This window comes from Brevibacterium luteolum (assembly GCF_013004595.1).
Lineage (GTDB): Bacteria > Actinomycetota > Actinomycetes > Actinomycetales > Brevibacteriaceae > Brevibacterium > Brevibacterium luteolum.
Genome location: NZ_JABEMC010000003.1, coordinates 171,582 through 226,745, shown reverse-complemented (window position 1 = coordinate 226,745; position 55,164 = coordinate 171,582). Strand labels below are relative to the sequence as shown.

The 55,164-nt window shown below is 67.0% G+C and carries 55 protein-coding genes and 3 tRNA genes (1 of these 58 cut by a window edge); 26 read left to right on the top strand and 32 right to left on the bottom strand.

Annotated elements, in window-relative coordinates:
• Positions 1-778, top strand: the 3' portion of a protein-coding gene (locus HLA91_RS14180; protein ID WP_170274036.1) for a nucleotide disphospho-sugar-binding domain-containing protein. 311 nt of this gene lie to the left of the window's left edge; the window shows 778 of its 1,089 coding nt (coding positions 312-1,089); its start codon lies beyond the left edge, outside the window; its stop codon occupies positions 776-778.
• A gap of 28 nt (positions 779-806) precedes the next feature.
• On the opposite strand, the gene HLA91_RS06570 is transcribed toward HLA91_RS14180, so the two are convergent.
• Positions 807-1,100 (bottom strand): putative quinol monooxygenase, encoded by a 294-nt coding sequence (locus HLA91_RS06570; RefSeq protein WP_170274035.1) that lies wholly within the window; start codon positions 1,098-1,100, stop codon positions 807-809.
• A 52-nt stretch (positions 1,101-1,152) separates the two neighbouring features.
• A complete protein-coding gene (locus tag HLA91_RS06565; RefSeq protein ID WP_170274034.1) occupies positions 1,153-1,542 on the bottom strand; it encodes a DUF4870 domain-containing protein in 390 nt (129 codons plus the stop codon).
• A gap of 113 nt (positions 1,543-1,655) precedes the next feature.
• Between HLA91_RS06565 and HLA91_RS06560 the strand changes: the two genes are divergently transcribed.
• The 9 genes from HLA91_RS06560 (at position 1,656) to HLA91_RS06520 (ending at position 10,276) form a co-directional block, all read left to right on the top strand.
• Positions 1,656-2,318, top strand: a complete 663-nt coding sequence (locus HLA91_RS06560; RefSeq protein ID WP_170274033.1) for a hypothetical protein — start codon at positions 1,656-1,658, stop codon at positions 2,316-2,318.
• Positions 2,315-2,611, top strand: a complete 297-nt coding sequence (locus HLA91_RS06555) for a transcriptional regulator (protein WP_170274032.1) — start codon at positions 2,315-2,317, stop codon at positions 2,609-2,611. The genes HLA91_RS06560 and HLA91_RS06555 overlap by 4 nt, the downstream gene beginning before the upstream one ends.
• Positions 2,611-3,555 carry an ABC transporter ATP-binding protein gene (locus HLA91_RS06550; RefSeq protein ID WP_170274031.1) on the top strand — a complete coding sequence of 315 codons (945 nt, stop codon included), beginning with the start codon at positions 2,611-2,613 and terminating at the stop codon, positions 3,553-3,555. The genes HLA91_RS06555 and HLA91_RS06550 overlap by 1 nt, the downstream gene beginning before the upstream one ends.
• A gap of 24 nt (positions 3,556-3,579) precedes the next feature.
• Positions 3,580-4,371 carry an ABC transporter permease gene (locus HLA91_RS06545; RefSeq protein WP_170274030.1) on the top strand — a complete coding sequence of 264 codons (792 nt, stop codon included), beginning with the start codon at positions 3,580-3,582 and terminating at the stop codon, positions 4,369-4,371.
• A gap of 224 nt (positions 4,372-4,595) precedes the next feature.
• Positions 4,596-5,993 carry an MFS transporter gene (locus HLA91_RS06540; protein WP_170274170.1) on the top strand — a complete coding sequence of 466 codons (1,398 nt, stop codon included), beginning with the start codon at positions 4,596-4,598 and terminating at the stop codon, positions 5,991-5,993.
• A gap of 161 nt (positions 5,994-6,154) precedes the next feature.
• Positions 6,155-7,369, top strand: coding sequence for an aminopeptidase P family protein (locus HLA91_RS06535; RefSeq protein WP_170274169.1), 1,215 nt, complete (start codon positions 6,155-6,157; stop codon positions 7,367-7,369).
• Between the two features lie 49 nt (positions 7,370-7,418).
• Positions 7,419-8,150 carry an IclR family transcriptional regulator gene (locus tag HLA91_RS06530; protein ID WP_170274029.1) on the top strand — a complete coding sequence of 244 codons (732 nt, stop codon included), beginning with the start codon at positions 7,419-7,421 and terminating at the stop codon, positions 8,148-8,150.
• Between the two features lie 55 nt (positions 8,151-8,205).
• Positions 8,206-9,840: an FAD-binding dehydrogenase gene (locus HLA91_RS06525; protein ID WP_170274028.1), complete on the top strand. Its 1,635-nt coding sequence runs from the start codon at positions 8,206-8,208 to the stop codon at positions 9,838-9,840.
• Positions 9,841-9,844: 4 nt separating this feature from the next.
• A complete protein-coding gene (locus HLA91_RS06520) occupies positions 9,845-10,276 on the top strand; it encodes an NUDIX hydrolase (RefSeq protein ID WP_239557045.1) in 432 nt (143 codons plus the stop codon).
• Between the two features lie 6 nt (positions 10,277-10,282).
• On the opposite strand, the gene HLA91_RS06515 is transcribed toward HLA91_RS06520, so the two are convergent.
• The 9 genes from HLA91_RS06515 to HLA91_RS06475 all read right to left on the bottom strand — a co-directional run bounded on the left by HLA91_RS06515 (position 10,283) and on the right by HLA91_RS06475 (position 15,006).
• On the bottom strand, positions 10,283-10,792 hold the full coding sequence (locus HLA91_RS06515) for a DUF6841 family protein (RefSeq protein WP_170274026.1): 510 nt from the start codon (positions 10,790-10,792) through the stop codon (positions 10,283-10,285).
• Between the two features lie 58 nt (positions 10,793-10,850).
• The gene (locus HLA91_RS06510; protein ID WP_170274025.1) at positions 10,851-11,450 is read right to left on the bottom strand and encodes a DNA-3-methyladenine glycosylase I; all 600 of its coding nucleotides are present in this window, start codon (positions 11,448-11,450) and stop codon (positions 10,851-10,853) included.
• Positions 11,447-12,040: a methylated-DNA--[protein]-cysteine S-methyltransferase gene (locus tag HLA91_RS06505; RefSeq protein WP_170274024.1), complete on the bottom strand. Its 594-nt coding sequence runs from the start codon at positions 12,038-12,040 to the stop codon at positions 11,447-11,449. The genes HLA91_RS06510 and HLA91_RS06505 overlap by 4 nt, the downstream gene beginning before the upstream one ends.
• Positions 12,037-12,570 (bottom strand): RNA polymerase sigma factor, encoded by a 534-nt coding sequence (locus HLA91_RS06500; RefSeq protein ID WP_170274023.1) that lies wholly within the window; start codon positions 12,568-12,570, stop codon positions 12,037-12,039. Before HLA91_RS06500 ends, HLA91_RS06505 begins: the two co-directional genes overlap by 4 nt.
• 105 nt (positions 12,571-12,675) lie before the next feature.
• Positions 12,676-13,512 (bottom strand): M48 family metalloprotease, encoded by an 837-nt coding sequence (locus HLA91_RS06495; protein ID WP_170274022.1) that lies wholly within the window; start codon positions 13,510-13,512, stop codon positions 12,676-12,678.
• 3 nt (positions 13,513-13,515) lie between these two features.
• Complete coding sequence (locus HLA91_RS06490; RefSeq protein ID WP_170274021.1) at positions 13,516-13,950, bottom strand: BlaI/MecI/CopY family transcriptional regulator; 435 nt, start codon at positions 13,948-13,950, stop codon at positions 13,516-13,518.
• A gap of 26 nt (positions 13,951-13,976) precedes the next feature.
• The gene (locus HLA91_RS06485; RefSeq protein WP_170274020.1) at positions 13,977-14,132 is read right to left on the bottom strand and encodes a hypothetical protein; all 156 of its coding nucleotides are present in this window, start codon (positions 14,130-14,132) and stop codon (positions 13,977-13,979) included.
• A 201-nt stretch (positions 14,133-14,333) separates the two neighbouring features.
• On the bottom strand, positions 14,334-14,474 hold the full coding sequence (locus HLA91_RS06480) for a hypothetical protein (protein ID WP_170274019.1): 141 nt from the start codon (positions 14,472-14,474) through the stop codon (positions 14,334-14,336).
• Between the two features lie 73 nt (positions 14,475-14,547).
• Positions 14,548-15,006, bottom strand: a complete 459-nt coding sequence (locus HLA91_RS06475; protein ID WP_170274018.1) for a TetR family transcriptional regulator — start codon at positions 15,004-15,006, stop codon at positions 14,548-14,550.
• Positions 15,007-15,081: 75 nt separating this feature from the next.
• Here HLA91_RS06475 and HLA91_RS06470 point away from each other — a divergent pair.
• Positions 15,082-15,158, top strand: a tRNA-Pro gene (locus HLA91_RS06470).
• Positions 15,159-15,182: 24 nt separating this feature from the next.
• Here the strand turns inward: HLA91_RS06470 and HLA91_RS06465 are convergent.
• Entirely contained in the window at positions 15,183-15,578 is a 396-nt protein-coding gene (locus HLA91_RS06465) for an HIT family protein (RefSeq protein ID WP_102159894.1), read from the bottom strand.
• Positions 15,579-15,716: 138 nt separating this feature from the next.
• Positions 15,717-16,163 carry a DUF3052 domain-containing protein gene (locus HLA91_RS06460; protein ID WP_102159892.1) on the bottom strand — a complete coding sequence of 149 codons (447 nt, stop codon included), beginning with the start codon at positions 16,161-16,163 and terminating at the stop codon, positions 15,717-15,719.
• Between the two features lie 282 nt (positions 16,164-16,445).
• Here HLA91_RS06460 and aceE point away from each other — a divergent pair, with 282 nt between their 5' ends.
• The 6 genes from aceE to HLA91_RS06430 all read left to right on the top strand — a co-directional run bounded on the left by aceE (position 16,446) and on the right by HLA91_RS06430 (position 24,311).
• Positions 16,446-19,205: a pyruvate dehydrogenase (acetyl-transferring), homodimeric type gene (gene aceE / locus HLA91_RS06455; RefSeq protein ID WP_204514188.1), complete on the top strand. Its 2,760-nt coding sequence runs from the start codon at positions 16,446-16,448 to the stop codon at positions 19,203-19,205.
• 102 nt (positions 19,206-19,307) lie between these two features.
• Positions 19,308-20,519 (top strand): PucR family transcriptional regulator, encoded by a 1,212-nt coding sequence (locus HLA91_RS06450; protein ID WP_165883036.1) that lies wholly within the window; start codon positions 19,308-19,310, stop codon positions 20,517-20,519.
• 58 nt (positions 20,520-20,577) lie between these two features.
• Positions 20,578-21,516: an acyltransferase domain-containing protein gene (locus HLA91_RS06445; protein ID WP_170274168.1), complete on the top strand. Its 939-nt coding sequence runs from the start codon at positions 20,578-20,580 to the stop codon at positions 21,514-21,516.
• 41 nt (positions 21,517-21,557) lie between these two features.
• Positions 21,558-22,568, top strand: a complete 1,011-nt coding sequence (locus HLA91_RS06440; protein WP_102159884.1) for a beta-ketoacyl-ACP synthase III — start codon at positions 21,558-21,560, stop codon at positions 22,566-22,568.
• Positions 22,569-22,736: 168 nt separating this feature from the next.
• On the top strand, positions 22,737-22,988 hold the full coding sequence (locus HLA91_RS06435) for an acyl carrier protein (RefSeq protein ID WP_102159882.1): 252 nt from the start codon (positions 22,737-22,739) through the stop codon (positions 22,986-22,988).
• An 81-nt stretch (positions 22,989-23,069) separates the two neighbouring features.
• Positions 23,070-24,311 carry a beta-ketoacyl-[acyl-carrier-protein] synthase family protein gene (locus HLA91_RS06430; RefSeq protein WP_102159880.1) on the top strand — a complete coding sequence of 414 codons (1,242 nt, stop codon included), beginning with the start codon at positions 23,070-23,072 and terminating at the stop codon, positions 24,309-24,311.
• Between the two features lie 272 nt (positions 24,312-24,583).
• Here HLA91_RS06430 and HLA91_RS06425 read toward each other — a convergent pair whose 3' ends face one another.
• Positions 24,584-25,075 carry a DUF3145 domain-containing protein gene (locus HLA91_RS06425; RefSeq protein ID WP_102160700.1) on the bottom strand — a complete coding sequence of 164 codons (492 nt, stop codon included), beginning with the start codon at positions 25,073-25,075 and terminating at the stop codon, positions 24,584-24,586.
• A gap of 177 nt (positions 25,076-25,252) precedes the next feature.
• Between HLA91_RS06425 and HLA91_RS06420 the strand changes: the two genes are divergently transcribed.
• Positions 25,253-25,326 (top strand) — tRNA-Ile (locus HLA91_RS06420).
• 305 nt (positions 25,327-25,631) lie between these two features.
• Here the strand turns inward: HLA91_RS06420 and HLA91_RS06415 are convergent.
• From HLA91_RS06415 to HLA91_RS06405, 3 genes are all read right to left on the bottom strand, one after another.
• Entirely contained in the window at positions 25,632-26,897 is a 1,266-nt protein-coding gene (locus tag HLA91_RS06415; protein ID WP_259833336.1) for an EAL domain-containing protein, read from the bottom strand.
• Positions 26,898-27,067: 170 nt separating this feature from the next.
• Positions 27,068-30,325, bottom strand: a complete 3,258-nt coding sequence (locus HLA91_RS06410) for a beta-phosphoglucomutase family hydrolase (RefSeq protein ID WP_170274016.1) — start codon at positions 30,323-30,325, stop codon at positions 27,068-27,070.
• A gap of 153 nt (positions 30,326-30,478) precedes the next feature.
• On the bottom strand, positions 30,479-31,903 hold the full coding sequence (locus HLA91_RS06405) for an MFS transporter (RefSeq protein ID WP_239557046.1): 1,425 nt from the start codon (positions 31,901-31,903) through the stop codon (positions 30,479-30,481).
• A gap of 141 nt (positions 31,904-32,044) precedes the next feature.
• Between HLA91_RS06405 and gluQRS the strand changes: the two genes are divergently transcribed.
• The gene (gene gluQRS / locus HLA91_RS06400) at positions 32,045-33,082 is read left to right on the top strand and encodes a tRNA glutamyl-Q(34) synthetase GluQRS (RefSeq protein ID WP_170274014.1); all 1,038 of its coding nucleotides are present in this window, start codon (positions 32,045-32,047) and stop codon (positions 33,080-33,082) included.
• On the opposite strand, the gene HLA91_RS06395 is transcribed toward gluQRS, so the two are convergent.
• Together HLA91_RS06395 and HLA91_RS06390 are read right to left on the bottom strand one after the other, a co-directional pair.
• The gene (locus HLA91_RS06395; protein ID WP_170274013.1) at positions 33,064-34,272 is read right to left on the bottom strand and encodes a glycosyltransferase; all 1,209 of its coding nucleotides are present in this window, start codon (positions 34,270-34,272) and stop codon (positions 33,064-33,066) included. The two genes, gluQRS and HLA91_RS06395, sit on opposite strands and share 19 nt — an antisense overlap.
• Complete coding sequence (locus HLA91_RS06390; RefSeq protein ID WP_257994979.1) at positions 34,269-35,180, bottom strand: DMT family transporter; 912 nt, start codon at positions 35,178-35,180, stop codon at positions 34,269-34,271. The genes HLA91_RS06395 and HLA91_RS06390 overlap by 4 nt, the downstream gene beginning before the upstream one ends.
• A gap of 207 nt (positions 35,181-35,387) precedes the next feature.
• Between HLA91_RS06390 and HLA91_RS06385 the strand changes: the two genes are divergently transcribed.
• Positions 35,388-35,463: transfer RNA gene (locus tag HLA91_RS06385), tRNA-Asn, on the top strand.
• Positions 35,464-35,557: 94 nt separating this feature from the next.
• Here HLA91_RS06385 and HLA91_RS06380 read toward each other — a convergent pair.
• The 5 genes from HLA91_RS06380 to HLA91_RS06360 form a co-directional block, all read right to left on the bottom strand.
• Positions 35,558-35,878, bottom strand: a complete 321-nt coding sequence (locus tag HLA91_RS06380; RefSeq protein ID WP_102159870.1) for a GNAT family N-acetyltransferase — start codon at positions 35,876-35,878, stop codon at positions 35,558-35,560.
• 38 nt (positions 35,879-35,916) lie between these two features.
• The gene (locus tag HLA91_RS06375; protein ID WP_170274012.1) at positions 35,917-37,512 is read right to left on the bottom strand and encodes an amidohydrolase; all 1,596 of its coding nucleotides are present in this window, start codon (positions 37,510-37,512) and stop codon (positions 35,917-35,919) included.
• A gap of 39 nt (positions 37,513-37,551) precedes the next feature.
• Positions 37,552-38,568, bottom strand: coding sequence for a type 2 periplasmic-binding domain-containing protein (locus HLA91_RS14175; protein WP_170274011.1), 1,017 nt, complete (start codon positions 38,566-38,568; stop codon positions 37,552-37,554).
• Positions 38,555-38,881: a hypothetical protein gene (locus tag HLA91_RS06365; RefSeq protein WP_102159864.1), complete on the bottom strand. Its 327-nt coding sequence runs from the start codon at positions 38,879-38,881 to the stop codon at positions 38,555-38,557. Before HLA91_RS06365 ends, HLA91_RS14175 begins: the two co-directional genes overlap by 14 nt.
• A 67-nt stretch (positions 38,882-38,948) precedes the next feature.
• On the bottom strand, positions 38,949-40,592 hold the full coding sequence (locus HLA91_RS06360) for a hypothetical protein (RefSeq protein ID WP_170274010.1): 1,644 nt from the start codon (positions 40,590-40,592) through the stop codon (positions 38,949-38,951).
• A 221-nt stretch (positions 40,593-40,813) separates the two neighbouring features.
• Here HLA91_RS06360 and HLA91_RS06355 point away from each other — a divergent pair, with 221 nt between their 5' ends.
• Entirely contained in the window at positions 40,814-42,451 is a 1,638-nt protein-coding gene (locus HLA91_RS06355; protein WP_170274009.1) for a thiamine pyrophosphate-dependent enzyme, read from the top strand.
• Positions 42,452-42,462: 11 nt separating this feature from the next.
• Here the strand turns inward: HLA91_RS06355 and HLA91_RS06350 are convergent, their stop codons facing one another.
• From HLA91_RS06350 to HLA91_RS06335, 4 genes are all read right to left on the bottom strand, one after another.
• Entirely contained in the window at positions 42,463-43,170 is a 708-nt protein-coding gene (locus tag HLA91_RS06350) for an ABC transporter ATP-binding protein (RefSeq protein WP_170274008.1), read from the bottom strand.
• A complete protein-coding gene (locus HLA91_RS06345) occupies positions 43,167-43,952 on the bottom strand; it encodes an ABC transporter permease (protein WP_170274007.1) in 786 nt (261 codons plus the stop codon). Before HLA91_RS06345 ends, HLA91_RS06350 begins: the two co-directional genes overlap by 4 nt.
• Positions 43,949-44,737: a molybdate ABC transporter substrate-binding protein gene (gene modA, locus HLA91_RS06340; RefSeq protein WP_170274006.1), complete on the bottom strand. Its 789-nt coding sequence runs from the start codon at positions 44,735-44,737 to the stop codon at positions 43,949-43,951. The genes HLA91_RS06345 and modA overlap by 4 nt, the downstream gene beginning before the upstream one ends.
• A gap of 191 nt (positions 44,738-44,928) precedes the next feature.
• Positions 44,929-45,327: a TOBE domain-containing protein gene (locus HLA91_RS06335; RefSeq protein WP_170274005.1), complete on the bottom strand. Its 399-nt coding sequence runs from the start codon at positions 45,325-45,327 to the stop codon at positions 44,929-44,931.
• Between the two features lie 184 nt (positions 45,328-45,511).
• Here HLA91_RS06335 and HLA91_RS06330 point away from each other — a divergent pair, with 184 nt between their 5' ends.
• From HLA91_RS06330 to lysX, 3 genes are all read left to right on the top strand, one after another.
• Complete coding sequence (locus HLA91_RS06330) at positions 45,512-45,928, top strand: acyl-CoA thioesterase (RefSeq protein WP_170274004.1); 417 nt, start codon at positions 45,512-45,514, stop codon at positions 45,926-45,928.
• Positions 45,929-46,001: 73 nt separating this feature from the next.
• Positions 46,002-46,265, top strand: coding sequence for a hypothetical protein (locus HLA91_RS06325; RefSeq protein ID WP_170274003.1), 264 nt, complete (start codon positions 46,002-46,004; stop codon positions 46,263-46,265).
• Positions 46,266-46,419: 154 nt separating this feature from the next.
• Positions 46,420-49,710, top strand: coding sequence for a bifunctional lysylphosphatidylglycerol synthetase/lysine--tRNA ligase LysX (gene lysX, locus HLA91_RS06320; RefSeq protein WP_170274002.1), 3,291 nt, complete (start codon positions 46,420-46,422; stop codon positions 49,708-49,710).
• 63 nt (positions 49,711-49,773) lie between these two features.
• On the opposite strand, the gene chrA is transcribed toward lysX, so the two are convergent.
• Genes chrA through HLA91_RS06305 form a run of 3 tightly spaced genes read right to left on the bottom strand, consistent with a single transcriptional unit; the run spans position 49,774 to position 52,362 of the window.
• Positions 49,774-51,024, bottom strand: coding sequence for a chromate efflux transporter (gene chrA / locus HLA91_RS06315; protein ID WP_170274001.1), 1,251 nt, complete (start codon positions 51,022-51,024; stop codon positions 49,774-49,776).
• 50 nt (positions 51,025-51,074) lie between these two features.
• A complete protein-coding gene (locus tag HLA91_RS06310; protein ID WP_204514189.1) occupies positions 51,075-51,719 on the bottom strand; it encodes a GyrI-like domain-containing protein in 645 nt (214 codons plus the stop codon).
• 7 nt (positions 51,720-51,726) lie between these two features.
• A complete protein-coding gene (locus HLA91_RS06305) occupies positions 51,727-52,362 on the bottom strand; it encodes a hypothetical protein (RefSeq protein ID WP_170274000.1) in 636 nt (211 codons plus the stop codon).
• 154 nt (positions 52,363-52,516) lie between these two features.
• On the opposite strand from HLA91_RS06305, the gene aztD reads away from it, so the two are divergent.
• Both aztD and panC read left to right on the top strand, forming a co-directional pair.
• Positions 52,517-53,872, top strand: a complete 1,356-nt coding sequence (gene aztD / locus HLA91_RS06300; protein WP_180964662.1) for a zinc metallochaperone AztD — start codon at positions 52,517-52,519, stop codon at positions 53,870-53,872.
• 172 nt (positions 53,873-54,044) lie between these two features.
• Positions 54,045-54,947 carry a pantoate--beta-alanine ligase gene (panC, locus tag HLA91_RS06295; protein ID WP_170273999.1) on the top strand — a complete coding sequence of 301 codons (903 nt, stop codon included), beginning with the start codon at positions 54,045-54,047 and terminating at the stop codon, positions 54,945-54,947.
• An 84-nt stretch (positions 54,948-55,031) separates the two neighbouring features.
• On the opposite strand, the gene HLA91_RS13660 is transcribed toward panC, so the two are convergent.
• On the bottom strand, positions 55,032-55,163 hold the full coding sequence (locus HLA91_RS13660; RefSeq protein ID WP_212754069.1) for a putative transporter small subunit: 132 nt from the start codon (positions 55,161-55,163) through the stop codon (positions 55,032-55,034).
• Position 55,164: the final 1 nt, after the last annotated feature.

Genomic DNA, 55,164 nt, shown 5'->3' with positions numbered 1-55,164 from the left:
CGCCGCCCTCGTCTCCAGCATTCCGGTAGTCGTGCTCGCCCACACCTTCGGAAAATACTGGTCACGCCTGTACCACCCCTTCACCGCTGAGGGTCTCGACCTGTTCGGCGTGAGCCTGAGCAGGAACTGGGACCAGGCCGCGGCGCGGCTCATGCTCACCGATGCCGAACTCGACCCCGGCAGCCGCAACCCGGTGCTGCGCCACTGCACCTGGACTGGATCGACCGAACAGGCATCCCCTCCGACCCGGGGCCTACCCGGTCACCGTCCTCGCGTCCTCGTGTCACTGTCGACAACCGACTGGCCGGGCATGAAGCCGATCTACCGGCGCGTCATCGAAGCACTCTCCCACCTGCCCGTCGACGCCATCGTCACCACCGGCGGTGCATCATTCAGCAATGAACTCGACGGGGCCGACAATGTCGAGGTGCGCGGCTGGGTCGATCATGCCGCGCTGATGCCGCAGATGGATCTGCTCATCGGGCATGGCGGACATTCGACGACACTCAAGGCGCTCGCCCATGGCATCCCGGTTCTTGTGATGCCGGTCAACCCGGTCTCGGATGAAGCCGGCATCGGTGATGTGCTGCGAGAACGCGGACTGGGAATGCGCGTGCGGCCTTCGGCGCGTCCGCGCAGACTGGCGGCCGCGGTCACCTCGCTGCTGACCGACAGCACTGTGCGCGAGAACGCGGCATCTCATGGGCGGCGGCTGCGCGCGCTTCGACCCGGTGCTGCTGTGGCGGCCGACCATATCGCCCGCCTCACCACAGAGTAGTCGCAGTCCGTCGGCGCTGCAGCAGTTCTCAGCTGTCGGTCGCAGGCATGCCGTCGACGCTGTAGCGACGCTCGATTCCTGCGGTCGCCTGTCCCCTTTCGTTGGATGCCACGCGCTCCTGATGGGTTGCGAATGCAGCTGGATCGGCGAAGCGCTCGGACACCTGCCAGATGAGAGGCTCACGCGTCTGGTCAACGGAGAAGGCAAGGCATCCGAGTTCGGCGCGGGTCCGCGCGATGTGATCCGGCAGGTGTTCTTCTACGACCGCCAGTTCGTGGGCGTCAGTGCAGATCAGCTGTCCTGTCAGGCGAACCTCTGACATCAGTTCCTCCGTTCCGCGGCGTGTGTGATCAAGACTGTCACATGGCCATCGGTCACCGCAGCAGCGGAAGTGTGAGCGGGTAACGGTACTTCTGGTAGCGGGAGGCAGCCATCGCCGCGATGATCGGGATGACGATGCTGACGATGTAGATGACTGCCCAGATGATCCAGGCTGCCGGCAGCAGGATGACGGTGAAGGCGAGGATCGATGCGACCATTGACGCCAGCGCCAGGGTGACGGCGAAGTTGAAGGAGCCGGCGGCCGCGTTGCGGACGAGGTCGCTCTTGTCCTTGTAGATGAACCAGAAGATGAGCGGGCCAACGAAGGCCAGCATTCCGAGGCTCAGCACCGCGGAGATGATGAGCGAGAGGTGGCACAGAATCGCCCTGGTGCGGTCGGTGGACTGATGGCTGGTCTGGTGCGGGGCGTATGTCTCGTTCATGTCCTCCATTCTCCCCTGCTCAGCTGGGCGCCACCATGCGGTTTTCCTCCGCGTGCCCACGGCGGCCAACCAGAGGGTTGACACAAACTAGTTTGCGTTACAAACTGGTTTGTATGAACCAGATTCCGCAGCAGAACCCCGAACCGCACGATGCCGAGGGCACACCAGCTCTCGATCCGCGTCGCGCTCTGGAGATCGCCACCTCCGGGCAGCGCACAATCAGTCGTCGCGAACAGCGGGCCGGGATCATCACCTCACTGCTGTGGTCGGCCATCTGGTTCGTCGGGTACAGCGCCATGGCGGCCGCCTACGTCTTCGGGCTCATGCCCGCAGCCATCGCCGGCATCATCTTCGCCGCCGGCATGACGGCAGCCCTCATCGCCACAAGCATCATCAATGTGCGCGCCGCCTCCGGCCGCCGGGGTCCCGCCGCCCGGCAGGGCACGCTCTACGGCGTCACCTGGGCGCTCGTCGTCACCGTCATGATCATCGTGAGCATGCAGCTGGGCACCTACCTGCAGGACCCGCAGGTCATCGGCTGGCTGGCCAACTCGGTCGCCGTCTTCGGCGTCGGCATCATGATCGTCATGGGCGGCGTCATCTTCTCCGACCGGATGATGTTCGGATTCGGCATCGGGGCGATCGTGGCCCTCATCATCAGCCTGCTGGTCGGCCCGGAGCTCTTCACGCTCGTCTTCGCCGCAGCGGCCCTGGCAGGACTCGTCGTCAGCATCATCGCCCTCGCGCGCACCGGACGGGAAGCAGGCCGGTCATGACGGCACTTGATCCGGTCATCCACGCTGATTCGCGCCTGCGCATCATGGCCGCCCTGGCCGGACTGCCGGCCGGCGACGAGGTGCTGTTCACCCGCCTGCGCAAGGACCTGTCGATGACCGCCGGGAACCTCTCCACCCACCTGCGCAAGCTCGAAGAAGCCGGCTACCTCACCCAGACCAAGACCATCGAAGGCCGCACACCGGCCACCTACCTCTCCCTCACCGCCACCGGCCGTGCATCCTATGAGACTTATCTGACCAATCTGCGCACCATCCTGGAAGGAAACCCCTGATGTCACCGACCCCCACCCTCAGCCAACCGCAGCGCACAAACGCGCCCACCTCCTCGGGCACGGCCGCTGTCACCGTCGACAACGTCGCCAAGTCCTTCGGCACCACCACCGTGCTCTCGCGCATGAACCTGCGCATCACCCCCGGTGAGGCCGTTGGGATCCTCGGGCCCAACGGCGCGGGCAAGTCCACGCTGCTCTCGCTCATCACCGGTGAGCGGACGCCTGATGCCGGCAGCGTGGCGATCTTCGGGGCCAACCCGCGCACACCCGAGGCGCGGCGCACGATGGGCGTGACCCCGCAGGCGACCTCCCTGCCGGAGGTGCTCAAGGTCCGCGAGGTCCTCGACTTCGTCGCTGCGCACTACCCGAACCCGCTGTCGACGAGTGAGCTGCTCGACGATCTCGACCTCACCGCACTGGCCGGCAAGCAGTGCGGCGGGCTCTCCGGCGGGCAGAAACGCCGCGTCATGCTCGCCGTCGCGCTCGTCGGCAATCCCGACATGCTCGTCCTCGATGAGCCCTCGACCGGTCTCGACGTCGAATCCCGCCAGCAGGTGTGGCAGCGCATCCAGGCGTTCAGCGCAGCCGGTGGCACCCTGCTTGTCACCAGCCACCACTTCGATGAGATCGAGCGCCTCGCAGACCGGGTCGTCATGCTCGCTGATGGGCAGATCATCGTCGACGACCAGCTCGATCGCGTCCGCACCGCCGTGGACCTGCGCCATGTCACCGTCATGCTGCCTGACACCCCCGAAGCGGTCATCGCCGCACTGCCCGGTGTCACCGGCATCCAGCCCGGTGAGGGTGCCCGGCAAGTCATCACCTGCAGCGATTCCGATGCCTTCATCCGCGCCCTCATCGCCGAGGGCCTGACATTCACCGATCTCGAAGTGCGCGGGGCCAGCCTCGAAGAGGCCGTCGCCGCCCACACAGCACGTCAGTGACCGACAGCACCGACAGGAGCAGCCATGTCCACCACCGCCGCCCCGGCTCTATACCTCCCGCATCTCATCTACCGCACCCGCGACACCCTGCGCGTGCCCGTCGTCGTCATCTCCGCAGCCGTCTTCCCCGTCATGGTCTTCGCGATCTTCTTCCTGCCGTTTATGGACGGCACCCCTGCCGACCAGCAGGCAGCCGTCGCCTTGGCCGGTGTCGCCCAGCTCGGGCTCATGGGCGTGGTGAGCACGTTCCTGTTCAACTACGGCATCGGCATCGCCGAGGAACGCAAGGCCGAATGGTCGAACTACCTGCGCACCCTGCCGGCCGGCCCAGGCCCGTTCTTCTCCGCCCGCGTGGCGGTGGCGGTTATCGTCGTGCTCATCGCCGTCGTGCCGCTGTTCATCGTCGCGATGGCCGCCAGCCCGGTCCTCGAGCCATTCGCTGCCGGTGAGCTGGGCTGGTGGCGTCTGCCCGCGCTCATCCCGGCATGGATCCTGGCAGCGCTGCCGTTCCTCTTCGGCGGGCTGCTCATCGGCTACCTCGCCACACCGAAGGCTGCGGTGGCGATCACCCAGATCGCCTTCCTGCCCTTCGCCGCAGTCGGCGGTCTCATCCTGCCGGTGCAGGCGATGCCCGGCTGGCTCAACGCGATCTCCGAGTTCACCCCGGCCCGCCCCGGCCGCGATGCCGTCACCGCACTCATCGGCGAGGGCTCGGTCGACATGCTCAATGTCGTCGTGTGGCTCGGCTGGCTCGTCCCGCTCATCATCGCCGCCGTGTGGGCGCACCGCCGCGATGAGGGCCGCCGCTTCTCCTGACCCACTCCCCTCAATCACCCTCGCAACAGACGGTCCGGCATCCGAGACGATGCCGGACCGTTGTCGTGTCGCTCACCAGGACAATCACCGCCAGACGTGCGAGGCGTGCGCTTCCTCCCATCCAATCCTTGACCGTGACCTGCACCACACCTACAGTTAACGCAACGCTGTTGCATTGATTGCAACTCACGAGTTTTCTGCTTCCAAAGGAGGAAGCCATGGTCATGGAACCGAAAGCCCCCAGTCCTGACACCGTCCCCGACGGAACCCGACCGCACCCGGTGCGCAGCACCTCGGGAGCCTACGGCCCCACGCTCAGCGGACAGGGACGCACACACCCAGACGGTGTCGACCGGGCCACCCGCCGCCGCGTCATCGCCGCCAGCTTCATCGGCAACTTCGTCGAATGGTTCGACTACGCCGTCTACGGCTACCTCGCCACCACGATCGCCGTGGTGTTCTTCCCCGAAAGCGACCGCCAGGTGGCACTGCTCTCGACGTTCGCACTCTTCGCCATCAGCTTCCTCATCCGACCGATCGGCGGATTCTTCTGGGGTCACCTCGGCGACCGGGTCGGCCGGCGCGTGGCATTGAGCTGGTCGATCCTGCTGATGTCGCTGGCGACCTTCTGCATCGCCCTCATCCCCGGGTATGCGACCATCGGGTTCTGGGCGCCGGTCCTGCTGCTCATCATGCGCGTCGTCCAGGGCTTCTCCGCCTCCGGTGAGTATGCCGGAGCCTCGGCCTTCCTCGTCGAATACGCCCCACCCCACCGCCGCGGGATCTACGCCGCGATCGTGCCGGCCTCGACGGCGACCGGACTGCTCATGGGCTCGCTCATCGCCGCACTCCTCTACGGCGTCCTCTCCCCCGATCAACTCTCTGACTGGGGCTGGCGGATCCCGTTCCTGCTCGCCGCCCCGATGGGCCTCATCGGCCGCTACATCCGCACGAAGCTCGAAGACACCCCGGTGTTCAAGGAGATGGCCGCCGAGGACGAGGCGATCAAGGCACCTGCCGGAGACCTGTTCAAGAAGTACTGGAAGGTGCTCATCCTCGCCTCCGGAGCCGTGCTGCTCAACGCCGTGGGCTTCTATCTGCTCTTAAGCTACATGCCGACCTACCTCACCGAGGTCGTCAAGCTCAGCCCGACCCTGTCGAACCTCTCGACGACTGTGGCGCTGCTGACCTACATCGGCTTCATCCTGCTCACCGGATTGCTGTCCGACCGGCTCGGCCGCAAGAAGGTCCTCATCTCCGCCTCGGTGCTGTTCATGCTGCTGACGGTGCCGCTGTTCATGGTGCTCGACACCGGAATCTTCGTGCTCATCCTCTGCGTCCAGGTGGCACTCGGTGCTCTGCTGACCCTCAACGACGGCACCCTGCCGAGCTTCCTGGCCGAGCAGTTCCCGACCCGCGTGCGCTACTCCGGCTTCGCAGTGTGCTTCAACCTGTCGAATGCGCTCTTCGGCGGCACCGCCCCGTTCATGGCGACCTTCCTCATCGCGGCCAGCGGCTCGGATCTCGCACCGGCCTGGTACCTCGTCGCCGCAGCGCTCGTCTCCCTCATCGCAGTGGCCCTGGCGAAGGAGACCTTCCGCAAACCGCTCGAACACGACTGACCACCACAGCACCACCACTGGTCCACACCCAACCCGATCCTGCCCGAAAGGAGACTCACATGTCCTTCACCGCACCCCACACGGCCACTCCTCCTACCACGGCCGGGGCACCCAACCCAGCCGATCCGCCGCAGGCGACCCCCGCCTCGGCGGCGGAGGCCATGGCGGCCGAACGGCTGAAGATCATGCACAACGGCCAGAAGGTGCCGCTGACCTTCTCTCCTGCCGAGTTCGAACGCCGGCTCGGCGGGCTGCGCGACATCATGGCCGAACAGGACTGCGACGTCGTCGTGCTGACCTCGTATCACGGGATCAAGTACTACTCCGACTTCCTCTTCACCTCCTTCGGCCGCTCGTATGCGCTCGTCGTCACGCCAGAGGATTCGGTGTCGGTGACCGCGAACATCGACGCCGGGATGCCGTGGCGGCGCAGCCACGGAGAGAACATCGTCTACACCGACTGGCGGCGGGACAACTACTTCTTCGGCATCACCGAAGCCCTGCGCCAGCGCGGCATCCGCACCCGCCGGATCGGCGTCGAGTACGACTTCCTCACCCTCGACCAGCACGCGAAGCTGCAAGCAGCGCTGCCGGATGCCGAGCTCGTCGACATCAGTGCGGCGGCGACGCGGCAGCGGATGGTGAAGTCAGCCGAGGAGATCGAGGTCATCACGCATGGCGCACGGATCGCCGACATCGGCGGATATGCCGTGCGCGAGGCGATCCGGGAGGGCATCAGCGAATACGAGGTCGCCCTCATCGGCACCGAGGCGATGGTCCACGAGATCGCCCGCACCTTCCCCGACTCCGAGATCCGCGACACCTGGGTATGGTTCCAGTCCGGAATCAACACCGACGGGGCGCACAATTGGGCGACCACCCGCAAGCTTGAGCACGGCGACATCCTCTCGCTCAACTGCTTCCCGATGAGCTCGGGCTACTACACGGCACTCGAGCGCACACTGTTCCTCGGCGAGCCGGATGAGCGCAGCCTGCAGCTGTGGAAGACGAACGTCGAGGTGCATGAGGCCGGTCTGGAGCTCATCCGCCCCGGCGCGGTGTGCTCGGAGATCGCCGCTGAGCTCAACCTCATCTACGCCGACGCCGGGCTGCTGCCCAACCGCACCTTCGGCTACGGGCACTCCTTCGGAGTGCTCAGCCACTACTACGGCCGTGAGGCCGGCCTGGAGCTGCGCGAGGACATCGACACCGTCATCGAACCGAGCATGGTCGTCTCCATGGAGCCGATGATCACGATCCCCGAAGGCCAGCCGGGTGCCGGCGGATACCGCGAGCACGACATCCTCGTCGTCGAAGAGAACGGTGCCCGCAACATCACCGGGTTCCCGTTCGGACCTGAGCACAACATTCTGTGACCAGCAGTGACCTGCCGCGCCCGCTAGGCTGTTGACAAGGAGGAAGACGATGCGAGAGTCCGATCCGGCAGCCGGGCGCGGCAGGTCCGTGACCGCGAACATCCTGGCAGTGCTGCGCTGCTTCTCCGTCGACGAGCCGCTGCTCGGTGTCACGGAGCTGGCAGCCCGCCTCGACCTGCACAAGTCCTCTGTCTCACGCATCCTCTCCGCACTTGAAGCCGAAGAGGTCGTCGAGCAGGATCCGCATTCGAAGAAGTACCGGCTCGGACTCGGCCTGCTTGCCATCGCCGGACCGATGCTCGCGACCCTTGACATCCGCCGCTTCGCACTCCCCGTGCTCACCGAGCTCAGCGTGTCGACCGGGGAGACTGCCGCACTGACGGTGTGGAGTGCTGCTGAGGCGGTCGTCGTCGAGCAGGTGGCCAGCACCCAGATCATCAAGCACACTGTGCCGCTCGGCACCCGCTACACCAACCTCGACTCCGCCTCGGTGCAGGTCTTCGCCGCCGAGGCGGAGGTCAGCGGCCAGCACACAGAACCGGGACTCGCCGAGCGTTTGGAGGAGGTGCGCACGCGCGGTTACGCCGTCAACCATGCCGCGACCTCTCCAGACGTCGTCGGCATCGCCGCTGGGGTCCGCGATCACCGCGGCGAACTCGTCGCAGCCATCATCATCGCTGCTCCCCTGTACCGGGTGCCCGATGACCGGATCGGCGAGCTCGGGGATGCCTGCGCGGCTGCGGCAGCGGACCTGTCGATGCGCCTGGGTCACCGCAGCTGATCATCTGCGTAAGCTGCCTGACGTAAGCTGATGCCAGACGAGGGAGGGAGGCGTCATGCACATCGTCGTCATCGGTTCGGGACTGGCCGGTATGGTCGCCGCCACCGAGGCCTGCGAGGCTGGGGCGACCGTCACGCTTCTCGATCAGGAGTCGGAGAACAACCTCGGCGGGCAGGCCTACTGGTCCTTCGGCGGGCTGTTCCTCATCGACTCGCCCGAACAGCGGCGGATGGGCATCCGCGACTCCCTTGACCTCGCCCACCGCGACTGGATGTCGACTGCCGGCTTCGATGAGTCCGATGTGTGGCCGCGCTGCTGGGCGGAGGCCTACCTGGAGTTCGCCGCCGGTGAGAAGCGCGCCTGGCTGGCGGCCAAGGGGCACCGGCTCTTCCCGATCGTCGGCTGGGCTGAGCGCGGTGACGGCCGGGCTGACGGGCACGGCAATTCGGTGCCGCGCTTCCACATCACCTGGGGCACCGGGCCCGGGGTCGTCGAACCGTTCCTGATCAGCGCCAAGGAGCACGTGCGCACCGGCCGACTCATCCCCCGCTTCCGGCACAAGGTCACCGAGCTCACCCGCTCACCTGCCGGGATCACCGGGGTTGCCGGGCACATGCTCGCAGATGACCCTGCCCCGCGCGGGAGGCCCACAACGTCCGAGGCGGTCGGCGACTTCTCGATCGCTGCCGATGCCGTCATCATCGCTTCCGGTGGGATCGGCGGGCGCCACGAACTCGTACGCTCCGCCTGGCCCACGCGTCTGGGCGCCGCCCCGGAGTCGATGCTCACCGGCGTGCCGGCCTACGTCGACGGGTCGATGTTCCCCGTCGCGCAGGCGGCAGGCGCACACATCCACGCCCCTGACCGCATGTGGCACTACGTCGAGGGGATCCGCAACTGGAACCCGATCTGGCCCGGCCACGGCATCCGGATCCTGCCCGGGCCCTCCTCCCTGTGGCTCGATGCCGCAGGCAACCGCCTGCCGGCCCCGAACTTGCCCGGCTTCGACACGCTCGGCACACTCGGCCACCTGCGGGCCGGCGGGCATGAGCATTCCTGGTTCATCCTCAATGAGCGGATCATCTCCAAGGAGTTCGCGCTCTCCGGTTCAGAGCAGAACCCCGATCTCACCGGCCGTTCGGTCCGCAAGCTCGCCGGCCGCCTCGGCTCCGGGCCGCCCGGACCGGTGGCCGATTTCCTGCGCCACGGCGAGGACTTCCTCACTGCTGCGACAGTTCCCGATCTCGTCGGCCAGATGAACCGGCTCGAACCGGACCACGCACTCGATGCCGCAGCAATCGGCGAGCTCATCGCCGCCCGCGACGACCAGCTAGCCAACGGTTTCGGCAAGGATGCGCAGCTGGCTGCGATCCGCGATGCCCGCGGCTACCGGGGTGATCGGCTCATGCGCACTGCTGCCCCGCACCGGCTCACCGACCCGGCCGCCGGTCCGCTCATCGCTGTCCGCCTGCGCACGCTGACCCGCAAGACCCTCGGCGGGCTGCACACGGATCTCGACGCTCGCGTTCTCGACGCCTCCGGCACTCCGATCTCGGGGTTGTTCGCGGCGGGTGAGGCTGCCGGCTTCGGCGGTGGCGGCATGCACGGTCACCGGTCGCTGGAGGGCACGTTCCTCGGCGGCTGTCTGTTCTCCGGCCGGATCGCCGGCCGCGCGGCGGCCCATGGCTGAGCCGATGGACACTCGTGGTGATGCCGCCTCCGGTCCCGAGGTGGTGCCTGCGGCAGGCGCGGTCGTCACCGATGGCCGTGGCCGGGTGCTGCTCGTGCTGCGGGGTTCGCAACCGCACCGCGGCCGCTGGTCACTGCCCGGCGGGAAGGTCGAGCCGGGTGAGACCTGGCAGCAGGCCGCCGCCCGCGAGGTAGCCGAGGAGACCGGTCTTGAGGTGGCCATCGGTAGGCAGCTGCCGAGCCTCGACATTCCAGCTGGTGAGAATCGCATCTACCGTGTCCGGGATTTCGCTGCCACGGTCACCGGCGGTCAGCTGCGTGCACGTGATGATGCCGCTGATGCACGCTGGGTGACAGCCGAGGAGCTGGCGGCACTCACGCTGACTCCGAATCTCGATCGGCTGCTGTATGACAGCGGCGTCTTCGACACCGACTGAATGACGTCAGCCCTGACTGCCCTCTGCCCCGCCTGCGTGGCGTTTGGCTTCGAGCGCCGCAGCGGCCTGCCGGCAGGTGAGCTCATTGATCCGCTCGGCCTCGTCGACGGCGACCGCAGTGTAGGCGCGCAGCCCGTCGCGATCGCGGCGCATCAGGTAGACATAGAGGCCTTCGGTCAGCAACCGCCCCTGGCTGTCGTAGAACAGCCAGCGCACATCAGCGAGGATGAGCTTGTCGGTGATCGCCCGGCAGCCGAGCAGCTCATGGGCGATATCGGCCAATCCGCGCTGCTGGTAGCGGGGATAGCCCTGCTGGAGGCCTGCAGCCATCTCCTCCCGGGAATCGAGCACGCCGGCGAATTCATCGCTGATGACCATGCCCGGTTCACCCCACAGGCCAGCGCTCGTGTCCGCGTCGAAAGTGCGCAGTGAAGCGCCATAGGCGTGCAGGAATGCGTTGACCTGGGCGCGAGTCTTCTCGTCTGCGCTCCGGCCGATGAGCTGGTCGTCCGTCATGCTTCCACGGTAGGCCGGTGCCGCCGGTTCGTCGAGGGTGCTGCCGCCAGGCAGACGCTCAATCCCAGATGCCGGAGGCCCCGCGTCGGTGGGAGCCGATGAGGTGCGTGTCGACCATGCCGATGGCCTCCATGAGCGCATAGGCGCTCGTCGGGCCGACGAACCGGAACCCGCGGGCTTTGAGCGCCTTCGCTAGGGCCGCCGATTCTGCGGACGAGGTCGGGATCTCATCGACCGTACGCGGTCGCGGGGTCTCTGCCGGCTGGAACGACCAGATGAGATCGGGCAGCCCGCCGTCGGTCCGCAGGTCGATCGTCGCCTGGGCGTTGGTGATTGTGGCGCGGATCTTGGCGGAATTCCGGATGATCCGCGCATCATCGAGCAACTGAGTCACATCGGCCTCCGAGTACCGAGCAACTGTGTCGGGATCGAAGCCAGCGAACACCTTACGGAAGGCCTCCCGTTTGCGCAGCACTGTCGCCCACGACAGGCCTGCCTGGAAGGCCTCTAAGCTGATGCGTTCGAACAGCCCGGCCTCATCTCTGACTGGCATGCCCCATTCGGTGTCGTAGTAGTGCTGCAGGAGCGGGTCGGTGGCCGCCCAGGCCGGGCGGGCCAGCCCATCGGAACCGATGACGAGCCCTGTCGTCGCGCTCATGCAGCGGCCTCCAGTTCGAGCAGCTGCTGTTTGGCTGGCAGCCCGCCGCGATAGCCGCCAAGGCTGCCGTCAGAGCGCAGTACTCGGTGGCAGGGCACGATGAGCGGGATCGGGTTCTGGGCGCATGCGGTGCCGACCGCGCGCACGGCCGTCGGCTGGCCGACCGCAGCTGCGACCTCGCTGTAGCTTTGAGTGGTGCCGTAGGGGATCTCGGAGAGCTGACGCTGAACCTCGCGGCGGAAGCCGGTCGACAGGCGCCGGTCGAGCGGGATGTCGAATTCGCGTCGCTGCCCGGCGAAGTACTCCTCGACCTGGGCGGCGATCGGCGCCAGCTGCGCATCTGCTTCCAGGACGCGTGGGCTGATCTTCTCTGCCAGTTCAGCGAGCACCGCGTCGTGGTCTTCGCCGTCGAAGGCCACGCGCACCAGCCCTGTCGGGGTGGCCGCCAGCAGCAGTGCGCCGATCGGCGAGTCGATGATGGTGTAGCCGACATCGACGAGTCCGGCGTCTCCGGCGTGGTCGTCGAGCAGCTGGCGTACGCGGCGCATGTGCTCTTCGTCGAGTGGGAAGAGGTGGCTGAGGTCTTTCATGAGGATGCTCCGTTCTCTGCCAGGTGGCCGGTGCCGACCCCCTCGCTGTCGAGGCGTCTGCGCAGGGCGGCGATGCCGTCGGCGGCGGCCCGCCGGACGGCAGCGGGTGTGCTTCCGGTGAGCTCGGCGGTCTGCACGTGGGTGAGCCCGCCGAGGTAGTGGTAACCGATGGCTTCACGCTGCCGGTCCGGAAGCCGGGCTACGTGGGTCCAGATCTCTGCTGTCTCCGAGCTGGCGGCCGGATCACAGTCTGCCGCGACCGGGTGGTCATCGCCGACCGGGTCGTCGCGGCGGCGGGAGCGGGCGCGCAGGACGTCGATGGCTTTGCGCTGGGCGATGCGCACGAGCCACGCTTCGACATTGGCGTCGGCGTCGAGGTCCGGCCAGGCGCGCAGTGCCGCCACGAACGTCTCCGCCCACGCGTCATCGGCATCGTGCGTCGTCCCGCCGCGCCCGGCGAGTACGGCCAGGCACACCCGCATGACCGTTGCCCCGTGGGCGCGGATGACCGGTTCGAATGGCTCATGCATGTGGCTCACTCCCTCCTCTCACTGCGCAGACGCAGCGGCGGGCGAAAGTGTGAGGTCGACGCCGGCGCCAGCGTGCCGAACCCCGTTCCCGAGGCGGTGGCTGGCTCAGGCGACACGGAAGTCCGCGGGCACCGTGAGCCGGTGGGTCAGCGTCCACTCCCCGAGTGTCAGGCGTTCGGCGCGCAGGTCGAGAGAAGGGTCACCGGTCTGTGCTGACACGGCGGCCAGCGCATTGGCAAGGTGAACGGCACCGGCCCGGTCGGCGGCGATGTCGTCGGCTGCCAGTTCGACGAGCAGGGTGACGGAGCGCTGCATCGCCTGCCCGTAGCGCAGCGCCGGTGGCGTCATCGCTGCTGTCAGGGCAGCCGTGCGCAGGATCGTCTCGTGTCCGCAGCGGACGTGGGCGTATTCGTGGGCGATGATCGTCTGCAGCTGGGCCTCGGTGAGCAGCTGCTGCATCCCGGTGGAGACGATGACCATCGGCCGGGACCCGACTCCTGCCTCGGCGGGCGTGCGGGCCACGGCGTAGGAGAACACCTCTGGTGACCCGACGCGGGCTAAGACGAACGCCTCGCGCTGGCTGCGGGAGATGATGTGCGGTTCGAGTGCTGCGACGGCGGCATGCACAGAGCGCACGCTGGCGTGGTGGCGGTGCTTGAGCCGGAACCACACAGCGGCTGCGGCGATCATGACGGCGCTGACGGCGACTGGGATAAGCAGGTGGGCCGGATGCAGGTAGCCGGCGACAGCAGTGACGATCGCCAGCACACCGGACAGCACCGTGGTGATGAGCCCGATGATGGCGGCGACGAGGGAGGCCATCCACAGCCGCAGCGCGGTGGCGGGGTGGCGCAGCGCCCATGAGCCCGGTGCCAGCAGGCGGGGGGTCGTGAAGATGAGGGCTGCGGTGGCGGCCGCGCTGAGGGCTAGGAGCGTGAGCATCGCTCAGCTGCGCCTGCGGTCTCGTTTCCGTGCAGCGGCGCGGGCGGCGTCCTTGCGGGCGTGCCGGGTCTGCGCCTGCTGCAGCGAGGAGCGCAGCACGTCGAGGTCGGTGTCGCTTAAGTGCCCGGCGAAGGCCATGAGGGTGGCCTGCCGGTCACCGGAGGAGGACAGCACGCTGACCATCCGGTCGCTGGCGTAGGCGTCGCGGCTCTGTGCGGCGCGGAAGCGGATCTTGCGCGGTGAGGGGTCAGAGCGCACGACCATGTCCTTGCGCTCGAGGCGCTCAAGGGTCGTCATGATCGTCGAGTAGTTCGGCTTGCGTCCGGCGAAGCGCTCGCTGACGTCGTTGGCGCTCAGCTGTTCGTCGGCATCCCAGAGGATCTCCATGACCTCAGCTTCGAGTTCGCCGCGCTCGCGCCGGCTGTTGAGTCCTGTCATCGCTCACCCTCCTGGGTCGGATGATATCAGCCCCCGTGCGAGCAGTGCTCCTGCAGACCGCGCAACTGGCCTTCGAGTCCCTTCAGGGGTTTGTTGCCCTCACCGTAGGCGCGGGTGGCCTCGGCCAGGCCCTTGAGCTGACCGCGGTACTGCTCATCGCCTGCATCGGGCTGCTCCTCCATCCACGAGGCGGCTACCTCCGGATCGGCATCGACGTTGTCGGGGAAGCCGCTCTCGAAATCCTCGAAGGCAGCACAGGTATCAGCTGAGACCTCGGGCAGCTCTGCTGTGGCGTTCTCATCGCCAGTACCGCCGGCAGTCGCATCGTCGCCAGCGTCGTCGTTCGTGTCATCGGCAGCGTCGTCGCTGGCGGTGCCGGTCGGCTAAGCGCTCGCCTCGGCAGTGGTGGCGTCGTCGGAGCCAAGTGTCGGCGGATCTTCCTCGGGGTCCTGACCATAGGCGGTGAGCAGCAGGGCGCCGAGGGCAACGGCAGCGGCAGTGCGGGTGCGAAGGCGTGTCGTCATACTGCCATCGTCGCATATGCTGCTGGACTCGGTCACCTGCATCGTCACCGTCCAGGGTGGCTGCCTGCCGGTCTCACAAAAGCTGACTGACGCCGCGTTTGAACCGGGCCCCGGCAGCCGGGTCCTGACGGTCGAAGTCCGTGCGGTGCTGTTCGATGATGAGGGCGCCGACGATGTAGTCCATCAGCGTCTCTCCCCCACGCTCCCGGATGGGCTCTGGGATGAGCTCGTCGCCTTCGAGTGCGAGGCCGAGGGCGTAGATCTCGGCTCCGTCGCGGTAGCGCAGCAGCACGGTGCGCAGCGCCCAGGCGAGATCGGCGGCCTCGGTGCCCTCCGCCTCGGCGACGGCGACGGCGAGCATCTGGCGGGCCAGCAGCACGAAGAGGTCCTGCTTGTTCTTCACGTGCCAGTACAGTGCCGAGGGCTGCACGTCGAGCTCGCGGGCGAGCCTGCGCATCGACAGGTCGCCCATGCCGAATCGCGAGAGGATCCGCAGCGATGTGTCGATGATCGCCTGTTGCGACAGCGCCATTCAGGTCTCTCTTCCAGGGCCTGGAGACGCGGTTTTTGACGTCGGCATCTCTAGGGGTATAGTTGTCTCCGCTGACGGGATATAGCGCAGCTTGGTAGCGCGCCTCGTTCGGGACGAGGAGGTCGTGGGTTCGAATCCCGCTATCCCGACCAATCCGGCCGGTGGCCTGGTGAGACTCAGAGTTCGTCTCTGATCCGCTGGGCCACCGGCTTCAGTGTTTCCGGGCCCTGCATTTCGCTGGCCCGCTTGTGCATATCGAAGTCGGCCACGGAGTTCGTCGGCCACACGTGCACATGGGTATGAGGAACCTCATAGCCCTGGATGAGCACGCCGATCCGCTCGCAGTCGAAGGCCTTCTTCTGAGCCGCGCCGATGCGCTGGGCGACGTCCATGAGATGGGCGAGCAGGTCTGCTGGCACGTCGATCCAGTGGGAGATCTCCTCACGGGGAACGACGAGGGTGTGGCCCTCGGTCTGCGGCAGCGCGTCGAGGAACGCGACACAGCGGTCGTCTTCGTAGACGATGGCGCCGGGAATCTCGCCGTTGATGATCTTGGTGAAAAGCGTCGCCACTTTCCATCACTCCTTCGGATACTGGGTGTGGGGCCGGCCATGCCCGAGGTGTTGATGATCTCAGGTGCGTGGCTGTGGATGGGGTGCACTCAGCAGTCCGGGCAGCCGGCAAGGTGCCTGACTGCCCGGAGGAGAGTCTCAGCTGAAGTTCTTCTTGGCTTCGAGCCGGAAGCCGGACCAGTCGGGTGCTGCGCTGATGGTCTTCGTCATATGCATTCCCGCGGTCGGAGCTGCGTTGGTGATGTCGCCGGGCGGGATGTGCCCGTCGCGCTTGGCTTTGGGGGTCAGGAGCCAGATGATGCCGCCATCGGCCAGGGTGGTCTGCGCGTCGACGATGCCGTCGATGAGATCGGGATCATCAGAGCGCCACCACATGACGACGACGTCGAACACATCGTCGACGTCCTCGTCTGCCATCTCCTCTCCGATCACCGCCTCGATCTCGTCTCGCAGGTCGAAGTCCACATCATCGTCATAGCCGATTTCCTGGACGTACTTTCCGGGGGCGAGGCCGAGGGTGTTCGCAGCGCTGCTGTCAGCATCCGCGTCCTGTGCAAGGGTCCTTTCGGAAGGAGTTGTGCTCATATCCCATATTGTTGCCCCCTTCCCTGCCCTGAGCAACTGTCCGGGCCGGTCTGCCGCGTTCTCTCGCCGCAGGGGCGCCGCTCGCACCCGCACACACTGGAACTTCCATGATGCGGCTGAAACTTCCACATAGTGGTTGGATATATTCCACAATGAAGCCCGATGTGCCTTAGGGTTGGTACCGAACCCCAAGGGCGGGATGCCGCTGCGCCCACGATCGCTGTGTGTCCCCCGCCCGCCGTCCGCCCGACGGTGAGTCCGTCCCTACGAGAGGACATGAAAGTGGCCAATCAGAAGCGAGGAATCATCCTCAACGGCCTGCCCAGCCAGGTCCCAGACGTCGATCCCGAGGAAACTCAGGAGTGGCTCGACTCCCTTGATTCGCTGGTCGACGAAGGCGGTCGCTCCCGGGCCCGCTACATCATGCTCAGCCTCATCCAGCGCGCCCGCGAGCAGAGTCTCGGGGTGCCCAGCCTCACGGCGACTGACTACATCAACTCGATTGGCCCCGAGGATGAGCCCTGGTTCCCCGGTGACGAGGAAGTCGAGCGCCGGTTCCGCCGTTGGATCCGCTGGAACGCGGCGGTCATGGTCCACCGGGCCCAGCGGCCGGGCATCGAGGTCGGCGGCCATATCTCGACCTACGCCTCGGCAGCCACGCTGTACGAAGTCGGCCAGAACCACTTCTTCCGCGGCAAGGACCACCCCGGCGGCGGAGACCATGTCTTCTACCAGGGCCATGCCTCGCCGGGCATGTACGCCCGCGCCTATCTCGAAGGCCGCCTGACCGAGGACCAGCTCGACGGCTTCCGCCAGCAGGCCTCGCACTGGATCGACGGTAAGCCCGCCGGCCTTCCGTCCTACCCGCACCCGCACCAGATGCCGGACTTCTGGGAGCACCCGACGGTGTCGATGGGCCTGGGCCCGATGAACGCGATCGCGCAGGCGCAGTTCAACAAGTACCTGCACAACCGCGGCATCAAGGACACCTCCGAGCAGCGCGTATGGGCGTTCCTCGGCGACGGCGAGATGGACGAGCCCGAAAGCCGCGGCATGCTGCAGTACGCCGCCTACGAGGAGCTCGACAACCTCACCTTTGTCATCAACTGCAACCTGCAGCGTCTCGACGGCCCGGTGCGCGGCAACGGCAAGATCATCCAGGAGCTCGAGTCGTTCTTCCGCGGCGCCGGCTGGAATGTCGTCAAGGTCATTTGGGGACGCGAATGGGATGCCCTGCTCGCCCGCGACCGCGACGGCGCGCTCGTCAACCTCATGAACAACACCCCCGACGGTGACTATCAGACCTACAAGGGCGAGGACGGCGGGTTCGTCCGCGACAACTTCTTCGGCCGTGATCCGCGCACGAAGGCTCTCGTCGAGGACTACACCGACGAGCAGATCTGGCAGCTCAAGCGCGGCGGCCACGACTACCGCAAGGTCTACGCCGCCTACAAGGCAGCTGTCGAACACACCGGCCAGCCGACGGTCATCCTCGTCAAGACGATCAAGGGCTACTCGCTCGGGCCGCACTTCGAGGCCCGCAACGCCACCCACCAGATGAAGAAGATGGGTCTGGAGGATCTCAAGATGATCCGCGACCACTTCTCGATTCCGATCTCGGACAAGGATCTGGAGGAGAACCCGCAGCTGCCGCCGTACTACCACCCGGGCTCCGACGCCCCGGAGATCAAGTACATGCTCGAGCGGCGCCGTCAGCTCGGCGGCTTCAGCCCCGAGCGCCGCGACAAGCACGTGCCAGTCAAGCTGCCGGAGGACAAGCTCTACGACATCGCCCGGAAGGGATCGGGAAAGCAGGAGATCGCCACGACGATGGCATTCGTGCGCATCCTCAAGGACCTCATGCGCGACAAGGAGTTCGGCAAGCGCGTCGTGCCGATCATCCCGGATGAGGCCCGCACTTTCGGCATGGACTCCTTCTTCCCGACCGCGAAGATCTACAACCCGCACGGGCAGAACTACGTCTCGGTCGACCGCGATCTCTTCCTGGCCTACAAGGAGGCCACTGACGGACAGCTGCTGCACATGGGCATCAACGAGGGCGGCTCGACTGCCGCGTTCACCGCAGCCGGCACCTCATATGCCGCACACGGCGAGCCGATGATCCCGTTCTACATCTTCTACTCGATGTTCGGCTTCCAGCGCACCGGGGACGCCTTCTGGGCAGCCTGCGACCAGATGGCCCGCGGCTTCATCCTCGGCGCCACCGCCGGTCGCACGACGCTGGTGGCCGAGGGCCTGCAGCACGGCGACGGGCACTCCCATGTGCTGTCCTCAACCTTCCCGTCGATCATCTCCTACGACCCGGCCTACGGCTACGAGATGGCTCACATCGTGCGCGACGGACTGCAGCGGATGTACGGCGAGGACGACGGGCGCGACCCGAACGTCATGTACTACATCACGATGTACAACGAGCCGATGGTCCAGCCCAAGGAGCCCGAGGACCTCGACGTCGAAGGCGTGCTCAAGGGCATCTACAAGCTCAAGGACGGACCGAAGCTCGACGGCCCGAAGGTCCAGCTGCTCGCCTCGGGTGTGGGCGTGCCGTGGATCCTGGAGGCCCAGGAGCTGCTGGAGAAGGACTGGAACGTCTCGGCCGATGTGTGGTCGGTGACTTCGTGGCAGGAGCTGCGCCGTGACGGCCTGGCCTGTGACGACGAGCGTCTGCTCGATCCCGACGCCGAGGCGCGGGTGCCGTTTGTCACGCAGCAGCTGGCTGATGCCCAGGGCCCGGTGATCGCCACCAGCGACCACACCCGGACCGTGCCGGACATGATCCGCCAGTACGTTCCCGGCCACTTCACGTCGCTGGGCGCCGACGGCTACGCGATCTCTGATACGCGCCCGGCTGCTCGCCGGCACTTCCTCATCGATGCCCCTTCGGTCGTCGTCCAGGCGCTCATCAGCCTCGGCGACCTCGGCATCGTCGATCCGAAGCTCGCTGCCGAGGCGTCGAAGAAGTACCAGCTCGACGATCCGCGGGCCGGCGCCACCGGCTCGACCGAGGGCGCCAGCGCCTGATCGCTCGCAGTTGCTGAGCACACAGAAGCGGGAGGGGAACACCCCTCCCGCTTTTGTGTCTTGTAAACAAATCTTTTGTCTCTTTTCGTGTAGTGTAGCGTCATGCCCGTTCGCTCTGAGGAAGCCGCCGCCCATGTGCGCGCCCGCGCTGAGACGAGCCGCCGCCTCAAGGCCGGTCAGGCGCTGCTGCACAAGCTGACCCTCCAGCGGCTCGAGGCCCGCCTGCCGTGGTACCGCTCGATGAGCGCCGCCGACCGCGGCTGGGTCGTGGTGCTGGCCAACTCCGGCATCGCCTCTTTCATCGACTGGTACCGCGACCCCGATGCCCAGCTGCGGGTCGTCCAGGACATCTTCCAGTCCGCACCCCGTGAGCTCGTCCGCTCCGTCTCGCTGCAGCAGACCCTGCAGCTGCTGCGCGTCGTCGTCGAGGTCGTCGAAGAGCGCGTCGGAGACCTGGCCCGGCCCAATGAGCAGGCCAAGCTGCGCGAAGCGGTGCTCGTGTACTCCCGTGAGATCGCCTTCGCCGCCGCCGACATCTACGCCCGTGCCGCTGAAGCGCGCGGCTCGTGGGACGCCCGGCTCGAGGCGATGGTCGTCGACGCGCTCGTGCGCGGCGATTCCGTCGACGAGCTCGCCAGCCGCACGGCCGCCTTCGGGTGGCGCACCGAAGGCTCGGTGTACGTGCTCGTCGGCCGCGCCCCGCAGCGAGCCGCGCACAAGAGCATCGACGAGATCCGCAAAGCCGCCCAGAAATGGGCCGAGGATGCACTCGTCGGCGTGCACGACGACCGGCTGCTCATCGTCATCGGCGGCGTCGAGGACATCGACCAGGCTGCGACAGCTCTCTCGCAGTTCTTCGGCCCCTCCGAAGTCGTCATCGGACCCGAGGTCAGCACGCTGGCCGAAGCCGCCACCTCGGCAGCGGCCGCCGGCTGGGCGCTGCGCACCGCCTCGGCCCGCCCGATCGTCGCCCGGCCGGTCCACGCCCGCGACCTGCTGCCCGAGCGTGCGATCGCCGGTGACACCTGCGCGGTGCGCGAGCTCATCACCAGCTACTACGAACCGCTCAACTCCGGCAGCGGCCAGCTGCTCGACACCGTTGCCGCCTACGTGGAGTTCGGCGGTTCGCTGGAGAACACGGCCCGCTCACTGCACGTGCACCCGAACACCGTGCGCTACCGGCTGCGCAAGATCGCCGACCTCATAGGCATCGATCCGACCGAGGCGCGCGCCGGTTTCGTCATCAGAATTGCGTTGGTGTACGGCCAACTGTCAGAAGCCGGGCAATTGTCGAACCTGAACAAATCCCCGTGACGAACCTCCACATTGACGTAAGTTGAAACACGACCTCGACTGATTGGAAGCTACTCCAGTGCTAGTTATCGCCTGCCCGGGCCAGGGAGCCCAGAAGTCCGGATTCCTCTCCTCCTGGCTCAATCGCCCGGCATTCGCCGAATCACTCGATGCGCTCTCCGCCGCCGCAGACCTCGACCTGCGCATCCATGGCACGGAGTCCGATGACGAGACGATCAAGAGCACCGACATCGCCCAGCCGCTGCTCGTCGCCTCGGCGATCGCCGCCTACCGGGAGCTCTTCGCCGACGTCGACGTCTCCCCCGACGTCGTCGCAGGCCACTCCGTCGGTGAGATCGGTGCTGCGAACATCGCCGGCGTTCTCGATGACACCGCGGCGATGAAGTTCGTCATGACGCGTGCGACCGGCATGGCAGAGGCCTCGGCCGCCACACCCACCGGCATGGCCGCCGTCGTCGGCGGGGAGCCCGACGATGTGCTTGCCGCCATCGAATCCGCTGGCCTGTCGCCTGCCAATGTCAACGGCGCAGGACAGACCGTCGCCGCTGGCGCGGTCGAGAACATCGAGAAACTGGCCGAGAACCCGCCGGAGCGAGCCCGCGTCATCCCGCTCAAAGTCGCAGGCGCCTTCCACACCTCCTACATGGGCTCGGCCCAGGCTCCGCTGGCGACACTGGCCTCGAACCTCGAAGCCCAGGACCCGCAGCTGACGATCCTCACCAACGCCACCGGTGAGCCGGTCGACTCCGGCTCCGAGTACCTCGACCTGCTCGTCAAGCAGGTGACGAATCCGGTGCGCTGGGATCTGTGCCAGAAGCAGCTGCTCGACATGCGCGTCACCGGTCTGCTCGAGCTCGTGCCCGGCGGCACCCTCACCGGGCTGGCCAAGCGAACGATGCGCGGAGTCGAGACGTTTGCACTGAAGTCAGCCGACGATCTCGATGACGCCCGCGCCTTCGTCCAGGCCCACGCCGGCCAGTCCCCTGCAGAATCCTGAAGCGGCCGCACTCGCAGCTGTAGACAGAGAAGAGGTTCCCTATGACAGCACCGACACTGCAGACCACGCCGGCCGGCCGGTACTCCACCATCACCGGCATCGGCGGCTACCGCGGTGAGATCACCGTGCGCAACGACGACATCGTCGAGCCGATCGACTCCTCCGATGAGTGGATTCGCCAGCGCACCGGCATCATCACCCGCCGCTACGCCAGCGAGGACGTCGGCGTCGCAGAGATGAGCGAGGAGGCCGCGCAGGAGGCGATCGCCAACGCCGGCCTCAAGCCCACCGACATCGGCGGCATCATCATCGCCACCGTCACCTTCCCCCACCCGACGCCGTCCGTGGCAGCGATGCTGACTGACCGGCTGGGCACTGGCCCGATTCCCGCCTGGGACATCTCGGCTGCCTGCGCCGGATACTGCTATGCCATCGCCCAGGCCGACGGGCTGGTGCGCTCCGGCGTCATGGACAACGTCCTCGTCATCGGTGCGGAGAAGCTCTCCGACTGGATCGACCCGACTGACCGGTCGATCTCCTTCATCCTCGCCGACGGTGCTGGCGCTGTCGTCGTCTCCGCCAGTGACGAGCCGGGCATCGGCCAGAGTGTGTGGGGTTCGAAGGGCGAGAACTGGGACACCATCCACATGACCAATTCGCTGCTGGATCTCAAGAACAACCCCGAAGGCGGCACGTGGCCGACACTGCGCCAGGACGGCCCCAGCGTGTTCCGGTGGGCGGTCTGGGAGATGGCCGAGGTCGCCAAAGAGGCCCTCGAAGCCGCTGGTGTCGAAGCCAGCGGCCTGGCAGCTTTCGTGCCCCACCAGGCGAATATGCGCATCATCGACGAACTGGCCAAGCAGCTGAAGCTGCCTGACTCCGTCGTCATCGGCCGCGACATCGCCGACAACGGCAACACCTCGTCGGCGTCGATTCCGCTGGCCACCGAACGGCTGCTGCGCGAGCACCCCGAGCTCTCCGGTGGGCTGTCGCTGCAGATCGGCTTCGGTGCCGGACTCGTCTACGGGGCGCAGGTCGTCAAGCTGCCATGAGCACCACAGCAGGGATGACGGCGCGCCAGGCACGACCTGCCGAGGCACCTGGCTCCTTGCATATGCGCAGCAGGCATGACGTAGGATTCTGACGGGACAACTCGTCGAATCACGTTCCACAAGCCGGCCGGTCAACCTGGCCGGGAAGCATTGAGAAAGAAGGAAGATATGGCACATAGCGAAGCTGAAGTCCTCGCAGGACTCGCTGACATCGTGAACGAAGAGACCGGCCTGGCCACCGAAGCTGTCGAGCCGAGCAAGTCCTTCACCGATGATCTCGACATCGACTCGATCTCGATGATGACGATCGTCGTCAACGCTGAGAAGAAGTTCGGCGTGAAGATCCCGGATGACGACGTCAAGGATCTCGTCACCGTGCAGGACGCTGTCGACTACATCGTCAAAGCACAGCAGGCCTAAGAATTCCGATCACGGGGCGGCCGGCCCGCGCGGTCTCACCGCCCCGTGATGGACCCCAACCGATTCGACGAGGTTGATCACATGACTTCCACAGTTGTCGTCACCGGCATCGGTGCCGTCACACCCATCGGCACGACCGCCGAAGCCACCTGGCAGGCAGCGCTCAAGGGAACCTCGGGCGCCCATACTCTCGACAACAGCTGGTCTGAGGACTATGGCATTCCTGTCAGCTTCGCCGCCACCGTCGACCGCAGCGTCGTCGACGAACGCCTCAAGCGCGTGCAGGCCAAGCGACTCGACCCCTCAAGCCAGTACGCTCTCATCGCCGCCCGCGAGGCATGGGAGGACGCACAGACCCCCGAGATCGATCCCGAACGTCTCGCCGTCTCCTGGGCCACCGGCATCGGCGGTGTCTGGACGCTGCTCAACGCCTGGGACACCCTGCGCGAAGAGGGCTCCCGCCGCGTCATGCCGCTGACGGTGCCGATGCTCATGCCCAACGCTCCGGCTGCCGCCATCGGCATGGACCTCAAGGCGCGTGCCGCCGTGCAGACCGTTGTCTCGGCGTGTGCCTCCTCGACCGAAAGCCTCGGCCAGGCACTCGACGTCATCCGCTCCGGCAAGGCCGACGTCGTCATCGCCGGTGGTTCGGAATCTGCCGTGCACCCGATCACCATGTCGGCGTTCTCGTCCATGCAGGCGCTGTCCCGCCGCAACGACTCGCCGGAGACCGCATCGCGTCCCTACGACGTCGACCGCGACGGCTTCGTCATGGGCGAAGGCGCTGGCGCGCTCGTGCTCGAAACCGAAGAGCACGCCAAGGCCCGCGGTGCCAAGATCTACGCTGAGATCGCCGGCTGGGGCGTGTCGAACGACTCGCACCACATCACCGCCAACGAGCCCGAGGGCAAGTACGCGCTGCACGCGATGCAGCATGCCGTCGACAACGCCGGCATCGACGTTGCTGACATCAAGCACATCAACGCCCACGCCACCTCGACCCCGGTCGGTGACGTGCCCGAGTCCCTGGCTGTCAACGCGCTGCTGGGTGAGAACGTCTCTGAGGCGCTCGTCTCCGCGACGAAGTCGATGACCGGGCACCTGCTCGGCGGTGCGGGCGCAGTCGAGGCGATCCTCGCTGTGCTGGCAACTCACCATCGTGTCGCCCCGCCTACGATCAACATCGAGAACCTCGATCCCGAGATCAAGCTCAACGTCGTCCGCGACACCCCGGCGGATCTGCCCAGCGGAGACTTCGCTGCGCTGACGAACTCCTTCGGATTCGGCGGTCATAACGCCGTGTGCGTCATCAAGACCGTCTGATCGGAGCACAACCGGTTTGCGGTTGGGCGTGTTTCAGGGCCTGCAGTCATCTGCGACTGCAGGCCCTGCTGCATCTGCGTGCTGGCTCGAGCCCCACGTGTGAGCTGGGAGCCCGAGCGTATGAGCCGAGAGCCGAGCGTGTGGGCCAGGGCCAGGACCGCTGGCATCGGTGAGGCAGCCTGCGGGCAGGAGGAAGACACCGAAAGGCCGGATGCACCCCGCAACAGCTGCCGCGATGCCAGCGCTGGTCAGTAAGAGCGCAGGTCTGTGGGTCAGACTGCGGTGGTCAGCCAGCGCACGGGAGCGCCGTCGCCGGCGTAGCGGAAGGCTTCGAGCTCGTTGTCCCATGCCTCGCCCAGGGCGCGCTGCATGAGCGATTCGAGCTTCTCGGGATTGCCGGCTGCACGCTCCATGACCGAGCGGATGATGTCTTCGGAGACCATGATGTTGCCGTGCACGTCGGTGACAGCGTGGTAGATGCCCAGGCGCGGAGTGTGGCTCCAGCGGCCGCCGTCAGCGCCGGGTGAGGGTTCCTCGGTCACTTCGTAGCGCACGCCCTCCCAGCCGCGCAGCGCCGAGGCGATGCGGGCACCGGAGCCTGCTGGGGCACGCCAGCAGATCTCGGCGCGGAACGTGCCGGGCGCGGCCGGTTGCGGCGACCAGTCGAAGGCCGCCTGCGCGCCGATCGCCCCGCCGGCGGCCCATTCGATGTGAGGGCACAGCGCACGAGGTGCTGAGTGGACGAAGAGTACGCCCTGAGTCATATCCATTTCTGCCTCCTGAGCCTTCGGATACGTCTTCCCCTACGATCCGAACAGGAGGATGCCACCAGCATAGACGATCGCCGTCCCTGTTCAAAAGACATCCCCGTCCTGGCGGTCTCGGTTCTCTGCTAATCTGTTGCTGGCCTCGGCCTGCTGGTGCTAAGGCAGGCGATGCTGGCCCCCATAGCTCAGCTGGTTAGAGCAGAGAACTCATAATTCTTTGGTCGTCGGTTCAAGTCCGACTGGGGGCACAGTCGGACAATCATCACCTCCGATCGCGCATATATGAGCGCATCTGGCGGCAGAACGGATTCCCAAAGCGACAACTCCGGCCGGCTCTTCTGCGGCTTGTGCAGAAGTGCTGCAGTCCATCTCTCTGAACATCGGCTTCGCATCAGCGCGGGCGGGTCATCCGGCATCATGCCGGTCGCGGACGCGAAGCCCACCGGGTCTTCACCACAGCGAAACCCCGCCGTCCGGAAACCCCAGGACACCCGGCAGCCCGAGGAGCAGCTCGGCCCCTTGCCGGCACGGCATGATCCGGTGCCGAGCGCGTTCAGCGTTCTGAGTTGACTCGGGTGAGGACCGCCCGTGCGGCGTCGATGCAGGCGTAGCGGTCGGTGGTGATGTAAACATCGAACTCGACTCGGCCCTCAGGCCCTGGGTCGTTCTTCCGAGAGGCAGTGACCATGCCCGACCAGTCCGGTCCCACGACGATGAGCCCGTATTCGTTGCGCAGCGGATCGGAGTGGTCGATGCGCCCGCTGCGCACACCGGGAACCGGTGCGACGTCGAAGCCGCCGGAGAGCATCGCGGAGAACCCACAGACCTGCTGGATAGATGCGAACCGCTCGGCGGTGTCCTCCCACACATCTTCCTGCTCGCCGTAGATGCCGATGATGACGATCGAGCTCGAACCATTGAGCGCGCGGCGCTGGAGCGATTCGAGTTCCGAGCCCACGAGCGCCTCGTCCATGATGAGCGGGTCGTGCTTGAGGCTCTTGCAGATGGAGAACGGGGTGCCCTGCACCAGCCGGTTGCGGGTGAAGTGGTCGACGAGCGGATCGTCGTAGAGCTTATCGACAGGGCTGGGCGCCTCCGTCGGCGCACCGATGAGCGGACCGGTGACATAGCGGGCGCCGATCGCACGCACCTGGCGCATATCCGCCTCAGTCGCCACACCCTCGGCGATGACGACGGCGTCGGTGCGTTCGACGTGAGCGCGCAGCAGGCGGATGAGCTCAGCGAGCTCCCCGCGGTCCTCCATATGCAGCACATCCGGATGCAGGCTCACGACCGAGGGATTGACCAGCGGCAGGAACGCAGCCGTACGCAGATCGGGGCCGATCGATTTCATGCCGATGCCCCAGCCGAGCTGGCGGGCCTGGCGTACCGAGCGCAGCACGGTGGCCGGCGCCCCGGCGATCCGGTCGGGGTCGAGCTGCAGGATGACCGAGCGTTCGGGCTCGTCCGTGCGGTCTTCGAGGGTGACAAGCGACTCGGGTTCAGCCCCGAGGAACAGCCGGGTGGAGGCGCCCAGCCCGGCAGAGGCGGCATCGCGAAGGGCGATCGAGCGCAGGGAGGAATCGAAGTCGCCGATCATGCCGCAGGTGCGCACATCAGCACGCAGGGCTGCGAACTCATCGATGCGGTCGCGGTCGTTCCCAGCGTCCCCATCCGCCCGGGCTGGAAGCACTGTGTAGCCGACGGTCTCATAACTCGACGCCTCTGCGACCGGTGCGAAGTAGCTGTTGACGAGGCCATGCCGGATCAGTCTTTCGATCTCGCCCGACGCCGATACATCGGCGGGTGTCGACAGCACGAGATGTCCTTCCGTTGGCAGCTGAGTCCTGTAGAGCGCTTTCAGTTTCTCACACGCGGCGGACACCGATCACGGCAGAAAGTCATTTATTACAAGACTGATACACGACTGCCGGAAATCGATATCTGCGCCCCTGCAGAAAGGCGCCCACCGCCTCGGGAGCGGAACGCTCAGCTCTTCGGATCCTCGCCGACGATCTCGATCGCACCGGTCATGGCGACGGCCTCGTGGTGGTGTTCTGGCAGGCTGAAGTGCAGTGTCTCTCCCCCGTCGAGGAGGCGCTCGTCGTCCCACACACGGACTTTGACCTTCGAGGTCTCGTGCGAGCGGCTGGTGAGAACGAGTTCGCGTGCCGAGCAGCGCACGTCGATGACCTGGCCCTGGAACAGCACCCGGAAGCGCACACCGGTGAGCTTCTCCGGCAGGCGGGGGCGGAATTCGATGCGGTCGTAGCGGATGAGCACGCCGACGAAGGCACGTACGACGACGTCGACGGTGCCGGCCATCGCGCCGAGGTGAATGCCCTCCTGGGTAGTGCCCCACTGGGTGTCGTGCAGGTCGATGACGAGCGATTCCTGCCACACCTCCCAGGCTTCGGGCCGGCCGATCGAGGCCAGCACGGCGGCGTTGACGACGTTGGACAGGCTGGAACCGTTGGTCGAGCGGGCGGTGTAGTAGTCGACGGTCTGCTCGACCTGGCTCATCGTGTACCGGTAGCCCATCCGGCCGAGTTCGCGGATGAGGCCGTTGGCGCCGAGCAGGTAGATGAGCATCGTGACATCGGCCTGTTTGGACAGCTTGTAGTTGTTCGTGGAGTCGCCCTCGGCCTCCATGATGAGGTCCATGCGGCCGATATTGCCGTACTTCTTGCGGTAGGCGGCCCAGTCGAGTTCGTCGAGGTCGTCGTAGCCGTCGAACTGGCTGATGATGCCATCAGCGTTGAAGGGCACCGCCAGGCGGGCGGCGAGCCGGCCCCACAGAGTGATCTCGGCCGGCTGGATGTTGAGCCGGAAGATGAGGTCCTCGGCGGCATAGGAGGGCAGCAGCCGGAAGATCTCGACCGCATGGCGACATACCCAGGCGGTCATGATGTTGGTGTAGGCGTTGTCGCGCAGCCCTGAGCCGGGCGTGCCGGGATATCCGTCGTGGAACTCATCTGGGCCCATGACATCGTTGATGTGGAAGCGGTCGGTCTCGGCATCGTAGGTCGCCAGTGAGGCGAACAGCCGGGTGATCTCGATGACGAGCTCGCCGCCCTGTTCGGCCAGCCAGCCGACGTCCTCCGTGGCGCGGTAGTGCTGCCAGGCGTTGTAGGCGATCGCCAGGCCGACATGCTTCTGCCGCCAGGAGTTGTCCGGCATCCAGCGTCCGGCCCGCCGGTTGAACAACTCGACTGGAGTCTCCTCACGGCCGTCGGAGCCGGACTGCCAGGGAAACAGCGCCCCTTCGAGTCCGGCTTCGCGGGCGAGGTGGCGGGCGGCGTTGAGCCGGCGCCAGCGGTAGAGCAGCAGCGATTTCGAGATCTCGGGCAGCCGCAGGTTCACCAGCGGCAGCACGAAGAGCTCATCCCAGAAGATGTGGCCGCGATACCCCTCGCCGTGCAGTCCGCGGGCCGGGGTGCCGGTGTCGGCGAAGACGGTGTGCGGGGACAGCGACTGCAGCAGGTGGAAGGTGTGCAGGTGCAGCAGCAGCTGGGTGTTCGAGTCGGCTTCGACCTCGACGTCGAAGCGCTCCCACAACCGCTGCAGGGCAGCGGTGTGCCCGGGCAGCAGGTTCTCGTAGCCGATTGCCGGCAGCCAGTTGAGCTCATCGACCGCGCCTTCGCGCACGGAGGTGAGCGCATCATCACGGGAGTTGACCAGGGCTGTCGTCGTGTCGATGCCGACAGTCGCGCCCTTGCGCATCTCGATGGTGGCATCGGTGAAGATGCCGGCGGGGTACTCGACCGGATGCACCTTCACTCCGGTGTCTTCGTCGGTCTGCCGGACGGTGTGCTCGCCGACGTGGATCTGGGTGCGCTGGGCGATGGCGATGCGCAGCTTGCTCTGGCTCGTCTCGACCTCGGCCAGCAGCGTGCCGTCGGAACCGAACTGCTGGAAGGTCGTCATGAGGTGCTTCTTCGACAGCGCATCGTACTCACGCACGTTGTCGTTGATGACGTTCATGTCGATACCGGTGCGCACAACGATCGGATCGGCGGTGTTGACCGGCGTGATCTGCGTGAGCATCGCTGCGACGTGCTTGCGGTCCATCGACACGAGCCGCTGCTGGCGGATGATGAGCTCTCGTTCCTGCGCGTCACTCAGCGCCAGTTCGCGGGTGAGCACGCCGTTGGCGAACGACAGCGTGCGCTGGCCGCTGACGATCTTCAGCCCGCCGGCGGAGAACCAGTCGCCGTCGGCGAACCGGATGTCGCAGACGTTCCAGTTCGGCAGATTGACCAGCGACTCGTGCTCAAGGTCCCGGCCGTTGACATGGCTCCACAGCCGGTTGAAGATCCCCGCCATGTACGAACCGGGGTAATGGGAGTGCCCAGCCGGCGCCTCGGGAGCGGCTCCGCGCAGCGACATGTACCCGTTCGCCAGCGTCGTCAGCGCCTCCCGGCGGCCCTCATGCTCAGGCTCGAAGCCGGCGAAGCTCAGCTCCCAGGGATCCTGGGGCACGATGCCCAGGTCGAGCTCATTGGCGTCGGTGACGACCACATCCGCCCCGGCTGCCTCCAGATCGGCGCGGTTGCGGTCGCGGGCGATGCCGACGACGAGGCCGAACTCACCAGTGCGGGCGGCCTGGACACCGGAGACGGCGTCTTCGAGCACCGCGCAGTCCCGCGGTGGGAAGCCGAGCAGTTCGGCGGCGGCGACGAACGTGTCGGGGGCCGGTTTGCCGGGCAGGCCGCGGTCGCGGGCGACCTGACCGTCGATGACGACGTCGAAGAGGTCGGCGATGCCGGCGGTCTCCAAAAGCTGCGGGGCGTTGCGGCTGGCGGTCACGAGACCAATCGGGGTGCCGCCCCGGCGCAGCCGCTCGATGAGCTTGACGGTGCCGGAGAACACTTCGATGCCCTCGCGTTCGAGCAGCACAGAGAAGTAGTCGTTCTTGCGCCGGGCCAGCCCGTGGATGGTGTGGGCAGAGGACGGATCGTCATCGTCGCCTTCGGGCAGGAAGATGTTGCGGGCGTTGAGGAAGGTGCGCACACCGTCCTCGCGGGGCCGGCCGTCGACGTAGCGGCGGTAGTCCTCGACCCCGTCGAAGGGGGTGGTGTCGATGTGGTGGCTCAGCGGCAGGTCGCCGCTGGTCACTTCGGGGCTGGCGAGCACGTCGTCGAACAGCCGCTTCCAGGCGATCGCATGCAGAGACGCCGTGTCGGTGACGACGCCGTCCATGTCGAAGATGACCGCTGACCATGGGGTTGTGACGATCGTGTTCATGGTCTCCTGCTCGCTGGACGGGGGATGTGCGGCGCGCAGCGACCGAAGACGCCGGCTTGCGTCTAGCCTAGCGAGTACCCGGCGACACGGCACTCACCGGCAGATGAACGTCCGGTGGCAATCTGCCTGACAGGTCGCCTTGCGCTTTGTGCTTCAGCTGCGCGCCGCGGCCGCGTGCCGACCCTGCCGCCAGTCGACGATGCCGACCACCGCCGAGGCGGTGACGACGATGGCGATGACGGCGAAGGCTGCGCTGAAGGCCGCGGTCCACCCGTAGCCGGCCTGCACGGCGAAGAACACTGAGGTCACGACTGCCAGGCCCATGGCGGTGCCCATCCGCTGCCCGGTCTGCAGCACACCACCAGCGGCCCCGGCGTAGGTGAGCGGCACGTCGACGAGCGCGAGTGTCTGGTTGGGGCTGATGACCAGGCCCTGGGCGATGCCGATGAAGGACACGGCGATGACGACGAGGGCGAAGGGCCAGCCGGCGGTGTCGTGCATGATGACCGAGCCGATGCCGGCCAGCAACCCGAAGAACGCCAGTGCCATGCCGACGAGCACGAGCGGGCGGCCGAGGCGGATGACGTACTGTCCGGCGATCGCAGACGAGATCGCCGAGCAGATCGCAGCCGGCAGGCCGATGAGCCCGGCTTGGAGGGCGGTGAAGCCGAGTCCGTTCTGGGCGTAGACGGCGATGACGACCCACACGCTGGTGGTGCCGAAGAAGTACAGGGAGATGAGCAGAGCACCATTGGCGAAGGTGCGGGTGCGGAAGAGGTCCATGTCGACCATCGGGCTGCGGCCGCGCCGCTTGTAGCGGTTCTCCCACATCACCCAGGCGATGATGAGGGCGATGCCGAGCACGCCGAGGGCGAGGTAGGCAAGTGCTGCCTTGCCGACGAGCAGCGGCACGAGCACGCCGAGGGTGCCCATGCCCAGCAGGGCGACGCCGACGAGGTCGAGGTCGGGTTTGTCACCCGGTGCGGTGGTGGTCTGTGGCGGCTCCCAGGCTGAGCGCGGGAAGAAGATGATCGCCAGGGTCACGGCGAGGATGACGAAGGGCACGTTGATGAGGAAGGACATGCGCCAGCCGAGGTCTTCGCCGAAGAACCGCACGAGCACTCCGCCGAGTGCCGGTCCGACGGCGACGGACACGCCGATCGCTGAGCCCATGAGCCCGAAGGCCTTGCCGCGGGCGGCGCCGGAGAAGTACTGCTGGATGAGCCCGACGACCTGCGGATTCAGCAGCCCGGAGCCGACGCCCATAAGCAGCCGGGCGAGGTTGAGCACGAGCGGGTTCGGGGCGAATCCGGCGAGCAGTGAGGCGATGCCGAAGACGATGAGACCGGCGATGAAGAGCCTGCCGCGGCCGAACAGGTCACCGGCGCGCCCGGCCGGGACGAGGATGACGCCGAAGGTCAGCGTGTAGCCGGTGAGCACCCACTGCAGGGCGGTATTCGAGGCGTCGAGGGAGCTGCCGATGGCCGGCAGCACGACGTTGACGATCGACACGGACAGCAGCGACATGAACAGCGGCACGAGGGCGATGAGGAGGATGCGGCGCTGATCGTCGCTCATCTTCGGAGTCTGCGCTGACCCTGCCTGTGCCTCCGCGTGCCGTTTGTCTGCCATTTCTCCATTCCTACACCCCCGGCCTCTGGCCTGGCAATACTCGCCAGTCACTGCCTCGGGCAGCCAGCGCCTCGTTACGATGGGCGCATGGACAGCTTCCCGCCATCTGCCCCGCACGCCGAGACCGCACCTGCCGCGCGGGGTGCCGGCCGGTACGCCCCGAGCCCGAGCGGCCGGCTGCACATCGGCAATCTGCGCACCGGAGTCCTCGCCTGGCTGTGCGCACACTCCACGGGCCGGGCCTTCCGCTGGCGGATCGAAGATCTCGACCGGGTGCAGGCCGGGGCTGCCGAGCAGCAACTGGCCGACTTCGCCTCACTCGGCGTCACCCCCGATGGCCCGCTCGTCATCCAGTCAGAGCGCACCGAACTGTATGCAGCCGTCATCGAAGCACTCAACACGGCCGGGCTGGTTCATGAGTGCTACTGCTCGCGCAAGGACATCCAGTCCGCGCCCTCGGCTCCGCACACTCCCCCGGGTGCCTACCCGGGCACCTGCCGGAACCTGACCGGGTCTGTCCGTGAGGCTGAGCGCACCCGGCTGGCCGGCAACGGCCGGCAGCCGGCCCTGCGCTTGGATGCGCAGGCGGCAGCCGGGCTGCTGGAGGTGCCGGTGAGCCCGTCCGGTCCCGAGGTGGTGGTCGCCGATGTGCTGCTCGGTGACGTCCGCGGGTTCATCGATGATTTCGTGCTGCGCCGCGGTGATGGTGTGCACTCCTATCATCTGGCCGTCGTCGTCGATGATCTGGCGATGGGCATCGACCAGGTGGTCAGGGCTGATGATCTGGCGTCCTCGACTCCGCGCCAGGTGTTCTTCGCCAGGCTGCTGGACCTCGTCTGCCCGCAGCTTGTCGGCACGGAGTCTGGGCATGCGGGGATCGAGTGGGTGCATGTGCCGCTCGTGCTCGGGCCCGGCGGTCAGCGGCTGGCCAAGCGCGACGGTGCGGTGACCCTCGGCGACCTGGCCAGCACGGGGTTCGACTTCTTCGCCTGGCTCGGCAGCTCGCTGGGCTTCGGTCCGTGGGCTGACCTGGAGCAGGCGCGGGATGAGTTCGACCTGGACGCCATGACCGGCGAGCCTGCGGTCTTCGATCCGGCCGACTGGGCTCAGCCAGCCGCCGACTGAGCCTCGGCGATCACCTGCCGGTAGATCGATTCGAAGGTGTCAAGCGTGTGGCGGACATCGTGGCGGGCCACGAGCCTCCGGGAGGCATCCCCCATCTGCTGCCGGTCCGCAGCGCTCATCGTCAGCAGCCGGGTGAACGCATCGGTCAGCGCCTCGATATTGCGTGGTTCGAACAGGTAGCCGTTCTCGCCATGCCGGCACAGGTGCGGCAGCGCCACCGCATCGGCGAGCACGACCGGCTTGCCGGAGGCCATCGCCTCCAGGGTCGCGATGCTCTGCAGTTCGGCGGTGCTGGGCATGCAGAAGAACGTCGCCTCCTGATAGGCCTTCACAAGCTCCTCGTCGCTGACCTTGCCGCGCAGCCGCACCCGATCGGCCACCCCGAGCTCGGCCGCCTGGGCGCGCAGCGGCTCGGCTTCGGAACCGGCGCCGATGATCTCGGCATGCAAGTTGAGGCTCGGGTCGGCCGCAGCGAGGGCTGCGATGATGTCGCCGATGTTCTTCTCCAGTGACAGCCGGCCGACGAACAGCACCGTCGGGTGCGTCTGGTCGACATCATCGGCTGCGAAGAAATGGGACAGGTCAATACCGCAGGACACCGCCTGGATCGAGCTGCGGAACCCGTTCTCCGTCAGCAGATCGGCTGACAGCTGGGTCGGCACAGTGAGGTAATCGGCCTTCTCGAACGACCGGCGCAGATCCCACCAGGCGGCCGCGCTGCCATAGCGCAGCAGCCGCTCGGAAGCATTGACGTAGGGACGGACGTTGTCGGGCATGAAGTGGTTCGTCGCCACCACCGGGATGCCGCGCTTGCGGGATTCGCTGAGCGCATAGCGGCCGATGACGAAGTGCGCCTGCGTGTGCACGACATCGGGACGGATGAGATCGAGCAGGCGGGACACCTCGGGCTTGGTCTCCCAGGGCATGCAGATCGTCCACGTCGGGTGCAGGTACCAGCGGTGGGAGCGGATGCGGTGGACGAGCACGCCGTCCTCCCACGCCGTCGACGGGGTCTCGGTGGCCGAGGGGCAGATGACGTGCACCTCGTGACCGCGGGCGGCCAGCCCGGTCGCCAGGGTCTGCGCGAAGGTCGCGGCACCGTTGACCTCGGGAGCGTAGGTCTCAGTGGGGATGCAGATGCGCAGGGTGGTGCGGTCAGCCGGGGCAGTGCTCTGCTCGGTCTCAGTCAACGATCGTCCTCATCGGGGTGGGTGCCGTACTTGTCGTTCATGCGCTGGCGCTCCTTGGCCACCACGTCTGGATGATACCGGGACAGTGCGATGACCGCCCAGCAGGCGATCGCCCCGGTGACGGCCATGAGCACGAGCTGGAGGATCGAGGCCTCCATCGCCTCACCGAGCACAATCGAGCCGAGAAGGACTGCGAAGATCGGGTCGATGACGGTCAGCCCGGCGATGACCATCTCCGGTGGCCCGGCGGCATAGGCGGCCTGGACGAACCATGAGCCGATGATCCCGGCCAAAGCGAGGCTGATGACGTTGAACCAGGTGATCCCGCCGAGCCCGGAGTCGAAGAACTGGTTGGAGATGATGTGCACATTCGTCGCGACGGTGGCGAAGAGCAGTCCGGAACCGGTGATGAGCAGCAGCTGCGGTGGGTGGTTGCGCACGAGGATGATGATGCCGAAGACGACGGTGAGCACCAGCGCGATCCAGGCGACGCGATGCGCGCTGGCCCCGTAGTGGACCTCGTAGCGGCCGATGACAGCGGCCACGGCGACGAAGGCGGCAAGGGAGAGGCCACAGGCGGCCACGGCGAGGACGATCGTGCGGGTAAGTGCCAGGCCGCGGTGGACGACGGCGAGGATGACGGCGGTGATGAGTGCGACCGCCCCGATCGGCTGGACGACCATGACCGGGGCGATGGCCAGGGCGATGATGTTGGCGGCGTTGCCGAGGATGAGGACGATGAGCCCGAGCAGCCAGGTGCGGTTTCTGAGGATGCGGGCGAACTCCTGGACCCGGAAGCGGGTGGAGTCCTCCTCGCGCTGGTTGACGCCGCTGTGCTGCAGCAGCGCGGCGTACGCCAGCGCGATCGCTGCGAACAGCGCCAGGCTGATGGCCAGTAGGGTCGTCACCCGGCCAGTGTAGCCCGCGGCCCGCAGGTGAGGTTCACACGGCGCGGGGCGGAGACTCACATGCCGGGTTCAGTCACGCACCCCGCGCCGGGAGACCCTCAAAGCCGGCCTGCCTGGACGTGAGGTACGTCACCGCCGGGGTGATTTGAGAACTGCGCGATCCCGGTGCTAGAGTTGTTTCTCGCGTGATCATCACGATGACGCTATTCCTCCGTAGCTCAGTTGGCAGAGCATTCGACTGTTAATCGAAGGGTCGCTGGTTCGAGCCCAGCCGGGGGAGCCACAGCCCCGCTCCATGTGAGCGGGGCATTTTTGTGCCCACAGGCAGCTGCTCTTGTGCCCGCAGACAGCCGCCGTTCAGTTCAGACGGCCTAAATTCACTGTTCGGCGACGAGTCCGCGGTACTGCGGGAAGCGCTCGAGGTAGCGGTCGACATAGGAGCACATCGGGATGATCTTCTGATCGCGCTCCTGAAGCTGCTGGAGCACCTTGGTCACGAGTGTGCGCGCGTAGCCCTGCCGGCCGAAGGCCTCGTCGATGATCGTGTGCTGGAGTTCGTAGACCCCGGGTTCGGGCATCGTGTAGCCGAGGAATCCGACGAAGGTCCGCTCCGGGCCGGAGAGCCAGAGTTCGAACCGGTCGCGCGAGAGGTTGTCGACGACCTCGACGGGATTGCTGACGAGAACAGGGTCTTCCATGGGGAACTCCTCCTGGGGTCGGTGGTGATGAGTCTAGCTCAGGGATGCTCGCGGCTCAGGGGTTGTTTCTCCCCTGCGACGTAGACCGCGCTGGGGGTGAGGTCGAGCCACTCCTCAGGGTTGAGGTCGAAGGGGTTGCGGTCGTAGAGCTGGAAGTCGGCGTGTGCGCCGGGAGCCAGGGTGCCAAGTGTGTCCTCTTCGAAGGAGGTGTAGGCCGCGTCCGAGGTGTAGGCGCGGATCGCCTCGGCCAGGGTGATGTTCTGTTCGGCATCGAGGACCTGCCCGGTCTTCGTCGTCCGGGTCACTGCCCCGTAGATGCCCTCCCACGGGTTGCCGTTGGTGACCGGCACGTCGGAGTTGCCCGGCGCGATGATCCCGCGGTCGATGAAGGATCGGTGCGGGTAGACCCGCGGCATCCGGTCCCGCCCGAGCACCTTGAGGTAGGAGTCGCCGAGGTGGTAGATGAATCCGACAGAGGAGCAGGCGATGATGTTCCATTCGGCGAGGAAGTCGAGGTCCTCATCGGCCGGCAGGGTGCAGTGTTCGATGCGGGTGCGCCGGGTGCGCACCGCCTCGTCGTCACCGATGTTCTTCAGCGCGCGCCGGGCTTGTGCGATGGCGGCGTCACCGATGCTGTGGATCGCCAGGCGCAGCCCGCCTGCCACCGCCTCGCGTAGGTGCCCGGTCAGCGTCTCATCATCGATGTAGAGGATCCCGGTCTCGTCGCTGTGCTCGTACGGGCAGCACAGTGCGGCGGTCTTGCCTCCCACTCCCCCGTCCAGGACGAACTTCGCACCCTGGATGCGCATCCAGTCATCACCGAGCCCGCTGGTGACTCCGGCGGCAAGGGCGGCGTCGAGGATCCCGTCGTAGCCCATCTGGGTCAGCGCCCACAGCCATGGCCGCAGGCGGATGCTCAGCTGCCGGCTGTCGGCGAGCTTGGTGTACAGGCGCAGGTCGGTGCGGCTGGTGGACATGTCATGGACGGTGGTGATGCCCCAGTCGAGGAACTGCTGCTGGGCGCGGGCGAATCCGCCGGACAGTTCGTCGGGTTCGTAGTCGGGGACGGTGATGAGGTCCATCGCCTTCTCCTGGCACAGCCCGGTGAGCCGGCCGCTGCCGTCCTTCACGAGCCGTCCGCCTGCCGGATCCGGGGTATCTTCGTCGACGCCGCAGACTTCGAGTGCCTTTGAGTTGACCAGCAGCATGTGCCGGCAGGTGCGGGTGAGCACAACCGGATGATCCGGTGCCGCGGCGTCGAGGTCCGCGCGTGTGGGCATCCGGTCGTCTTCCAGGTATGTCTCATCCCAGCCAGCTCCGCGGATCCACCCGCCGGGCTCAGCACCGTTCGCAGCGTCGCGGATGGCTTTCTGGATGTCGGCGATGCTGTCGACGACATCGGGGCGCACATCGACCTGCAGGAGGGTCCGGCCGTACATGCTCGGGTGCCCATGGCTTTCGATGAACCCCGGCATGACGCACTGGCCGTCGACATCGATGTCCTTACCAGCATGTGCGACTGCGGCATCGTCTCCGATGGCGGTGATCCGGCCGTTGCTGACGTGCAGCGTGGTCGGTGCGGTGAAGTGGTCCGCGGCAAACAGGCGCGCATTGCGCAGCGTGATCTGGCTCATGCTCCCACCCTAATGCAGGTTTGCCTGCGCCTGGCGTGGTCACGGTGTCGGCGGTGGGGTCATCTCGACGTCGCTGCCGAAGGCCGCCTCGACGGCGTAGGACCATTCGCCGTCGTCGGCCGCACCGGCGATCCCATCGGCGATCGCCTCTGCCAGGGCGGGGTCCTCGGTGCGCATCCGGATCCAATATCCTGCCGGGCGCAGCCGGTTCTCGCTCAGCGTCAGCGCCTGCGGGTCCTGCGCGGCGAGTGCCTGCAGGTCGAGGTCGGGTCCGACGACGGCATCGACGTCGCCGGCTGTCAGTGCGGCGGCGCAGTCGGTCAGCGATTCGCGTTCGACGACCGCAGCGGTGGTCTCGGCCTCGATCGCCTGCTTCCCCGGTGAGTCGGGTAGTGCGCATACCTGCTGGTCGGTCAGCTTGCTGAACTGGGCGAGATCTGATGCGGCCGGGCTCAGCAGCGCCTGACCCCCGAGGTGGTAGGGCCCGGCCAGGTCGGCTGGGATCGTGTGATCGTCGGTGGACGGGCCCTCGGTTGCGCTGCCCTCGGTGGGTTCGCTCGCGTCCTCGCCAGGCTGCGCGGTGTCCGCCGCCGAGTCGGTGGCGTCGGTTCCGGGCTCCGGTTCGAGTCCCTCGATGGGCTGTCCATCGGTATCGATGAGGAGGTCGGCTGCCGGTTGATCGCCGTCGAGCAGGGACATCGGGTCTGCCGATGCGTCGACCCACGTGATCTGGTGGGCTGCGAAGCCGAGACGCCCGGCGATGAGGCTGCCGATCTCGACATGGAACCCGGCGGGCACCGTCTTCCCTGCTGAGAGATATCCCAGTCCCGGCTGGTCGAAGGGCACGCCGATGCGCAGCATCGCCGCATCATCGGCTTCCGTCCAGATCGGGCTGTCCTTGACGGCGGCCTCGGTGTCGACGGTGTAGTCGTGGGCCGGCTCGCTGCTGCTGCCGGAGTCATCGGTGATACCGCAGCCGGTGAGGAGCAGGGCGCTTCCTGCGAGCGCGGCTGCGGTGGAGAGCCTGCGGCGTGGCCTGGTGTCAGAAGTCGGCACGCGTCATCACCGGGATCACGTGATAGGCCGGTTCCTCGTAGGGGTGGGCGGCGAGCATCGCGTCGAGTGCCGCCGCGGCGGTCTCAGCTGGGCAGATGACTTCGATGCGCTCTTCGGCGACCTCCTCGGGGGTGCCGATGTCGCCGATCGTCGGGTTGGCGCCTGCGCCTGGGGTGAAGCGGCCGGTGCCGCGGCTGGAGAAGGAGCAACCGGTGTAGTCGCCGATGGCTCCGGCCCCGCCTGCAGCCAGTGCTGCGCGCACGGCATCAGCGGAGTCGATGGGCGTGTAGACGACGATGACGCAGTTCGACATGAGCCCAGCCTAGCCGCTGCCCAGGCTGCTGCCGGTGCGGCAACACGCCCTGAGTGTGAGAGCCCGGTCAGCTGCCGGTGAGCACCTCGGTGAGCACGGCACCGGCAGATGCCGGGTCGTCGTCGGCTGGTTCGACGATGACGGCTGCGACGAGTCCGCCGCGCTGCCCGATCGCCCACGGGCCGACCGTGCCGGTCTCGCCCTCTGCTGTGCCCGCGCTGCCGGTGAGGTCGACGAGGTGGGGTTCGAGGAGTTCTTCCAGTGTCTGGCGTTCGTCCTTCGTCAGGCTCTCATCGGGTGCCGGCGATGGCAGGTCCTCTCCCCCGGCCGACTGCACGAGGCTGGCCGCTGGCTGCTGGCCGGTGAGCACCCGGGCTGCGGCGATCGCGACAGACACCGGGCTGCCGGTCGGCTGCCCGCCCGTCGACACGGCAGCCGGCATGCCCAGGTCGACCCGCTCGATGCCGAGCGCCGCGAGCACCTCGGACTCAGCGGCTCCGCGTTCCTTCGCCAGGGCTGTTGTGAGTGCGTGGGCGGGTGAGTCCGGATAGCTGCCGTTCAGCGCCCGGTCGAAACCTGAGTCCCCGCCGGCGTTGGCGACTGCGCGGACTTCTCCGCTCACGGAGTCGATGACGACGATGCCCACTGGTGCACCGGCGGATGCGGCGGCTTCATCGGCACGCTGCTGAAGATCGCGTTCGATCGAGGTCGTCACCGGCGGGGCCGGCACGGCATCGACGCTGAGGATCGTCTCGCCATCGACCTGCAGGTCGACACCGGCGCGGCCGGAGAGCTCCGCTTGGTACAGCTTCTGCAGACCCGACTGGCCGACGAGGTCGCCGTCGCGCAGCAGCGGGTCCTCCTCCAGATCCTCGGCAGTCGCAGCACCCACCCGGCCGAGCAGCAGGGGCGCCAGCCCGCGGTGCACGGGCACGGACATGTCCTGGCTGCGGAACACGGTGCCGGGGATCGGGCGCAGCTCATCGGCGATATCGCGGTAGTCATCAGCGCGGATCGTGACGACCGGGACGAAGGCGTGTTCGGCTGCCGCTTCGATGCGGCTGGTCAGCGCTTGGGCGTCGATGTCAGTGATCCCGGCGAGTGCGGCTGCGGTGTCGTCTGCTGTCTGGGCGGGATCATCGGTGCGGGCCGGTTCGACCCCGACACTGATGACCGGTTCGACGCTGGTGAGCACTTCATCGCCGGATCCGAGGATCTTCGCCCGCGGCGCTGCTTCGACCTCTGCGGTGATCTCAGCGTCGTCATGCAGCTGCGGGTGGACGACCTCAGGCCGGTACTCGGCCTTCCACGACAGCTGGTCCTTCACCACATCGACCTCGGAGGTGTAGGACCAGTCCGGGACCTGGGTGCGTGAACGCGGGTTCGTCAGCCACGCCCACGACAGGGTCGCCCGCTGCCGGGACGAATCGATCTCGGCAAGCTCGATGACCTTCACGGCCACCGGTGCGTGCAGGCCGGCAGGGCGCAGCTGGTGCTGGAGCTGATCGTGTGCCCGGCCGGCGGCGGCCGGATCCGTCCAGGGACCTGCCGCCACGGCGTCATCGGCGAAGGACTGTGCGGCGCGCTTGGCTGTGTCGAGCGGGGAGGAGCCCAGCTGCGGATTGATGCCGGCGATGATGATGAGCACCGCCGCCATGGCTGCCGCCGCAACAGCGGCGAGCACCCAGCCGGTGCGCGTGACTCGGGCCATCTCGTCTCCCCCATTGATCCGGTCGTCTCCAGACCGTGCTCTCCGGCTGCTGCCGGGATGCTGGAAGCCGCCGCTGTCAGCCTAGCGTGCCCCACACCTCGGGAGCGGTCGTCCGACACCTCGGTCACCAGCCCGTGAGACAGGCGGCGCAGGGGTGGACGGGTTGGTACAGTTTCTCCAATCCACATAGAGCCCCACGTCACACAGAGGATGTGAGCAGCATGCCAGCTCCCGCGATCTCCGCCGGTCATGTGATCGTCAAGTCACTGGCCGCCCATGGCGTCAAGCGCGTCTATGTCGTGCCCGGCGAGAGTTTCCTCGACGTGCTCGATGGGCTGCACGACTCGCCGATCGACACTGTCGTGTGCCGCCATGAGGGTGGGGCGGCCTACATGGCTGAAGCCGACGGCAAGCTCGGAGAGCTGCCGGGCATCGCGATGGTCACCCGCGGGCCGGGCGCGGCGAATGCGCACGTGGGCCTGCACACCGCCTGGCAGGATTCGACGGCGATGGTGCTCTTCGTTGGGCTCATCCCGTTCGAGCACCGCGAGAAGGAGGCCTTCCAGGAGTTCGACCCTAAGGCGTGGTTCGACACCGGCGCCAAGCGCGTCATGATCCTCGACCACCCGGAGCGCGCCTCCGAGATTGTGGCCGAGGCGATGTTCGCTGCTGTGTCCGGCCGTCCTGGCCCGGTGGTCGTCGGGCTGCCGGAGGACATCATCACCCAGCCGAATGACGGGATCATCCACCCGCAGATCCCCGTCGCGCAGGGCGGCATGACCGTCACCGACTGGAAGGCGCTGAAGTCCGCACTCATGGAGGCTGAGCGGCCGCTGTTCGTCTTCGGCGGCAACGACTGGACCGATGAGGGTGCCGACACCTTCACCCAGTGGCTGGAGTCGCACAATCTGCCGGCAGCTGCCGAGTGGCGCTGTGAGGGCACCGTCCCGTTCGGCTCGCCGAGCTATGTCGGCCCGCTGGGCTATGGGCGCCCGCAGCACACCCACGAGGTGCTCGACGGCTCCGATCTGCTCGTCTTCGTCGGCACTGTTCCCGGTGACGTCATCACTGATGGGTTCACCGCCCGGCAGAACTGGGAGCGCAAGAACTTCATCGTCACCATCGACCCGTCGCTGCGCGGACGCTCAGGACCGGTGACCCACCAGATCGTGGCCAAGCCCGATGTGTTCGTCCGTGATCTCGTGCGCATGGATCTGCCGGTGTGCGATTCGTGGCGGACGTGGACGAATGAGCTGCGCGCCAAGCAGGTCGAGTTCTCCACCCCGCCGTCAGCTGAGCCCGGTGACGGGCAGGCGAAGATGACGACGATGATGGCCAATCTCGTCAAGCGTCTCGATGAGGATGCGATGGTGACCTTCGGTGCCGGTGAGCACACGAACTGGGCGCACCGCTACTTCCCCACCAACGGCTATGCCTCGATGATCTCGGCCCGCAACGGCTCGATGGGCTACTCGGTACCATCGGCGGTGGCGGCGAGCCTGCAGTACCCGAAGCGGCAGGTCATCTCGATCGCCGGTGACGGTGAGTTCCTCATGAACGCCCAGGAACTCGCCACCGCCAAGCAGTACGGCGCCACCCCGCTCATCATCGTGATGGACAACCAGGAGTACGGCACCATCCGCACCCATCAAGAGCGGGCGTACCCGAAGCGGGTCTCGGGCACGCAGCTGGAGAACCCGGACTTCGCGCTCTTCGCGCAGGCCTTCGGCGGCTTCGGCGTCCGGGTCGAGCAGGACAAGGACATCCCCGGTGTCCTCGATGAGGCGTTCAAGGCAACTGAGAACGGCCAGTTCGCCGTCATCCACCTCATCGTCGAACAGCGCGTCAAGGCCTACTGAGCGACAGCGCGTCAGCTGAAGAAGCGGCTGGCGAATCCGGGCACCGGGTTCGCCGCCACTTCGGCTGTGGTCCCCGTCTGGACGACCGCTCCGTCGTCGAGCACGATGACCCGGTCGGCCAGCGCCTCGACATCGGCCCGATCATGACTGATGAGCAGCGCGGTGGCATCACCGAGCAGCTCGGCCAGCAGCGCGCGGATGTGCGGGACACTGTCGCGGTCGAGGGCTGACATCGGCTCATCGAGCAGCAGCAGATCCGGCTCAGCGATCGCAGCCCGGGCGATCGCCGCCCGCTGCGCCTGACCGCCGGAGAGCTGGTGCGGCCGCCTGTCCTCCATACCGGTCAGATCGACGCGCTCAAGCATCTCCACCGCCCGGGCGTGGGCGTCGCGCCGGGCCACCCCACGGCAGCGCAGCGCGAAGGCGACGTTGTCGGCAACCGTCATGGTGGGAAACAGCAGCGGGGCCTGCGCCAGCTGCACGATCCCGCGTTTGTGAGACGGCACCCGCACCTTCCGGCCTGTGGTGCGCACAATCGGGCGATCACTCAGGGTGATCTCCGCCTCGGGCGGGGTCAGCAGCCCGGAGAGCACATCGAAGGTCGTCGACTTCCCGGCCCCATTTGGCCCGATGAGGGCAGTCGTCGAGCTGGCCGGGACCGCGATGTCGATGTCGAGTCCGCGAGCCGGCAGGGTGATCTCAGCATGCAGTTCGCTCATGCGCGCGCCTGCTTCGGGGTGCGGTAGGTGGCCACGACGATAGTGAAGGCGATGATCATGAGCACAACCGACAGCGCGATCGCCTGGGCCGGGTCGGTTTCGCGGGCCAGGTAGATCTCCAGCGGCATCGTGCGGGTGCTGCCCTGCAGCGATCCGGCAAAGGTCAGGGTGGCGCCGAACTCGCCGAGTGCCCGGGCGAAGCACAGCACCGTGCCCGAGGCGAGGGCTGGGGCGAGCACCGGTATCGTCACCGTCAGCAGAGTGCGGGTGGGGCTGGCACCCAGGCCCGCGGCGATGCGCTCATAGCGCGGGTCGGTGCTGCGCAACGCGCCTTCAAGCGTCATGACCATGAAGGGCAGCGACACGAAGGTCTGGGCGAGCACGACAGCGATGCCGGTGAAGGCGATCGAGATGCCGCCTGCTTCGAGGTAGCGGCCGATGAGGCCCACGCGCCCGAAGGTGTACAGCAGTGCGATGCCGCCGACGACCGGCGGCAGCACCAAGGGCAGCAGGCCCAGCGAGCGCAGCACTCGCCGGCCGGGGAACCGGGTGCGGGCCAGCACGAAGGCCAGCGGCACTCCGCCGAGCACGCACAGCACAGTAGCCGCCAGCGAGGTCTGCAGCGACAGGCGCAGGGCAGTCAGCGCCGAATCCGAGCTGATGAGCTCCCACAGGGACGCGTAGGGCACCTGCGTCAGCAGCCCAATGATGGGCACGATGACGATGGCCGCCCCGCAGGCTGCGGGCAGCCACAGCCAGCGCGGCAGACCAGCGTGACTCACGGTGCGCCGAAGCCGGCGTCAGCCAGCGCTTCCCGGCCGGTGTCGGAGAGCACGTAGTCGACCCACTGCTGGGCGGCCTCGGCGTTCTCCGAGGACTTCAGCACACCGATCGGGTAGTCGTTGATGACATCGGAGGACTCCGGGAAGTCGACGGCGGTGACGTCATCGCCGGCACCGGTGGCGTCGGTGACGTACACGAGTCCGGCGTCAGCCTGGCCTGAGGTGACCTTGCCGAGCACATCGGTCACGGCGTTCTCCTCACTCACCGGCTTGAGCTCGACGTCGGCGAGTTCGGCGACCTCCTGGGTGGCGGCACCGCAGGGCACCTCGGGTGCGCAGATGACCAGTGAGATGTCATCGGCGCTCAGGCTGTGCAGGTCTTCAACGCCCCTGGGATTGTCCGGGGCGGTGACGATGGTGAGGGTGTTGGTGGCGAACATCTGCGGCTGGTCTTCCATCAGGTCCTCATCAGTCATCTTGTCCATGTTCTTCTCATTGGCGGAGGCGAACACATCGGCCGGCGCCCCGGCCTGCATCTGGGCGACGAGGTCGGAGGAACCGCCGAAGGAGAAGTCGACGGAGGTCCCGGTCTCCTCCTCGAAGGACTCGCCGAGGTCGGCGAAGACCTGGTTGAGCGAGGCGGCGGCGAAGACGGTGATGGAGCCGCCGTCGGACTCGGCGCCGATGCCTGACCCGGCGCTGTTGCCGGATCCGCGGGAGCAGGCGCTGAGCATGAGGGCGGCAGCCGCCGTGAGCGCACCGGTGGTGATGAGCGTCGATTTCATGAGTGTGGCTCCCTTGCTGCGTGTCCATGCTGGCAGCAGTCCGCGCCAGCTTGAGCACACCGTAGCACTGCATGTGCGTTCGATGTGCAGGATTCCACACGATGATTAAGAGTCTCTTTTCATCTCGACCCGCAGATGCGGATCTATAGAGGTCTGGGCGGGTGCGCCTGCACACACGCGCCGCACCCGAGTCAGCGCTTCGGCATCTCCAGCAGCACCTGGGTGGCCTTGACGACGGCGGTTGTGACGTCGCCGACGGTGAGCTCAAGCTCCTCGACGGCCTCGGCCGACATGAGCGAGACGACCCGGTACGGACCGCACTGAACATCGACCTGGGCCATGACGCCGTCCTTCTTCACGGCGGTGACGAGACCGACGAACCGGTTGCGGGCCGAGGACTGCACAGCGGCCGGATCCTTCGGCACGACCGCGGTCGCGCGGGCCAGCTCGGCGAGTTCAGCTCCATCGACGACGGCGCGCCCGCTGCTGTCGAGGCGCTGGGAGAGCTTTCCGGCGTGGATCCACCGGCGAAGGGTGTCATCACTGACCCCCATGAACAAAGCAGCATTGGAGATCCGCAGATCAGCCATGGCTCCGCCTTTCCATTGATCGGGGTGACTGGTTCAGGCTTCAATCATTCTGCCACGCCAGCACGTCACATGCAGACCTGACTATATAGCGGATTTCATCCGCTGCACACATGAGCCGACATGCGGACCGCTCCCGGCAAGAGGATGGCCTCGATGCTGCTCTCCACTGTGCCACGATGGGGGTATGCACGACGATCTCTCTCCAGCGGATTTTCCGCTCACCACGACGGACAAGCTGCGCTATTCCGACACCGACAGACAGGGCCACATCAACAACGCGGTCTTCGCGACGTTCTTCGAAACCGGTCGCGTCGAGATCATCTCCCAGATCGAGCAGCACGCCGAGGTCGCCGACCGCGAATTCGTGCTCGCGCGGATCACGATCGACTATCTGCAGGAAGTCCACTGGCCGGGCACCGTGACGATTGGCAGCCGGATCAGCCGGGTCGGCTCCTCCTCGCTGACGGTCGAACAGGTGATCGTCGTCGACGAGGCCGTGTGTGCGCGAGCCGAATCGGTGATGGTGCAGATCCGCACAAGCACCCGCCGCTCCGAACCGTTCGACGATGCAGCGCGGGAGTTCTTCGACACCCTGAGCTGAGCGGTCACCGACACGCCCGTTGAGGTTTCCAAGCGCGTGAGTGTCGGCATAAGCTGGATGAACGAAGGAGGCGATGACCATGACGAAGAGCGGACAGGAATCGAGCAGCTCAGGCTCGAAGGGCCTCGACAAGATCGAAGAGGCCGCCGAGAAGGTGCTTGGCGACGCGCAGGTCGGCAAGGGCGAACGCGTCGGCTATGTCGAAGACGATTCCGAGGCGCGCACTGCCGCGACTGCGGCAGCACACGGAGATGAGGCGATTCTGCAGGAAGACGGCACCCACCTCATCATCAGCAAGACCGAAGGCGATCCACCCGTCGACACCTGGCGGCACTGAATCGCAGCACTGGGCAGAGCCCGTCGGATCACCGGCGGGCTCTGCTGCTGCCCACCGGGTCTCCCAGCGGGATTCGCTACAGTGAAGCAGCGCGCTCCGACGCGCCGCCTCGCCCTGTCCCCTCCCGCTGCTGACCCGATAGCGAATCCTCCATATGCACTCTGCACCGTTTTCCCCGCGCCGCGAGCGCGCCTCCCGCATCCTTACAAGCGTCTATCTCGCTGCCGCCTTCTGCGCGCTGGCGATCTGGCTGCTCGATCGGCTGGCGCCGGGACTGGGCTTCTGGCCGGGCATCGTGTTCGGCACCTTCATCACGCCGCTGGCACCGAACCCGGCATCGATCGTCACCCTGTTCATCCTGGCGTGGATGCTCATGCGGCGGATGCGGCTGGCACTGGGCATCATCATCGCCTTCGAGCTCCTCGGCCTGCTCGCCGCCAGCGGTGTCCTCGTCGCCGCCGCCAACGACCACCTCGGCATCGAGACCACGGCGATGCTCGTCGCGATCGTCAGTCTGCACATCCTCAGCCTCATCGCCTCACTGGCGATCATCGCCCTGGGCATCTGGCTGCTGCCGATGTTCCCCGCCCGCGTCGGCTTCACCGCCGGGCTGCGCGCGAGCATCGTCTTCATCATCGGCGGCCTCGTCACCCTTGCCTACGCCGTCATCGCCTCGGCGCTGACGATCCACGATGCCGAGTTCGGCTTCGACGCGGTGACCGCTGCACTGCTGCGGGCCTTCTCGGCGGGTGATCCCGACCAGTTCGATGTCAGGCATCTGCCGTTCTGGGTGCCGGTGACGATCTCGACGCTGACGGCGGTGACGATCTTCCTCACCGTCTACGTGCTGCTGCGGCCGACCCGCACGCCGGGCTCCTGGCATGCGGCGCAGGAAATCCGGCTGCGCACCCTCCTCGAGCGCTTCCCGGGTGAGGACTCGCTGGCGTACTTCGCCACCCGCCGCGACCGGGATGCGATCTTCTCCCCCGGTGACGACGCCGCGGTGACCTTCCGCCAGCAGGGCTCCCACAGCCTCGCCGGCGGGGACCCGCTGGGCAATCCGGCGCATTGGGGGCAGGCGGTCGATCGCTGGATCGCCCACGCCCACTCCTTCGGGCAGGTCCCGGTGGCCTGTTCGGTCTCCGAAGCCGGCGCCCGCGCCTTCGCCGCACGCGGCTTCTCGATCATCCCGATGGGCGATGAGGCGATCATCCGCCCGCAGCAGTTCGATCTGCACCTCTCAGGCCTGGCTGAGGTCGCCCGCGCCGCCAAGCGCGTCGCCCGGGCCGGTGTGTCGATCCAGGTCAGGCGGCTCTCCGAGCTGCCCACCGCGGAGCTGCAGGAGTGGGGCCGGTGCGCTGAGAGGTGGCGTGGCGGGGAGGCCGACCGCGGGTTCACGATGGCGCTGAATCGCTGGGGCGATCCCGCTGACGCTGACACCGTCATCGTCACCGCCGCCGGCGCCGAGGGGCCGGTCGGGCTGCTGAGCTTCGTTCCCGTCGGCTCTGGGCTGAGTCTCGATGTCATGCGCCATGACCGCCGGCTGGCCCCCAACGGCATCACCGAGGCGATGGTCGCAGCACTCGTCGGCTGGGCTGAGGAGCACGGCATCAACGAGGTGTCGCTCAACTTCGTGATGTTTCGCCGCGTGTTCTCCGAAGCCGAACGCGTCGGACGCAGGCCGAGCGTTGACTTCCAGTCCCGGCTGCTCGGCTTCTTGGACCGCTACTTTCAGCTCGAATCGCTGTACCGCTCGAACAAGAAGTACCTGCCCGACTGGCGTCCGCGCTATCTGTGCGTACCGGTCTCCGGTGCCCTCGCCCCGGCCGCGCTGGCCTTCTCGATGGCGGAGGGCTTCCTGCCGGAGGTGTTCGGCCGGCCGGCAGCCGGTGGTGAACTCAACGACTCCGAGCTGCAGGAGCTCAGCGCAGCGCTGAGCGCGGTGCGGGCTGAGCGGATGCCGCAGCAGGCCCGCCGTGCACCGGTGACGCAGCACCGCATCGCCCACGCCGCGCAGCTGCAGGCGGCCGGCCTGCCGCCGTATCCGATCGGGCTGCGGGCACAGCGGTCGCTGGCCGAGGTCGGCGGGATCGATGCGTGGCCCGACGAGGTGCCGGTCAGCGGCCGGATCCGGCATCTGCGCCGGCACGGCGGTGTCGTCTTCGCCGACCTCATCGACCGTGACGTGACCGTGCAGGTGGTGCTCGAGCGCGACAGCCTCGACGGTGACTTCGCGGCACTCACCGATGCTCTCGACACCGGTGACATCGTCGTGGTCACCGGCCGGCGGGGGCGCTCACGCACCGGCACCCCGTCGGTGCTCGCCACCGGGCTGACGCCGGCGGCCAAGGCGCTTGTGCCGATCCCGTTCGAGGGCATCGGCAATGCGGAGTTCCGGGCCCGGCACCGATCTCTCGATCTGCTCGTCAACCCGGCAGCGCTGCGCCTGCTCGAAACGCGGTCGCAGGTGATGGCGACCACCCGCCGGGTGCTGACCGAGCGCGGCTTCGCCGAGGTCGAGACGCCGGTGCTCAACACCGTTCACGGCGGTGCGACTGCCCGGCCCTTCCACACCTACATCAACGCCTATTCGACTCCGCTGACCCTGCGCATCGCCCCAGAGCTGTACCTCAAGCGTCTCCTCGTGGCAGGTTCCGGGCCGATCTTCGAGCTGTCGCGCAACTTCCGCAATGAGGGTGCCGATGCCACCCACAACCCGGAGTTCACCGCGCTCGAGGCCTATGAGCCGTTCTCCGACTATGTCGATATGGCCCACCTGACCCAGCACCTCATCCAGACGGTCGCAGCATCCATCCACGGCAGCCCGCAGCTGCCGCTGCTCACCGGAGAGGCTGATGACAGCGGAGCTCCGCTCAAAGAGCTGACCGATGTCTCCGGTGACTGGCCACTGGTGCCGGTGTGCGAGGCACTGTCGCAGAGACTGGACACACCGATCTCTCTGGACACCGATATGGAGGTCCTCATGGAGCTCGCCCGCGCCCACGGCATCGAGCTGACTCCGACGATGGGTCCCGGAGCGATCATCGAGGAGCTCTACGGCGAACTGGTCGAAGCCGAGACCGTCACCCCGACCTTCTACTGCGATTTCCCTGCTGAGTCGTCGCCGCTGACCGGACCGCATCGTTCCAAGCCGGGTCTGGTCGAACGCTGGGACCTCGTCATCAACGGCATGGAGGTCGGAACAGCGTATTCGGAACTGGCCGATCCCATCGAACAGCGCCGCCGCCTGACTGAGCAGTCGTGGAAGGCCGCCCATGGTGATGCCGAGGCCATGGAGATCGATGAGGACTTCCTCGCCGCCCTCGAAGCTGGTATGCCGCCGGCAGGCGGTCTGGGCATCGGCATGGACCGGCTCGTCATGCTCATGACCGATACGACCGTCCGGGAGGTTCTGACCTTCCCGTTCGTCCGGCCCCGGCGCTGAGGCCCTTCAGTCGGTACCGCACCTGGCTGCCGGGTCGCCGCCGGTCTGATGAGCGCTGAGCCCCTACAGCAGGACGACCCCGGCAAGGCCCGCAGCGATGACAACTACCCAGGCCGGGGCTCTCCAGGCACTGAGGGCGACGAATGCTGCCGCGCCGAGGACGAGCGTCAGCGGTGAGGTGATCGCGGTGGTGAAGACCGGGTGATAAAGGGCTGCTGCGAGGATGCCGACGACACCTGCGTTGACCCCGGAGAGCACGCGGCGGGCCAGCCGGTGCCCGGCAAGCGCCTGCCACAGCGGCAGCGTGCCGATGACGAGCAGCGCTGCCGGCAGGAAGACCGCGCCCAGCGCGATCGCCGCGCCCACCGCTCCCGTCGCCGAGGTGGTGCTCACCGTGCCGAGGTAGGCGGCGAAGGTGAACAGCGGGCCGGGCACCGCCTGGGCGGCTCCGTAGCCTGCGAGGAAGGCATCGCCTGACACAATCCCGGCGGGCACGAGTTCGGCCTGCAGCAGCGGCAGCACGACATGCCCGCCGCCGAACACGAGCGCGCCGGAGCGGTAGAACACATCTGCCAGCTGCAGCGCATCGCTGCCGGTGAGCCGCGCGATGGCCGGCAGCCCGATGAGCAGGACGGCGAAGAGGATGAGGCTGCCGGCGGCCACCGGCATCGGCACACGCACCCGGAACGGGTGCCCCTGCCCGCCTGAGGCGTCTGCCGCCTCGGGGTCGGCCGGACGCAGCCAGATGAGCCCGGCGATGCCGGCGAGGACGATCGCAGCGACCTGCGCCCATGCGGTGGGCACGAGCAGGGCGATGGCCAGGGCGGCGACCGCGAGGCTCGCCCGCGGTGCGTCGGGAACCAGCGAGCGCGCCATGCCGAGCACCGCATGCGCGACGACGGCCACGGCTGCGACCTTCAGGCCGGTGAGCCAGCCGGCATCTCCGAGGTCGCCGAGTGCATGGATGCCGAACCCGAAGGCCGCCAGCACGAGGGCAGAGGGCAGGGTGAAGGCGATCCAGGCGGCGAGCATGCCGGCGAAGCCGGCGCGCTTGAGGCCCAGCGCCATGCCGACCTGGCTGGAGGCCGGGCCCGGCAGGAACTGGCACAGCGCGACGAGATCGGCATAAGCGCGGTCGCTGAGCCAGCGGCGGCGCTCGACGAAGGCCTCACGGAAGTACCCGAGGTGGGCGACCGGACCGCCGAAGGAGGTGAGCCCCAACCGCAGGAAGACCCAGAACACCTCGGTCACGGAACCCCGGTGTGCAGGCTCGGAGGTGGGCTGGCGGTCAGGCGATGAGGCGGAAGCTGGCATGCCCGCTATTCAACGTCAGGCAGGTGAACTCCAGGCGAACGACGCCGGCGTCAGCGCACGGGCTGACGCAGGATGGTCCGGCGCCGCTCAGGTGCGGTGCGCCGGAAGTCGGACAGGTAGATCTCGTGATGCCGGCCGCTGGGCTGCATGCCAGCGGCGGGAATCACCGTCTCGTGCAGTTCGGCCAGCACGCCGGCTTCGTCATCGAAGCTGCCGATGTGCAGGGTCTGAAAGCATGTGCCCTCCGCAAACTCGCCTGCGCGCAGACTGCCGATGAGCGGGAGCGCTCGGCCCTTCTTCTCTGCTTTCCGGCGTACCGCAGTGATCGCAGCATCGATATCGTCTGCGGTGAGCCAGTCGGGAACCATGAGCATGAGCGTCCACTGCCACTGCGTCTCGTCCCGGGCGGTGGTGAAGGCTGTCATGTCCTCAGCCCACCAGCGACCCTCCAGCGGTGGGACGACATAGTCGCGGCCATACGTGTCCCTCGAATGGAACTTCAGTGTGTAGGCCACCGGGTAGAGGACCTCGATGGCCGCAGTGAAAGCCGCTGACGTGTTCGGGTCGCCGGCACCGTCGAGCATGAGATAGGTCGTCGCCGGCACGTCGAGCCGGTCGAATCGGCCGGAGCGTGCGCGGTAGCGCTCCATCGTCTTCTTGAAGTCGACCTTGGCGCTCACAGCGGCCTCTCCCATCTGCCCGTCACTGCCGCGGTTCGGTGAGCGTGAGCCGGCCGCGGACATCGCGTCGCCAGCGGTTCTCGCGCGAGTCGGTGAACTCGATTCCGACGACCCCGTACTTGCGCGCGTCTGCCAGCGGGGTCGTGCTCTCAAACGAGTGCTCCCCCTGCAGGAACACCCATGAGCGCTGATGGTCCAGAGCGTCGAGCTCCTCGGCTGCGCTCGTGAGGATCCGCTGCCGTGCATGCTCTCGCAGGACCTTGATCCACTGTCCCGGCGGCAGTGTCGGCACCTCGGCTCGGACAGCAGCGACATCCGTGTCCGTCGGGTTGCCGAACTCGACACGGACGTCATAGACAGGGGCATCGGAGGAGTTCGCGATCATCACCCCGACCCCGGATGGCTCGCCCTCCTCATCGTCGCGATACTTCCGGTCCCTCTCCATGACCCGTTCCTTCACCTCGGGCAGCCAGCGCACTCCCACCACCCAGGCGGCGATGCACCGCGCCTGGCGCTCGCGTTCGCGGTCGAGTGCCTTGCCCTCGCGGCGCTGCTCCAGCTGCAGCATCTTCTTCGCCCGGATCCATGCCGTTGCGGCAAAGATGAGCGCACCGATGGCGGTGATCGCTGAGATCCACTCGGGATAGGAACCCCACATGCTGTATGCATCCGTTCTCGTCGATGCCGGTCCCTCTCGGCAGCCCACGGGCCGGCGGCGGTCAGATCTGCTCTCATCGTAAGCGCTGATCCCGGGCGCTGATGCGCACATGAAGCTATGACAATATCCCCCGCGCCCTGCCACCATGACCGGCATGACTCTCCACGCATCACGCATCCCATCCCTCCTCACCGCCTCGGCTGCGGCGCTGTCACTGGCAGTGCTCGCCGGCTGCGGGAACTCCACCTCGAACGATGCCGGCCAGTCCCCCGAGCCCACTGAGCGGCAGACGGCAGAGACCGCCGGCCCGGCTGAGCGCATCGCCCTGACCTATGACGGCGGCGTCATGGTCCTCGACGGTGATTCCCAGAAGGTGCTCGGCACCTTCGAGGCCGAAGGCTTCACCCGCCTCAACTCCGCCGGCGACAACCGGCATCTGTTCCTCACCGAAGGCGACTCCTTCCGGCTGCTCGACATGGGCACGTGGTCCGAACCGCACGGCGATCATTCGCACTCCTACACCACCGACCCGCTGCTGACCGACCAGCGGATCGAGGGCAGCCACCCGGGCCACCTCGTCAACCACGACGGCACCTCGGTCGCGTTCTTCGACGGCACCGGTGAGATTCACTCTTTCGATCCCGCCGAACTCTCCGCTGATGCGCCGATCAAGACGGAGAAGACCCAAGCCAAGGAAGCCCATCACGGTGTCGCTGTCGTGCGCGCCGACGGTTCCATGATCCACACCGTCGGCAATGAGGACACCCGTACCGGTGTCGTCATCCGCGATGGCGAGGGCAAGGAGATCGCTGAGAACAGCGACTGCCCGGGCGTGCACGGTGAGGCTGCCGTCAAGGACGGTGTCATCACCGTCGGCTGTGAGAACGGCCTGCTCATCATCAAGGGCGATGAGATCTCCAAGGTCGACTCCCCTGATGAGCACGGCCGGATCGGCAACCAGCGCGGACACGAGGACTCCCCTGTGGTGCTCGGTGACTACAAGACCGATCCCGAGGCCGAGGTCGAGCGTCCCACGCGGGTGACCCTGACCGACACGACGAGCGGGAAGCTGAAACTCGTCGACCTGCCGGCGGCCTACTCGTTCCGCTCCCTCGGCCGCGGTGCCGAGGGCGAGGCGCTCGTCCACGGCACCGACGGAACTCTGCGCGTCATCGATCCGGAGTCCGGGAAGATCGACAAGGAGATCCCGGTGACCGGTGAATGGGAGGAGCCGAAGGACTGGCAGCAGCCGCAGCCGACCGTCCATGTCTCCGGTGAGAACGTGTACGTCACCGAGCCTGAGGCCAAGAAGCTGCACATCGTCGACCTTGCTGATGGCACGGTCACCGGCAGCATCGACCTGCCTGAGGTTCCCGGTGAGATCGCCACCGCTTCCGGCGAGGTTCCGGCTGGTGCTGAGGAACACGATCACGACCATGGTCATGAGGACGGCCACGACCACGATCATGACCACGACCATGATCATGAGGATGACGGTCACAACCACTGAGCGCTGAGCGTTCAGCGCTGCCTGTCCGCAACCGCGGGCCCTATCCCCTGGGCCTGCGGCTGCGGACAGCTGCATTCAGCTACACGACCCGAGGCGCGCGACGCGATCCTGTTTGGAGTGCTGGCAGACGATAGGCTTGAGCCGACCTCCCCGACCGACCCTGGGACGTGACATGTCTGAGCTCATCATCACCCGCACCGTTGCCGAGCTGCGTTCGGAGATGGCCGAACTCATCCGCGACCGTGACGCTGCCTCGGTCGGACTCATCCCCACGATGGGCGCCCTGCACGGCGGGCACGCCGCTCTCATGCGGGCGGCCAGTGCCGTTCACGAGGTGGTCGTTGCCTCGCTGTTCGTCAACCCGCTGCAGTTCGAGTCGCCGCTGGATCTTGAGCGCTATCCGCGGGATCTCGACGGGGACTGCCAGACGATGCAGGACAACGGGGTTGACATCGTATTCGCGCCCACGGTTGAGGAGATGTATCCCGGTTATCCGGATGCTCCGATGATCCGGGTGACTTCCGGCCGGATGGGCACCACTTTGGAAGGTGCGTCACGGCCAAGTCACTTCGACGGGGTGGCGACCGTCGTGGCGAAGCTGTTCAACATCTTCGATCCGCCGGGTCCTGCGCGGCTGCACGCGTACTTCGGGGAGAAGGACGCCCAGCAGGTGATGATCGTCAAACGGATGGTCGCCGATATGAACTTCCCGGTCGCCATCGAGCCGGTCCCGACTCAGCGGACCGAGGCGGGTCTGGCGATGTCGAGTCGGAACCTGCTGCTCAGCTCCGAGCAGGAGGAGTCGGCACTGGCCCTGTCGAAGGCGCTGTTTGCGCTGCAGGAGCGCGCGCAGGCCGGCCGCGACTGGGATCTCGACGGGCTGCGCCAGCAGGTCCACAGCACCCCGGATGTCACGCTCGACTATCTCGAAGTCGTCGACCCGGCGACATTGGAGGCCACGACGGAACTTCCGGCGCTGGCACTCATTGCCGCCTATGTCGGCAGTGTGCGGCTGATCGACAATCTCATGCTCGAGCCCGGAACTCTGCTCGGTGTCAATCGTCCCGTGGACTGAGTCCCTCAGGCGCTTCTTCAGCACACTGAATAGCGGGCGGCAGGCAGCTCTGGCTGCCTGCCGCCCGCTAAAAGTGAGCCTTGGTCAGATGACCATGTCGTCGTGCTTACGTGCAGAACGGATGTCGGAGATGAATCCCTTGACGATGAAGAACAGCACTCCGGCGACGATGACCGGCCACATGAGCACGTACAGGGTCAGGATCGAAATGGACATC

What these genes read in the sequence shown, in the direction of transcription:
- HLA91_RS06525 (WP_170274028.1), top strand. Translation starts at nt 8,206, where the DNA reads ATGCACATCGTCGTCATCGGTTCGGGACTGGCCGGTATGGTCGCCGCC.
- HLA91_RS06375 (WP_170274012.1), bottom strand. Translation starts at nt 37,512, where the DNA reads ATGAGCCAGATCACGCTGCGCAATGCGCGCCTGTTTGCCGCGGACCAC.
- chrA (WP_170274001.1), bottom strand. Translation starts at nt 51,024, where the DNA reads ATGCCAGCTTCCGCCTCATCGCCTGACCGCCAGCCCACCTCCGAGCCT.
- lysX (WP_170274002.1), top strand. Translation starts at nt 46,420, where the DNA reads ATGCACTCTGCACCGTTTTCCCCGCGCCGCGAGCGCGCCTCCCGCATC.
- HLA91_RS06365 (WP_102159864.1), bottom strand. Translation starts at nt 38,881, where the DNA reads ATGTCGAACTGCGTCATCGTCGTCTACACGCCCATCGACTCCGCTGAT.
- HLA91_RS06440 (WP_102159884.1), top strand. Translation starts at nt 21,558, where the DNA reads ATGACAGCACCGACACTGCAGACCACGCCGGCCGGCCGGTACTCCACC.
- HLA91_RS06560 (WP_170274033.1), top strand. Translation starts at nt 1,656, where the DNA reads ATGAACCAGATTCCGCAGCAGAACCCCGAACCGCACGATGCCGAGGGC.
- gluQRS (WP_170274014.1), top strand. Translation starts at nt 32,045, where the DNA reads ATGGACAGCTTCCCGCCATCTGCCCCGCACGCCGAGACCGCACCTGCC.
- HLA91_RS06565 (WP_170274034.1), bottom strand. Translation starts at nt 1,542, where the DNA reads ATGAACGAGACATACGCCCCGCACCAGACCAGCCATCAGTCCACCGAC.
- HLA91_RS06495 (WP_170274022.1), bottom strand. Translation starts at nt 13,512, where the DNA reads ATGCTCACGCTCCTAGCCCTCAGCGCGGCCGCCACCGCAGCCCTCATC.
- HLA91_RS06355 (WP_170274009.1), top strand. Translation starts at nt 40,814, where the DNA reads ATGCCAGCTCCCGCGATCTCCGCCGGTCATGTGATCGTCAAGTCACTG.
- HLA91_RS06450 (WP_165883036.1), top strand. Translation starts at nt 19,308, where the DNA reads ATGCCCGTTCGCTCTGAGGAAGCCGCCGCCCATGTGCGCGCCCGCGCT.
- HLA91_RS06475 (WP_170274018.1), bottom strand. Translation starts at nt 15,006, where the DNA reads ATGGCGCTGTCGCAACAGGCGATCATCGACACATCGCTGCGGATCCTC.
- HLA91_RS13660 (WP_212754069.1), bottom strand. Translation starts at nt 55,163, where the DNA reads ATGTCCATTTCGATCCTGACCCTGTACGTGCTCATGTGGCCGGTCATC.
- HLA91_RS06510 (WP_170274025.1), bottom strand. Translation starts at nt 11,450, where the DNA reads ATGAGCGCGACGACAGGGCTCGTCATCGGTTCCGATGGGCTGGCCCGC.
- panC (WP_170273999.1), top strand. Translation starts at nt 54,045, where the DNA reads ATGTCTGAGCTCATCATCACCCGCACCGTTGCCGAGCTGCGTTCGGAG.
- HLA91_RS06550 (WP_170274031.1), top strand. Translation starts at nt 2,611, where the DNA reads ATGTCACCGACCCCCACCCTCAGCCAACCGCAGCGCACAAACGCGCCC.
- HLA91_RS06505 (WP_170274024.1), bottom strand. Translation starts at nt 12,040, where the DNA reads ATGAAAGACCTCAGCCACCTCTTCCCACTCGACGAAGAGCACATGCGC.
- HLA91_RS06480 (WP_170274019.1), bottom strand. Translation starts at nt 14,474, where the DNA reads ATGACGACACGCCTTCGCACCCGCACTGCCGCTGCCGTTGCCCTCGGC.
- HLA91_RS06490 (WP_170274021.1), bottom strand. Translation starts at nt 13,950, where the DNA reads ATGACAGGACTCAACAGCCGGCGCGAGCGCGGCGAACTCGAAGCTGAG.
- HLA91_RS06460 (WP_102159892.1), bottom strand. Translation starts at nt 16,163, where the DNA reads ATGAGCACAACTCCTTCCGAAAGGACCCTTGCACAGGACGCGGATGCT.
- HLA91_RS06520 (WP_239557045.1), top strand. Translation starts at nt 9,845, where the DNA reads ATGGACACTCGTGGTGATGCCGCCTCCGGTCCCGAGGTGGTGCCTGCG.
- HLA91_RS06350 (WP_170274008.1), bottom strand. Translation starts at nt 43,170, where the DNA reads ATGAGCGAACTGCATGCTGAGATCACCCTGCCGGCTCGCGGACTCGAC.
- HLA91_RS06435 (WP_102159882.1), top strand. Translation starts at nt 22,737, where the DNA reads ATGGCACATAGCGAAGCTGAAGTCCTCGCAGGACTCGCTGACATCGTG.
- HLA91_RS06485 (WP_170274020.1), bottom strand. Translation starts at nt 14,132, where the DNA reads ATGGAGGAGCAGCCCGATGCAGGCGATGAGCAGTACCGCGGTCAGCTC.
- HLA91_RS06310 (WP_204514189.1), bottom strand. Translation starts at nt 51,719, where the DNA reads ATGGGAGAGGCCGCTGTGAGCGCCAAGGTCGACTTCAAGAAGACGATG.
- HLA91_RS06535 (WP_170274169.1), top strand. Translation starts at nt 6,155, where the DNA reads ATGGCGGCCGAACGGCTGAAGATCATGCACAACGGCCAGAAGGTGCCG.
- HLA91_RS06425 (WP_102160700.1), bottom strand. Translation starts at nt 25,075, where the DNA reads ATGACTCAGGGCGTACTCTTCGTCCACTCAGCACCTCGTGCGCTGTGC.
- HLA91_RS06530 (WP_170274029.1), top strand. Translation starts at nt 7,419, where the DNA reads ATGCGAGAGTCCGATCCGGCAGCCGGGCGCGGCAGGTCCGTGACCGCG.
- HLA91_RS06555 (WP_170274032.1), top strand. Translation starts at nt 2,315, where the DNA reads ATGACGGCACTTGATCCGGTCATCCACGCTGATTCGCGCCTGCGCATC.
- HLA91_RS06360 (WP_170274010.1), bottom strand. Translation starts at nt 40,592, where the DNA reads ATGGCCCGAGTCACGCGCACCGGCTGGGTGCTCGCCGCTGTTGCGGCG.
- HLA91_RS06430 (WP_102159880.1), top strand. Translation starts at nt 23,070, where the DNA reads ATGACTTCCACAGTTGTCGTCACCGGCATCGGTGCCGTCACACCCATC.
- aztD (WP_180964662.1), top strand. Translation starts at nt 52,517, where the DNA reads ATGACTCTCCACGCATCACGCATCCCATCCCTCCTCACCGCCTCGGCT.
- HLA91_RS06405 (WP_239557046.1), bottom strand. Translation starts at nt 31,903, where the DNA reads ATGAGCGACGATCAGCGCCGCATCCTCCTCATCGCCCTCGTGCCGCTG.
- HLA91_RS06305 (WP_170274000.1), bottom strand. Translation starts at nt 52,362, where the DNA reads ATGTGGGGTTCCTATCCCGAGTGGATCTCAGCGATCACCGCCATCGGT.
- HLA91_RS06380 (WP_102159870.1), bottom strand. Translation starts at nt 35,878, where the DNA reads ATGGAAGACCCTGTTCTCGTCAGCAATCCCGTCGAGGTCGTCGACAAC.
- HLA91_RS06325 (WP_170274003.1), top strand. Translation starts at nt 46,002, where the DNA reads ATGACCATGACGAAGAGCGGACAGGAATCGAGCAGCTCAGGCTCGAAG.
- modA (WP_170274006.1), bottom strand. Translation starts at nt 44,737, where the DNA reads ATGAAATCGACGCTCATCACCACCGGTGCGCTCACGGCGGCTGCCGCC.
- HLA91_RS06330 (WP_170274004.1), top strand. Translation starts at nt 45,512, where the DNA reads ATGCACGACGATCTCTCTCCAGCGGATTTTCCGCTCACCACGACGGAC.
- HLA91_RS06570 (WP_170274035.1), bottom strand. Translation starts at nt 1,100, where the DNA reads ATGTCAGAGGTTCGCCTGACAGGACAGCTGATCTGCACTGACGCCCAC.
- HLA91_RS06540 (WP_170274170.1), top strand. Translation starts at nt 4,596, where the DNA reads ATGGAACCGAAAGCCCCCAGTCCTGACACCGTCCCCGACGGAACCCGA.
- HLA91_RS06515 (WP_170274026.1), bottom strand. Translation starts at nt 10,792, where the DNA reads ATGACGGACGACCAGCTCATCGGCCGGAGCGCAGACGAGAAGACTCGC.
- HLA91_RS06335 (WP_170274005.1), bottom strand. Translation starts at nt 45,327, where the DNA reads ATGGCTGATCTGCGGATCTCCAATGCTGCTTTGTTCATGGGGGTCAGT.
- HLA91_RS06500 (WP_170274023.1), bottom strand. Translation starts at nt 12,570, where the DNA reads ATGCATGAGCCATTCGAACCGGTCATCCGCGCCCACGGGGCAACGGTC.
- HLA91_RS06545 (WP_170274030.1), top strand. Translation starts at nt 3,580, where the DNA reads ATGTCCACCACCGCCGCCCCGGCTCTATACCTCCCGCATCTCATCTAC.
- HLA91_RS06410 (WP_170274016.1), bottom strand. Translation starts at nt 30,325, where the DNA reads ATGAACACGATCGTCACAACCCCATGGTCAGCGGTCATCTTCGACATG.